The organism is Actinomadura luzonensis (assembly GCF_022664455.2).
In the GTDB taxonomy this organism is placed as follows: domain Bacteria; phylum Actinomycetota; class Actinomycetes; order Streptosporangiales; family Streptosporangiaceae; genus Nonomuraea; species Nonomuraea luzonensis.
The window spans coordinates 738,327-793,478 of the sequence record NZ_JAKRKC020000003.1 but is presented as its reverse complement, the minus strand read 5'-3'; the positions used below and the strand labels follow the sequence as shown (position 1 = coordinate 793,478).

Genomic DNA, 55,152 nt, shown 5'->3' with positions numbered 1-55,152 from the left:
AGCCCGAGCACCCCGCTCACCGACAGGTTCGCCATCGCGGACGACGCCACGAACATCCGCAGCAGCCGGTCGTGCCACAGGTACGACAGCCCCTCGCCGATGCCGCGCAGCAGCGGCCGGCGCTCGCCGTCCTTGCGCGGCTCGTCCGAGGTCCTGATGGCGGCGAGGAAGAGCACCGAGGCCAGCGAGCCGAGCGCGGTCGCGCTGATCGTGCGCGCCGCCCCGACCAGCTCCACCAGCGCGCCCGCGACGGCGGGCCCGGACAGGAACGACGCCGAGCGCACCGTCTCCAGCTTGGCGTTGCCGTCGGCGAGCTGCGGGCTGCGCACCAGCCGCGGCAGGTACGTCTGGTCCGCCACGTCGTTGAACACCTGCGCGGTGCCCGCGAGCAGCGCCACCACGCACAACATCGGCATGCTCAGCACGCCCAGCTCGGCCGCCACGGGAATGCTGCCGATCAGCACGAAGCGCGCAAAATCGGCCGCCATCATCACCCGCCGCCGCCGCATCCGGTCGACCCACACCCCCGCGGGCAGGCCGATCACCAGGTAAGCGGCGGTCTGCAGCGACGCGAGCAGGCCGACCTCGGCCGGCCCGGCTTGCAACACCAGCACGGCCACCAGCGGAAGCGCCACCCGGGAGATGTTCGCCCCTAGTTCGCTGGCGAGATGGGAGCTGAGGAACCGGAGGAAGTCAGGGTTGCGCAACACCCCCGTTGTCATTGCGTAAGGATCCATGTGGTGGACACATTTGGTCAAGAGTGTCGGGCCGCGGAGATAGGGTGATCTGCATGTCCCGACAGGATGGCCGCAACCCTGACCAGCTCCGTCCCATCACGATCACCCGCGACTGGCTGGCCCACGCCGAGGGGTCCGTGCTGGTCGAGTTCGGTGGCACCCGGGTGCTCTGCGCGGCCTCGGTCCAGGACAGCGTGCCGCGCTGGCGCAGGGGCAGCGGGCAGGGCTGGGTCACGGCGGAGTACGCCATGCTGCCGCGGGCGACCAACACCCGCAACGACCGCGAGTCGGTGCGCGGCAAGATCGGCGGGCGCACCCACGAGATCTCCCGCCTGATCGGCCGCTCGCTGCGCGCCTGCGTCGACTACAAGGCCCTCGGCGAGAACTCCGTGCTGCTCGACTGCGACGTGCTGCAGGCCGACGGCGGCACCCGCACCGCCGCGATCACCGGCGCCTACGTCGCGCTCGCCGACGCCGTCGCGTGGATGCGCGAGCGCCGCATGTGCCCCGGCGACCCGCTGATCGGCTCGGTCGCGGCCGTCTCGGTCGGGGTGGTCGGCTCGACGCCGATGCTCGACCTCTGCTACGCCGAGGACGTCGCCGCCGAGACCGACATGAACGTGGTCATGACCGGCGAGGGCAGCTTCGTCGAGGTGCAGGGCACCGCCGAGGGCGCCCCGTTCGACCGCGCCGTGCTCGACCGCCTCCTCGACCTCGCCGTGGCCGGCTGCGAGGAGCTCACGCTCATCCAGCAGGAGGCTCTGGGTTCATGAAGATCGTGCTGGCCACGCGCAACCCGGGGAAGATCGCCGAGCTGCGGCGCATCCTGTCCGGCTTCGACATCGTCGGGCTGGAGGAGTTCCCCGCCATCGGCGAGATCGCCGAGACGGGCGTCACGTTCGAGGAGAACGCCCTGCTCAAGGCGCACGCCGTCGCCCAGGGCTCGGGCCTGCCCGCCGTCGCCGACGACTCCGGCCTCTGCGTCGACGTGCTGAACGGCATGCCGGGGGTCTTCTCCGCGCGCTGGTCCGGCCGGCACGGCGACGACCAGGCCAACCTCGACCTGCTGCTCGCGCAGGTCTCCGACGTGCCCGCCGACCGGCTGAGCGCCCACTTCGCCTGCGTGGCCGCGCTGGCGCTGCCGTCCGGGGAGCAGCGCGTGGTCGAGGGCGACCTGCCGGGCCACCTGGTCACCACGCCGCGCGGCACGGGCGGCTTCGGCTACGACCCGATCTTCGTGCCCGAGGGCGAGCGGCGCACCACGGCCGAGCTGACGCCCGAGGAGAAGGACGCGATCAGCCACCGGGGCCGCGCCTTCCGCGCCCTCGCGCCGCTGGTCCGCGAGCTGCTGGCGTCCTGAGCCGCCCGTAACCACCGCGTAAGAACCCGGTGGTGCGGAGGGGCGTAGCGTCGGCAGTGTGCAGAGGAATGTGACGGCCCAGACGGACGTGACGGCGCAGGCGGACGGCAAGGCGCGGCGGGAGTTCGCGGTGCCCGCCTGGGCGGGCGCGCTCGCGGGGCTCGCGGCCGGGGCGGTGGCCCTCGGGCTCGCGCAGCTCGTGGCGGGCCTCGCCGGGCCCGAGACGTCGCCGGTGGTCGCCGTGGGCGACGGGGCGGTCGACCTGACGCCCGCGCCGGTCAAGGACTTCGCGATCAGGACGTTCGGCGAGAACGACAAGACGGTGCTGGTCGGCGGCGTGCTCGTGGTGCTCGCGCTCGTGGCGGCCCTCATCGGGGTCCTCGCGCGGCGGCGGGTCGCGTACGGGGTGGCGGGGCTGGCGGTGTTCGCGGCGGTCGGGGTGGCCGCGGTCGTCACCCGGCCGTCGGCGTCGGCCGTGGACGCGTTGCCGACGGTGCTGGGAGCGCTGGCCGGCGTCTGGACGCTCACCTGGCTCCTCCGCCGCGCCACCACCCGCCCGCAGCCCGCTCCGGCTGACGCGCCCTCGCCCGGCGCCGCACCCGCGGGCGCTTCCTCTGCGGCTTCCTCTGCGGCTTCCTCTGCGGCTTCCTCTTCCGGGGCCGCCGCTGGGGCTTCGCCGCAGGGCGAGGGCGTGGAGCGGCCCGCGGTGATGCGTGCGGGCGGCGAGCAGGCGACCGGCTTCGACCGGCGCAGGCTGCTGACCGGGGTCGCCGGCGGCGTCGTCGTGGCCGGCGCGGCGGCGGCGCTCGGGCGCGAGCTCGGCGGCCGGCAGGCGGTGGACACCGCCCGCGTCGGCGTGGCGCTGCCCAGGCCCGCCACCCCCGCCAAACCCGTCCCCGCCGGCGCCGACCTGCGCATCAACGGCCTGTCCTCCTTCATCACCAGGAACCAGGACTTCTACCGGGTCGACACCGCCCTCGTCGTCCCCCAGGTGAGCCCTGCCGACTGGAGGCTGCGCATCCACGGCCTGGTGGACCGCCCCGTCGAGCTCACCTACGCCGACCTGCTCAAGCTGCCCCTCACCGAGGCCGACGTCACGCTCACCTGCGTCTCCAACGAGGTCGGCGGCGAGTACGCGGGCAACGCCCGCTGGCTCGGCGTCCGCATGCCGGACCTCCTGCGCCGCGCCGGCGTCCGCTCCGGCGCCGACATGCTCCTGTCCACCTCCGCCGACGGCTTCACCTGCGGCACCCCGGTGGACGTGGTCATGGACGGCCGCGACGCGCTCTTCGCGATCGCCATGAACGGCGAGCCCCTGCCCGTCGAGCACGGTTTCCCGGTGCGCCAGGTGGTGCCGGGCCTGTACGGCTACGTGTCCGCGACGAAGTGGGTGGTGGACGTCAAGGTGACGCGGTTCGACCAGGACGAGGCGTACTGGACGCCGCGCGGCTGGTCGGCCAGGGGCCCGATCAAGACCCAGTCGCGCATCGACGTCCCGAAGGCGGGCGCCTCGCTGAAGGCCGGCCGCGTGACGATCGCCGGGGTGGCGTGGGCGCAGCACAAGGGCGTGGACGCGGTGGAGGTCCGGGTGGACGGCGGCGCCTGGCGGCAGGCCCGGCTGGCCGACGTGCCGAGCCCGGACACCTGGCGTCAGTGGTCCCTGGACTGGGACGCGACGCCCGGCTCCCACACGTTGGAGGTCCGGGCCACGGACACCACCGGCTACACGCAGACCGACCGGAAGGCCCCGCCCGCCCCGGACGGCGCGACGGGCTGGCACGCCATCACCGTCGAGGTGTCCTGAGCGGTCACCGGCGGACGTGGAGGCGGGCCACCGCCGGGGTCTCGTCGTCGCGCAGCTCCCGGCGGATCTTTCCGATCACGTCCTGGTCCAGCTTGCTCACCACGGACCCCACATCGGCCGCGCTCGGGCAGGTCACGCCGATCCGCAGCCCGTCGGAGCCCAGCTTGACGGTGGCGCGGCCGAGCCCGTCCACGCCCTTGAGCCCGACGTACAACATGGCGGTGCCGGTCCCGTTGCGGACGCCGCGCCGCCCCCACCCCAGGCAGAGCAGCAGCCAGCGGAGCGCGACGAGAGCCAGCAGGAGCAGCCCCAGCGCAAGGGCCCACAGGGGCCAGGCCGCGTCCGTCAGGGCGCGGTAGGCGTGCGCCGGCAGGATCCTGGCGTCCGGCGGCAGGCCGAGGAAGCGGTCCTGGCCGCGCAGCCAGGCGTACCCGCCGAGCGCGGTCAGCGTGCCGCCCACGACGGCCAGCCCGACGCGGTTGCCGCTGTACTGACGCATTCACGTCCTCCTCAGGGGAAACGGGGACTCCTCACGGCGGAACAGGGGCTTCAGCCGCCTTTCCTGCGCAGCCGCACGACGACCTCGCCGGTGCCGAGCGTCCCCACCCCGGCCAGCCGGTCCCCGACGGCCGTGCCGACCTGCCGCAGCATCGCGCCGGAGCTCTCGGCCGCCGTCACCACCGTGACCTCGATCGTGCGCGGCCGCAGCCGCACCCGGGCCTTGTCCACGCCGGCCACCTGCTGCGCGGCGGCCCGCAGCGTGCGCCGCAGCCCCGACCGGGTGATGCCGATGACGATGAGCTGGTCGGCGGTCTGCACCGGCACCAGCCGGCACCGCCCGGGCACGACGGCCAGCAGCACCATGGCCGCCCCCGCCGCGGCGGTCACCACAGCCGCCTGGGACGCCTCCTGCCACGTGGTCCTGCCCGCCAGCTCGGCCAGCTCGTCGACGGGCACCCACCCGAGGGGGTGCCCGAGCAGCCCCGCCACCACCTCGGCCGCGCTCGCCCCGAGCCCGCCGGCCAGCACGAGCGACACGACCGCCCCGGGCAGGGCGCGCGCCGGCCTGAGCACCCGCCTCGCCCTGCGCAGCGCGCTCTGCTGCGGGACGGCGGGCGCGCTGGGACGTTGCCGCTGGAGCGTGGTCATCACATGCACAGACGTACACGGGACCCGTGTGGCCGCCGCGCTGCCCTCGCCGCCGCTTTGCCCGATCCTTACCCGGCCTTCCTGTTCCCACCGCCGCCGGCGACGCAAGTTTTGAGGCGGTTCTGCGCTGAACTTCCGTTATGAACTGGCTTAGGCTGCTGGCATGGACGACCGCCGGCGTTACGACCGTGCCACCGCGGAGCTGGAAGCCCCGTTCGCGATGCTCGACCTGGCGGCGCTGCGGGCGAACGCGGCCGACCTGGTGCGGCGGGCCGGGGGCAAGCCGATCCGGGTGGCCAGCAAGTCGGTGCGCAGCCGGGCGGTGCTGGAGCGGGTGCTGGCCATGGACGGCTTCCGCGGCGTCATGGCGTTCACCCTGCCGGAGGCGCTGTGGCTGGCCGGGCACGGGTTCGGCGACCTCCTGGTCGCCTATCCGACGGCCGACCGGCACGCGCTCGCGGCGCTGGCGGGCGACGCGGAGGCGGCGCGGGCGATCGCGGTGACCGTCGACTCGGTCGCGCACCTGGACTTCATCGAGGCGGCGGTGTCCGGAGTGCGCTCGCGGGCGGAGATCCGGATCTGCCTGGACGTCGACGCCGGGTTCGTCGCCCTCGGCGGGCGGTTCCGGGCGGGGGCGCTGCGCTCGCCGGTGCGGGAGCCGGGGGACGCCGCCGACCTGGCCGCCGAGATCGCCAAACGGCCGGGGCTGCGGCTGGTGGGGCTGCTGGCCTACGAGGCGCAGATCGCGGGGGTGGGCGACGCGCCGCCGGGGAGCGGCGGCTACGCCCGCGCGGTGCGGTTCATGCAGGCCAGGTCGGCGCGGGAGCTGATCGTGCGGCGCGGCCGCATCGTGAACGCGGTACGCCAGTACGCCGACCTGGAGTTCGTCAACGGCGGCGGCACCGGCAGCGTCGAGCTGACCGTGCGGGAGAAGGCCGTCACGGAGGTGGGCGCCGGGTCAGGGCTGTTCCACCCCCGGCTGTTCGACTTCTACCGGCGCTTCACCGGGCATCCGGCCGCGTTGTTCGCGCTGCCGGTGGTGCGGCGGCCGGGGCCGGACACGGTGACGGTGCTCGGCGGCGGCTACCCGGCCTCCGGGGCCGCCGGGGTGAGCCGCCTGCCGCAGCCGTACCTGCCCGCGGGCCTGCGGTTCGCGCCCGACGAGGGCGCGGGCGAGGTGCAGACGCCGTTGCTCGGGCAGGCGGCGCAGGACCTGCGGATCGGGGACCGGGTGTACTTCCGGCACGCCAAGGCGGGTGAGCTGTGCGAACGGTTCGACGTCCTGCATCTGGTCGAGGGGGACAGGCTCGTGGAGTCGGTGCCGACGTACCGTGGTGAGGGCCGCACCTTCCTGTGAGCCTGCCCGGGATCAGCGGCGGCGGCGCCTGCGCCACAACATGACGGCCGCGCCCACCACCAGCACCGCGCCCACCGCGATGAGCACCGGAGCGACGTTGGGCTGCTCCTCCTGCCACACCTGGTCGGGGTCGTCGGTGTAGGCGACCGGCCGCGGCGTGACCCCGAGCGCGTCGCCCACGGACGTCACGAACTGCCCGGCCCTGGTCTTGACGTCGGCCACCGTGCGCTCGGCGACCCGCTTGGGGCTCATCCGGTCGGCGATGGCGTCGACCGTCTGCGCCAACTCCGCGCGCGTGCGCGCGATCCGCCGCTCCAGCTCGTCGGGATCGGTGTCAGCCATGGCTCTCCTCTCGACCGTGTGCGCCCGGTCGTGATCAGTCTGTCAGGTCCGCGTGCGGTACGGCACGCCGGCCGGGCGGTAGGTTGGCGAAGAGAACTCGAGGAGGGCCCCCATGACCGAAACCAAGCTCGCGCCCGGCGACGCCGCGCCCGAGTTCACGCTACCCACCGCCGCCGGCGGCACCGTCTCGCTGGAGGACTACCGCGGCAAGCGGGTGATCCTCTATTTCTACCCTGCCGCGATGACCCCCGGCTGCACCAAGCAGGCCTGTGATTTCCGCGACAGTCTCGGGCAGCTCACCGCCGAGGGTTTCGTCGTGCTCGGGGTGTCGAAGGACAAGCCGGAGAAGCTGGCCAAGTTCGCCGAGCGCGACGGGCTGACCTTCCCGCTGCTGTCGGACCCGGAGCTGGCCGTGCACAAGGCGTACGCGGTGTACGGGCTGAAGAAGCTGTACGGCAAGGAGGTGGAGGGCGTCATCCGCTCGACGTTCGTCATCGACGGCGACGGCAAGGTGGAGCAGGCCCTCTACAACGTGAAGGCCACCGGGCACGTGGCGTCGCTGAAGAAGAAGCTGGGCCTGGCGTGAAACGCTTTCCCCGGCGGGCCTGCGTGTAAGATTGGCGGCACGTGGCAGGGGAGGTCGTCGAGCTTTCCGCGTCCTCTGCCCGATCGCCGTTCCCGCCGCGAGGCCGCAGGCGCGGGCGGGCGATCAAAGGGGTCGTAGCCCAATGGCAGAGGCGCAGTCTTTAGGTGGCTGTCAGTGTGGGTTCGAATCCCACCGGCCCTACGCACCACCGGCTCCACGCACGAACCGGATCAGCCGGTGCTGGTCGGGCCGGTGTCCGGCAGCGGCTCCATGCGGGGCTGCTCCATGCGGGGCGGCATCGGCACGACGCAGAGCCGGCCGCCGTCATCGTCGGGGCGGCAGAAACCGGGCAGGCGTTGCGGGCCGCGCCGCTCCCAGTACACCGAGCCGTGGTCGACGCGGTCGTGGCCGTCGTTGAGCATCGCCACCGCCGTGCCGCCGAGCAGCGTGCCGAGGACGACGCCGGCCAGGCCGGCTCCGGCGAGCTGCGCGCGCCTGCCGCGCAGCCGGTCACGGAAAGACGCGGGGCGGGGCGGTTCGCCGGGAGAGTCCCAGTTCGGCGACGGGTACCCAGCCGTGGGGTAGTCGCGGGGGCCCGGCGGGATCTGGCCGTACCTCAGGCGGGGCGCGCCGTAGGCGTCGGTAGGGGCCGAATCGGCTTTCGCGGCGCCCTGAGGGCCTCCGGGGGTCGGGTCGCGCGGTGCTTCCTCTTCACCGCGCGACCCGGCGTCGCGATCATGATCCGCCATCACGATCTCCCTTTACTCGCCCGCTGAAGGGGCGCTCCCAGGTACAAGAGTGCCGGAACGGGCGTAAGACCGGCGTAAGACCCTCGCCATGTGCGACCTGGGTCGTAGGCGCACTTCCCCCTCCAGGTGGACCAATGCTGTTCCCCGCCTACATATCGTGATGATGTGTTCGGCAGGGTACGGACGTGGTCACGTAGCCACGAGAAGCTCGCGAGCGCCCTGCGGGTCGCTCCTCTGGCGGCGTTGTGCGGCCTGCTGGCCGTGCCGTACGCGACCTCGGCCGTGCCCATCGGCGGCACCTACCTCGACCTGGGCGGCTACCTCGCGCTGTCGGCGGCGCTGCTGGCCCCGCTGCTGCGGCTGGCCAGGCCGGTCCCGTCGTTCGCGGTGATCGCGCTGATCAGCTTCGGGCAGTGGCTGGCGGGCGTGGACCCGCTGCCGGCCAACCTCGCGGTGCTGGTGGCGCTGTGGGCGGTGGCCTACCGGTGCGCCTTCCGCTGGGCGCTGGCCGCCGGGCTGGTGGCCGAGCTGGGCATGTGGATGGCGCTGGTCAACTGGGAGAGCCCGTCGTTCGGCACGTTCTTCAGCGGCTCGATCTTCGTGGTCACGATCTGGCTGTTCGGCCTGTACGCCGGCACCCGCCGCCGCTACCTGGAGGGCCTGGAGGAACGCGCCGAGCGGGCCGAGCGCGAGCGCGACCAGCAGGCCAGGATGGCGGCGGCGGCCGAGCGCGCCCGCATCGCCCGCGAGCTGCACGACGTCGTGGCCCACAACGTGAGCGTCATGGTGGTCCAGGCCGACGGCGCGGGCTACGCCCTCGACAGCGACCCCGAGCAGGCCCGCCAGGCGGTCCGGGCGATCTCGAAGACCGGCCGGGCCGCGCTGGCCGAGATGCGCCGCCTGCTCGGCGTGCTCCGCGACGGCGGCCCCGCCGACACCGACTACACCCCGCAGCCCGGTCTGGACCAGCTCGACGAGCTGGTGCGGGGCGCGGGCGTGCCGGCCCGGCTGGTGGTGGCGGGCGCGCCCGGCGAGCTGCCCGAGGGCCAGCAGCTCGCCGTCTACCGCATCGTCCAGGAGGCGCTGACGAACGCGCTCAAGCACGGCGGCCCGGACGTCCGGGCGCTGGTCGAGATCCGGTACGACGGCCCCGAGCTGGTGGTGCGGGTCACCGACGACGGCAGGGGCGCGACGGCGCCGCACGCGCAGGGCGGGCACGGGCTCATCGGCATGCGCGAGCGCGTCGGCATGTACGGCGGCGCCGTCTCGGCCGGGCCGCGCCCCGGCGGCGGCTTCGAGGTGCTGGCCCGGCTGCCGACGGCCAGGGCGGCGTAGGGAGGCGGGGCCGTGATTCGGGTGATGCTGGTCGACGACCAGGAGCTGCTGCGGGCGGGCTTCCGCATGGTGCTGGGCGCGCAGCCGGACATCGAGGTGGTGGCGGAGGCCGGCGACGGCGCGGCCGCCCTGGAGCTGCTGGCCACGACCGAGGTGGACGTCGTCCTCATGGACGTGCGCATGCCCGGCATGGACGGCGTCGAGGCCACCCGCCGCATCGACGGGCCGAAGGTGCTCATCCTGACCACGTTCGACCTCGACGAGTACGCCTTCGCCGCGGTCAAGGCGGGCGCGGCCGGGTTCCTGCTGAAGGACGTGCCGCCGGACGACCTGCTCAGCGCCATCCGGCACGTGCACGCCGGCGACGCCGTGGTGGCGCCCACCACGCTGCGGCGGATGCTGGACCGCTTCGCCGCCCAGCTCCCGTCGCCGGAGCCGGTCGCGGCGGCCGAGCTGACGCCGCGCGAGCGCGAGGTGCTGCTGTCGGTGGCGCGCGGCCTGTCGAACGCCGAGATCGCGGCCCGGCTGGAGGTCGCCGAGGCGACGGTGAAGACGCACCTCGGGCGGGTGCTGGCCAAGCTCGGGCTGCGGGACCGGGCGCAGGTGGTGGTGTACGCGTACGAGGCCGGGCTGATCGTGCCCGCCCCTCGGCCGAAAGTCTGACCGGGGTCGTCTGGGGTGTGACCCGAAGTCCCTCCTTGAGGCCCAGGGAACGGGACGTTTCCGCTCCTAGCGTGAGTCGCGTCCGAAAAACGCGACAAGGAGCGACGAGTGACCCTCACCCAGGCCCCGCCCGCCGTGGTGGCCACGAACTTGACCAAGGTCTACGGCCGGGGCGACGCCGCCGTGCACGCCCTCCGCGGCGTCACCGTGGCCTTCCACACCGGGGCCTTCACCGCGATCATGGGGCCGTCCGGGTCCGGCAAGTCCACGTTGATGCACTGCCTGGCCGGGCTCGACGCCGCCACCTCCGGCACGGTCCGGGTCGGCGACACCGAGCTGACCGGGCTGAGCGACCGGCAGCTCACGCAGCTCCGCCGGGACCGGATCGGCTTCGTCTTCCAGGCGTTCAACCTGCTGCCCACGCTCACCGCCGAGCAGAACATCCGGCTGCCGCTCGACATCTCCGCCCGCCAGGCCGACCAGGCGCTGTTCGACCGGGTGATCGACACCGTGGGGCTGCGGGAGCGGCTGGGGCACCGGCCGGGCGAGCTGTCCGGCGGCCAGCAGCAGCGGGTGGCCGTCGCCCGGGCGCTGATCAGCAAGCCGCAGGTCATCTTCGCCGACGAGCCGACCGGCAACCTGGACTCGCGCAGCGGCGCCGAGGTGCTGTCGTTCCTCCGCACGTCGGTGCGCGAGCTGCACCAGACGATCGTCATGGTGACGCACGACCCGGTCGCCGCCTCCTACGCCGACCGCGTGGTGTTCCTGCGCGACGGCGAGCTGGTCACCGAGGTCGCCGCGCCGACGCCGCAGTCCGTGCTGGACACGCTCGTGAAGCTGGAGGCGTGAGGTGCTGAGAACGGCACTGGCCGGGCTGCGCGCGCACCGGCTGCGGCTGCTGCTCACGTCCGTGGCGATCGTGCTCGGGGTGGGGTTCATCGCGGGCACGTTCGTGCTGAACGACACCATCGAGGCCGGCTTCGCCCAGCGCGTCACCGCCGACGCCGGCAAGGTGGACGTCGCCGTGCTGCCCGAGGACCGCGGCGGCGGCGTGCTGCCGGAGGAGGTCCTGGCGCGGGTGCGGGCGGTCCCCGGCGTCACCGACGCCCAGGGCCTGGTCCGCGGGCCCGCGCCGCTGCTCGGCAAGGACGGCAAGGCCGTCGGCGGCACCCCGACCACGGCGGTCTCCGTCGTCCGGGGCCCGCTCGACCGCACCGCCATCGTCGCCGGCACCGGCCCCGGCACCGACGACCGGGCGGCCGTCCTCGACGAGAGCACCGCCCGCGTCAACGGCTTCGCGCTCGGCGACGAGATCACCGTGCTGGACGCCCGCCAGGCCCGGCACACCTTCAAGCTGGTCGGGCTGCTCGACCCGGGCGTGGACCAGGAGCTCGCCTACACCGGCGCGGTCGGCCTCACCACCGCCGCCGCGCTGCGGATGACCGGCGCGAAGGGCTACCACGAGATCGACGTCGCGGGCGCCGCGCCCGGGCTGGAGCGGGCCGTGGCCGCCGCCGCCGGAGCCGGGGCCGTGGTGCGGAGCGGCGAGGAGCTGGCCGGCGACCTGGCCCGCGAGGCCGGGCTGGAGCTGCGGACCCTGACCGTCGGGCTGCTGCTGTTCGGGATCGTCGCGATGATGGTGGCCGCGCTGGTCATCTACAACACCTTCGGCATCCTGGTCGCGCAGCGCACCCGCGAGATGGCGCTGCTGCGCTGCATCGGCGCCACGCGGGGGCAGGTGTTCGGCTCGATCCTGCTGGAGTCGGCCGCGGTCGGGCTGGTCGCCTCCGTGCTCGGCCTGGCGATCGGGTACGGGCTGGCGGTGCTCGCGCTCGCCGTGCTGGCCGCGTTCGACGCGCCGCTGCCGACCGACGCCGCGGTCACGCTCACGCCGGTCACGGTCGCCGCCGGGCTGGCCGTGGGCGTCGTCGTCACCGTCGCCGCGGCGCTGCTGCCCGCCCGCTCGGCCACGCGGGTGCCGCCGGTCGCGGCGCTGCGCGCGCAGGCCGAGGAGCAGGCGTTCCGCACGGGCGCGGCGCGGTGGGCGATCGCGGCGGTGTTCCTGCTGGCCGGGACGGGGGCGACCGCGTTCGGGGTGTGGGGGATGCCGGCCGGGCAGCCGGCCACGCTGCTCGTGGTCATGGCGGGCGGCGCGCTGACCTTCCTGGTCGTGCTGATCCTCGGGCCGGTGCTGGTCCGGCCGCTGAGCGCGGTGGTGGGCTGGCTGCCGGGGCGGCTGGCCGGGGTGCCGGGGCGGCTGGCGCTGGACAACGCGGCGCGCAACCCGGGACGGGCCGCGACCACGACGGTCGCGCTCACCATCGGGGTGACGCTGATGACGCTGATCTCGGTGCTGAGCGCGTCCACGCGGGTGACCGTGTGGGCGAAGCTGGACCAGCAGTTCCCGGTGGACTACCTGCTGAGCGCGCAGGGCGGCGAGGCCGGGGTGCCCCGCTCGGTCGCCGAGGAGCTGCGGCGGGCGCCGGAGCTGGCGTCGGTGCTCCAGATCCGCGAGACGCCGGCCAAGGTCACCGGACGGGCCGGGGGGACGCGCTCGTACGACCTCGGGACCTATCGCGGGCCGGTCACCCCCGGGGTCGTGTCCGGCTCGATGGCGGGGCTGTCCGCGTCGGGACGGGTGGCGCTGCTCGACTACGTGGCCACCGAGCTGGGCGTCAAGGTCGGCGACACCGTGCGGGCCAGGATCGGGCGGGACGGGAGCGCCGTGCCGCTGCGGGTGGCCGCCGTACTCGACGGGGCCAACTCGGCCCTGCCGGCGCTCACCGTGGCCGAGGGGGCGTTCGACGCCTGGGCCCCGCGGCTGCCCGACTCGCGGGTGATGATCAACATCAGGGACGGCGTCTCCGCCGACCGGGCGAGGGCCGTGGTGCGGGCGGCGGTCGCCGCGTACCCGACAGTGCAGTTCGCCAGCGCCACCGAGGTGCGCGCCGAGTTCACCGAGACCCTGGACATGCTCCTCATGATCGTCACCGGGCTGCTGGGGCTGGCGATCCTGATCTCGCTGCTGGGCATCGCGAACACGCTGTCGTTGTCGGTGCACGAGCGCACCCGGGAGTCGGCGCTGCTGCGGGCGCTCGGGCTGACCCGGCCGCAGCTGCGGCGCATGCTGTCGGTCGAGGCGCTGGTGCTCGGGCTGATCGGGGCGCTGGTCGGGGTGGTGCTCGGCGGGGTGTTCGGCTGGGCGGCGGTGATGGCGATGCTGGACGGGGCGGTGCTGTCGGTGCCGGTGGGGCAGATCGGGCTGTTCGTGGTGCTGTCGGGCGTGGCGGGGGTGGTGGCCGCGATCGTGCCGGCGCGGCGGGCGGCGCGGGCCTCGATCGCCGGGGCGCTCGCGGCCGGGTGACGGGAGCGGGACGCCCGCCCGGCCCAGACCGCGGACGACGGGCCGGGGCCCGGCAAAACGCCCGCCCGGGGTTCAGCGGGGGGTGGGGCCGGGCCAGAGCTCGGCGACCGTCTCCGGGTCGAGGAGCGGCCGGGCCACCACCTCGCCGGTGTTGTCGTCGATGACGACGCACCCGCCCCCGATGGTCTCCGGCAGCCGGGCGGGGTCGTCGGGATCGAGCTCCCGCACCCAGGCGACATATCCGTCGTGGAACCCGTACACGCCCACCGGGACGGCCTCCTCCGCCGGCCGGGCCCCGTTGAAGTACTCCTCGGCCAGCGCCCGCGCCTGCTCCAGGTTCACCGCGGCCTCCCCTGCCGGTCGAGGATCACGCAGAAGACCCCCGTCACCGTCAGGTACGGCGGCTCCACCGACATGTGCCCCCGCTGGGCGTCGATCCAGATGACCTCGTCGTCGGCGTTGACCGCGTTCCAGGCGTGGGTGCCGCCCCCGGGCCAGCGCACGACGATCACCGCGCTCGCGCCGTGCCCGGCCTCCAGCAGCCGCCGCGCGATCATCGGGTACGCGTGCCGCCCCTGCCCCGCGTACTCCAGCCGCTGCCCCACCCACCGCTCGATCCTGGCGGTGCTGCCGCGCTCGCCGGTGAGCACCGGCCGGCCGATGCGGTCGTGCTCGGGCAGCCGGGGCGCGGCCGTGGCCGGCTCGCCGTGCCAGGTGGAGAGCACCGCGAGGGCGCAGTCGGCCGCGTTGGAGGACCGGAACGGGTCGTCGGCGGGGCCGCCGCCGTTGATGAGCCTGATCCAGGTGCCGCGCGGGTCGGGGAAGCGCGCCCCCGGGGGCAGCGCCTCCATGAGGTCGCGCTCCGCCCGCGGGTCGGGCTGGGCCAGGCCGCCGGGCACGTCGTACGGGCGGCACTCGGTGAGCGGCGGCGGCCGGTGCGGCCGGTCGAACCAGTCGTCCGCGCCGCCGGCCGGCGGCCTCTCCTCGGCGGGCCCGGCGTCGGGCCCGGCCTCGGGCCCGGTGGTGTCGTCCTCCTGGACCGGTGCGCGCTCGTCCAACTCGGCGGCCCGCTCGTAGTCGAGCCACCGCACCCCGTCCCCGACGACGGGGTTGTACCGCCCCTCGGGAAGGACCCACTGGACACTCGGCTTGCGCTCGCGGAACACGGCCTGCCTCCTGTCATCCCTTGGTCACCGATCGTAGATGCGCCGTCACGCGGCGGAGGCGAGAAGCGGAAGATTCGTGCCCCCAGGCACGGCCGGCCTGGGGGCTTCGGTCATCCGCCGCGCCGTCAGAAGGGTCCGACGAACTGGCCGGAGTATTGGCCTCCCCTGCAGAGGTTGACGCCTCCGGCGATCGGGGTGACGGTGCCGCCGCCCTTGACGCACTGCTCGGCCGAGACCACCGTGGCCTGCGCGGGAGCGGCCGCCGCCGCGAGGGTGAGACCTGCGAGGACTGCGCTCGCGACGAGCGCCAGAGGACGGGAGAAGGTGTGCATTTCGAGGAGTCGCCTTTCTTGTCGTCGGGACTCCTCATGCATGCCCGCCCACTGACTACTCAAAGTAACTTTACGGTTACAGTGAGTTAGCTGGAGCGGGGTGGTCAGCACTCGATGACGTTCACCGCGAGGCCGCCCCGGGAGGTCTCCTTGTACTTGTCGAGCATGTCGCGGCCGGTGTCGCGCATCGTCTTGATGGCCTTGTCCAGGGCCACGTAGTGGCGGCCGTCGCCGCGCAGCGCGATCCTGGCCGCGGTGATGGCCTTGTTGGAGGCGACCGCGTTGCGCTCGATGCACGGGATCTGCACCAGGCCGCCGATCGGGTCGCAGGTCAGCCCCAGGTTGTGCTCGATGCCGATCTCGGCGGCGTTCTCCACCTGCTCCGGAGTCCCGCCCATGACCTCGGTCAGGCCGGCGGAGGCCATGGAGCAGGCCGAGCCGACCTCGCCCTGGCAGCCGACCTCGGCCCCCGAGATGGAGGCGTTCTCCTTGAACAGCACGCCGATCGCGGCGGCCGTCAGCAGGAAACGGATCACGCCCTCGTCGTCGGCGTGCGGGACGAAGCGGGAGTAGTAGGTCAGGACGGCCGGGATGATGCCGGCCGCGCCGTTGGTGGGCGCGGTGACGATGCGGCCCCCGGCGGCGTTCTCCTCGTTGACCGCCAGCGCGAACAGCGTCACCCAGTCCATCGCCTGCAGCGGGTCCTTCTCGGCCGGCTCCGACTGCAGACGGCGGTAGAGCTGGTTCGCGCGGCGCTTGACCTTGAGGCCGCCCGGCAGCACGCCCTCGCGGGAGATGCCCCGGCGCACGCACTCCTGCATGACCCGCCACAGGTTGAGCACGCCCGCGCGGATCTCCTCCTCGGTGCGGCCGAACGCCTTCTCGTTCTCCATCATCAGCGCCGAGATCGACAGGCCGGTGCTCGAACAGTGCTTCAGCAGCTCCTCGCCCGTCGTGAACGGGTAGGGGAGCACGGTGTCGTCGGGCTTGATGCGGCCGGCGCCGGTGGCCTGCTCGTCCACCACGAAGCCGCCGCCGACCGAGAAGTAGACCTTCTGGCGCAGCTCGCCGCCGTCGGCGTCGTAGGCGGTGAAGCGCATGCCGTTCGGGTGCTCGGGGAGGGTGATCTTGCGTTCGAAGACGAGGTCGCGGCCCACGACGAAGGGGATCTCGTGGCGGCCGTACAGGCGCACGGCGCCCGCCTCGCGCATGGCGGCCAGGCGCTCGTCGACGGTGTCGACGTCCACCAGCTCCGGCTTCTCGCCCGACAGGCCCAGCAGGACGGCCTTGTCGCTGCCGTGGCCCTTCCCGGTCAGGCCGAGCGAGCCGTACAGGATCGCCTCGACGCGGGCCACGCGCTCCAGCAGGCCGTCCTCGTGCAGGCCCCGGGCGAACTTGTGCGCGGCCGCCATCGGGCCGCCGGTGTGCGAGCTGGAGGGGCCTATGCCGATCTTGAAAAGGTCGAAGACGCTGATCGCCATTGATGCGCGCCCTTCATGAGTGACGGGGCCGGGGCCCGGACGTGGGCCCCGGCGGGGAAGATCAGGACTCGCCCGAGGTGAGCGCCTTGTACTCCTCGGCCGACAGCAGGTCCTCCGGGTCGCCCTCCATGCGGATCCGGAACATCCAGCCCTCGCCGTAGGGGTCGCTGTTCGCAAGGGACGGGTCGTCGGCCACGTTCTGGTTGACCTCGACGATCTCGCCGCCGACCGGCGAGTAGATCTCGCTCACGGACTTGGTGGACTCCACCTCGCCGACCGAGTCGCCGGCCTCGACGTTCGAACCGACCTCGGGGAGCTGCACGAAGACCACGTCACCGAGCGCCTCGGCGGCGTACTCGGTGATGCCGACGGTCACGGTGAGACCGTCGTCGAGCCCCGCCACCCACTCGTGTTCCTTGGTGTAGCTCAGCTCGTCAGGGATGTTGCTCACTTCTTCCTCCTGTAAAAGGGCAGCTCTACCAGGTCCACAGGTTCTTGGCTGCCCCGGATGTCCACAGCCAGGCCTTCACCGGCTCCGGTGTCGACGTAGGCCATCGCGATGGGCCTGCCCAGGGTCTGGGAGGGCGCACCGCTGGTGACCTCGCCGACGACGGCGCCGTCGTGCGTGACCGGGTAGCCGTGCCGCGGCACCCGGCGGCCCCGCGCGACCAGGCCGACCAGGCGCCGCCGGGGCGCGTCGTCCTTGACCGCCTCCAGCGCCGACCGGCCGACGAAGTCGCCGGGCTTGTCGAATTTCACCACTCTGCCCAGGCCCGCGTCGAACGGGGTCAGCTCGGCGCTCAGCTCGTTGCCGTACAGCGGCATGCCCGCCTCCAGCCGGAGCGTGTCGCGGGCGGACAGGCCCGCGGGGCGCAGGCCGTGCGGCTCGCCGGCGGCGGTCAGGGCGTGCCAGAGCGGCACGGCGTCCTGGCCGGCGACGAAGAGCTCGAAGCCGTCCTCGCCGGTGTAGCCGGTGCGGGCGATCAGCGCCTCGCGGCCGTCCACGAGGCCGGGCAGGCCGGCGTAGTACTTCAGGCCGGCGAGGTCGGCGTCGGTGAGCGTGGCCAGGATCTCCTGGGCGCGCGGGCCCTGGACGGCGATGAGCGCGTACCGGTCGGAGCGGTCCTCGACCACGGCGTCGTACGCCTTGGCCCGCTCCTGCAGCTCGCGGGCGACCAGCTCGTAGTTGGAGGCGTTGGCGACCACCATGAACTCCTCGTCGCCGAGCCGGTAGACGATGAGGTCGTCGAGCACCCCGCCCCGCTCGTTGACGATCATGGTGTAGCGGGCCCGGCCGACGGCCAGCGCCGACAGGTGGCCGACCAGGGCATGGTCCAGGGCTTCCGCGGCCTGCGGGCCGGTCAGGAAGATCTCGCCCATGTGCGAGAGGTCGAACAGCCCGGCCGCCTCGCGCACGGCCTTGTGCTCGGCGGACTCGCTGCCGTACCGGAGCGGCATGAGCCAGCCGGCGAAGTCGGTGAGGGTGGCGCCGAGGCTCTCGTGAACGTCGCGTAGCGGTGTCGGTCGGGACATTTGTCGCACCTCAGGACAGGAGTGGATGCCAGCATCCTCCCCCTCTGTCATCGATGCCTGAGAGCTTCGCCCGAGTTTTGCCGGACTTTCACCTTCGGCGAGGCCCGCGGGCCTGCTTTCCAGAGGCACCTCGTCCGTGCGGTCCTTTGCCTTGAGAGGTTCGCGGGGAGGGCTTGCTCCTTCAGGGGCCCTGACCGGCTGTCAGGACGCTCTCCCGCACGGTTTCGACGGTGATGTCCGTCAGCCTAGTGCCGTGACGGGGGTGTTGTCGCGTGCGGGGCGGGGACCGGGTCAGCAGGCCGCGATCAGCGCCTCGAACAACGCGCAGTCCTCGGCCGCCTCCGGATGCCACTGCACGGCCATCGCGAACGCCGTCCCGTCCAGCTCCACCGCCTCGACCGTGCCGTCCGCGGCCGTCGCGGTGACGCTCAGGCCGGGCGCGAGCCGGTCCACGGCCTGGTGGTGGTAGTGCGGCACGGTCACCGGGTCCGCGCCGACCGCCTTGGCCAGCCGGCTGCCGGGGACGGGCGTGACCGGCAGGTGGCCGAACACGCCGGGCTCCGGCGAGTGCTCCGCGTGGCCCACCACGTCCGGGAGGTGCTGGTGGAGGCTGCCGCCGAGGGCGACGTTGAGCACCTGCAGCCCCCGGCACACCCCCAGGTACGGCAGCCCGGCCTCCAGCGCCCGCGCCAGCAGCGTGAACTCGGCGTCGTCGCGGAAGCCGCGCACGTAGCCGGTGCGCTCGTGCGGGTCGGCGCCGTACCTGGCCGGGTCGATGTCGCCGCCGCCGGCCAGGACCAGCCCGTCCAGGCCGCGCAGCGCCTGCGCGGGGTCGCCGGCGGGCGGCAGCACGACGGGCTGCCCGCCGGCCCGCACGACCTGCTCGACGTACATGTACGGCAGCAGCGCGACCGTCATGTCCGCCCACACCGTGAACGTGGCCGGCTCGACGTAGGACGTGATCCCGATGACGGGACGCCGCATGAGCACCTTCCCCCTCGAAGCTTCTAGAGCGGCGTCACGTAGGCGCCGCTGATGCCGCCGTCCACGAGGAACTGGCTGGCGGTGATGAACGAGGCGTCGTCGCTGGCCAGGAACGCCACCGCCGCCGCGATCTCCGACGCCTCGGCGAAGCGCCCGAGCGGCACGTGCACCAGCCGCCGCTGCGCCCGCTCCGGGTCCTTGGCGAACAGCTCGCGCAGCAGCGGCGTGTTGACCGGCCCCGGGCACAGCGCGTTGACCCTGACGCCCTCGCGGGCGAACTGCACGCCGAGCTCGCGCGACATCGCCAGCACCCCGCCCTTGGAGGCGGTGTAGGAGATCTGCGAGGTCGCCGACCCCATGACGGCCACGAAGGACGCGGTGTTGATGATCGAGCCCTTGCCCTGCCGCCGCATGTACGGGATGGCGTGCTTGCAGCACAGGTAGACGCTGGTCAGGTTGACCTCCTGGACCCGGCGCCAGGCGTCGAGGCCGGTCTCCAGGATGGAGTCGTCGTCGGGCGGCGAGATGCCCGCGTTGTTGAAGGCGATGTCCACGCTACCGTAGGTGTCGTGCGCCGTGGCGAACATGCGCTCGACGTCGGCCTCGCTGGTCACGTCCGCCCGGACGAACAGGCCGCCGACCTCGCCGGCCGCCTTGGCGCCTGCCTCCTCGTCGATGTCCACGCAGACGACCCGCGCGCCCTCCTCGGCGAACCTGCGGGCCGTGGCGAGCCCGATGCCGCTGCCCGCCCCGGTGATGACGGCCACCCGATCCTGCAACCGCTGCACTTGCTTCCTCACTCCCAGGAGATGAAGACGTTCTTGGTCTCGGTGAACGCCGCCAGGGCGTCCGGGCCCAGCTCCCGGCCGAGGCCGGACTGCTTGAAGCCGCCGAACGGGGTCCAGTAGCGGACCGACGAGTTGGAGTTGACCGACAGCGCGCCCGACTCGACCGCCCGCGCCACGCGCAGCGCCCGGCCGACGTCGCGGGTCCAGATGGAGCCGCTGAGCCCGTACGGGGTGTCGTTGGCGATCCGCACGGCGTCGGCCTCGTCGGTGAAGCGCGCCACGGACACCACCGGCCCGAAGATCTCCTCGGTGAAGGCCGGGTCGGCGACGTCCGGGGTCAGCACGGTGGCCGGGAACCAGAAGCCCTTGCCGGCCGGGCACTCGCCCTGCAGCCAGGGGTCGGCGACGAACCCGCGGACCCGTTCCAGGTGCTCGGCGCTGATCAGCGGGCCCATCTCGGTGGCCTCGTCGAGCGGGTCGCCGACCTTGACGCCGCGTACGGCGGGGGCCAGCAGCGCCATGAAGTCGTCGTACACCTCGGCCTGCACCAGCAGGCGGGAGCGGGCGCAGCAGTCCTGGCCGGCGTTGTCGAAGACCGCGTACGGCGCCGCCGCGGCCGCCTTCTCCAGGTCGGCGTCGGCGAAGACGATGTTGGCCGACTTGCCGCCCAGCTCCAGCGTCACCCGCTTGACCTGGGCCGCCGCCTTGGCCGCGATCTCCTTGCCGACCTCGGTCGAGCCGGTGAAGACGATCTTGGCCACCTGCGGGTGCTCGACCAGCCGGGCCCCGGCGACCTCCCCTGCCCCAGGCACGACCTGGAGCACCCCCTCGGGGAGGCCCGCCGCGAGGGCCAGCTCGGCCAGCCGCAGCGCGGTCAGCGGGGTCCATTCGGCCGGTTTGACGACGACCGTGTTGCCGGCCGCGAGCGCGGGGGCCACGCCCCACGACATGATCAGCATGGGGAAGTTCCACGGCACGATCACGCCCACCACGCCCAGGGGCTCCTGGAAGGTGACGTCCACGCCGCCCGGCACCGGGATCTGCTTGCCGTGGTTGCGCTCGGGGGCGGCGGCGTAGAAGTGCAGCACGTCGCGCACCGCGCCGGCCTCCCAGCGGGCGTTGCCGACGGTGTGCCCGGCGTTGTCCACCTCCAGCCGGGCCAGCTCCCCGGCGTGCTCGCCCACCAGGTCGGCGAAGCGGCGCAGCAGCCGCGCCCGGTCGCCCGGGGCCACCGCCCGCCAGGCCGGGTACGCCTTCCTGGCACGCTCCACGGCCCGGTCCACCTCGGCCGCGTCGGCGAGCTCGACGTCGGCGATGACGTCCTCGGTCGCCGGGTTGACGATCTTCATGCTCACATCCGTTCGAAGCCGCGGAACAGCTCCCAGTCGGTCACCGCCGCGTCGAACGCGGCCAGCTCCACCCGGGCGTTGTTGGCGTAGTGCTCGACCACGTCCTCGCCGAACGCCTCGCGCGCCAGCTTCGACCCCTCGAACAGGGCCAGCGCGTCGCGCAGCGTGTGCGGCACGGTGTCGGCGCCGGAGTCGTAGGCGTTGCCCTCGTACGCCTCCTCCAGCGGCAGCCCGGCGTCGATGCCGTGCAGCCCGGCCGCGACCAGCGCCGCCACCGCCAGGTACGGGTTGACGTCGCCGCCCGGCACCCGGTTCTCGACGCGCAGCGAGTGCCGGTGGCCGACCAGGCGCAGCGCGCACGTGCGGTTGTCGCGGCCCCACTTGACTGCGGTCGGGGCGAAGCTGCCGGGGACGTAGCGCTTGTAGGAGTTGATGTTGGGGGCGAGCAGCAGGGTCAGCTCACGCAGGGCGGCGAGCTGGCCCGCGATGAACCGGCCGCCCAGCTCCGACAGGCCGTGCGGGCCGTCACCGGCCATCACCGGCTCGCCCTCGTGCGAGCGCAGGCTGATGTGGATGTGGCAGGAGTTGCCCTCGCGCTGGTTCGGCTTGGCCATGAAGGTGATCGAGCGGCCCTCCTGGGCGGCGATCTCCTTGGCGCCGTTCTTGTAGATCGCGTGGTTGTCGCAGCTCTTCAGCGCCTCGTCGTAGCGGAAGGCGATCTCGTGCTGGCCCAGGTTGCACTCGCCCTTGGCGGACTCGACGTACATGCCGGCGCCCTCCATGCCGCGCCTGATGCGGCGCAGCAGCGGCTCGACGCGGGCGGTGCCGAGGAGGGAGTAGTCGACGTTGTAGAGGTTGGCCGGGGTCAGGTCGCGGTAGCCGCGCCGCCAGGCGTCCTCGTAGGCGTCCTCGTAGACGACGAACTCCAGCTCGGTGCCGACGTAGGCGGCCAGACCGCGCTCGGCCAGGCGGGCGAGCTGGCGGCGCAGGATCTGGCGGGGCGAGGCGGTGACGTCGCCGCCGTCCTCCCAGGCCAGGTCGGCCATCAGCATCGCGGTGCCGTCCTGCCAGGGCACCCGGCGCAGCGTGGACAGGTCCGGCTTCATGACGAAGTCGCCGTAGCCGCGGTCCCAGGACGACATCGCGTACCCGGAGACCGTGTTCATGTCGACGTCCACGGCCAGCAGGTAGTTGCAGCCCTCGGAGCCGTGGTGCAGCACCTCGTCCAGGAAGTAGCGCGCCGAGAGGCGTTTGCCCTGGAGCCGGCCCTGCATGTCGGCGATCGCGAGGAGCACCGTGTCGATGCGGCCGGCCGTCACCTCGTCGCGCAGCTCGCCGACGCTCAGGAAGCCATCACTCACGTCCGGGTCGCTCCGATCTGGCCTGAGGCGCTTTCCCGTTGATTGGGCTAGTCTCAGACCATTGATGTGCATGATGGGATCGCCTGTCAAGACCCGGGGACATGTTGGACGAGTCGGCGCGACTGATGACGGTGCTGCGCCCGGTGCGGGCCGGCAACGCCTTCGAGGAGACCGTGGAACGGCTGCTCCAGGCCATCAAGCTCGGCGTGGTGCCGCCGGGCGGCAAGCTGCCCCCTGAGCGCGAGCTCGCGGTGCGGCTCGGCATCAGCCGGGTCACGCTGCGCGAGGCGATCCGCGCCCTGTCCGACGCCGGCTACCTCGACGTGCGGCGCGGCCGGTACGGCGGCGCGTTCGTCACCTACGAGCCGCCCGCCCCCGACGCCCGCGACCTGCGCCAGGCCGTCGCCGAGATGGGCCACGACGACCTCGCCGACGCCCTGACCTTCCGCCTGGCCGTCGAGTGCGGCGCCGCCCAGGTGCTCGCGGGCGCCGCGCAGGCCGGCGAGCTGGCCGAGGAGCAGCGGGCGCTGCTGCTGCGTCGCCTGGCCGCGCTCGACGAGGCGTCCCTGGACGACTACCGCCGCCTCGACACCGCCTTCCACCTGTCGATCGCCGAGCTGACCGGCTCCGGCCTGCTCGCCACGGCCGTCGCCGACGCCCGCGCCCGGGTCGGCGACCTGCTCAACGCGATCCCGATGCTCCAGGCCAACCTCGACCACGCCGCGGTCCAGCACCGCGCCATCGTGGACGCCATCCTGGCCGGCGACCCGGACGCGGCCCGCCGCGCGATGACCGAACATCTGGAGGGAACCGCCGCGCTGCTGCGGGCGTTCCTACGCTGAAAGGGCGATCACCTCGTACCATCGCTTTAGGGTCATGGGGGATTGGTTTCAGCACACCATCATCGCCACGGGACGGCTGCCGCTGTTCTGCTTCTTCGTCACGCTCATCGTGGCGTTCATCGCCACCCGCATCAACGTGCGGCTGATCAGGGCGAAGGTCGGCTGGTTCCGCAACGTCAGCGTGGGCGAGATGCACATCCACCACGTCGTGTTCGGCGTGGTGCTGATGCTCGTCGGCGGCGTCACCGGGCTCATCGTGCCGCCCGGCGGGCAGGCCGGGCACGCGGTCGCCGCCTGCGTGTTCGGGGTGGGCAGCGCGTTAGTCCTGGACGAGTTCGCGCTGATCCTGCACCTGCACGACGTGTACTGGGAGGAGGAGGGGCGCACGTCGGTGGACGCGGTCTTCATCGCGGTCGCCGTCACCGGCCTGCTGCTCATCGGCCTGCGGCCGCTCACCTGGGAGTACGCGACGCCGTTCGTCAACCCGGCCGCGCTCATCACGGCCAACCTGGTGCTCGCCGTGATCACCCTGCTCAAGGGCAAGATCTGGACCGGCATGGCCGGGCTGTTCATGCCGCCGATGCTGCTGGTGGGCGCGCTGCGGCTGGCCCGGCCCGGGTCGCCGTGGGCGCACTGGTTCTTCGCCCGGCGCTCGCCGCGCAAGATGGCGCGGGCGCTGCGGCGCGAGGAGCGGTGGCGGCGGCCGGTGATCCGGGCCAAGATCGCCTTCCAGGAGTTCCTGTCGGGGCGGCACGATCTGCCTTCCACCCGGCGCGGGCGTCGGCATACTTGAGACATGGCACTGCCTCCGCTCCACGAGGGGCTCGCGGACAAGGTCCCCGACTCCCTGGCCGACCTGCGCGGCCCGGCCGAGGGCGTCGTCGCCCTGCCGCCCTGGCTGGCCTGGTCCGGGCTCACCGAGTTCGACCTGTCGCAGTTCAAGATCCGGATGGAGATGTACCGCATCGTCATCACCACCGGGCGGCGGGTGGACTACGAGACCTATCTGAACGCCGACCTTCTCATGGCCGACTGGCCGCTGCTGAGAAGAGGGCTCGGGCCCGCCTACCGGCACGCCTGGGAGAACAAGCTTCCGCTCCGGCGCGAGCGGGTCGCCTGATGCGCTTCCCGCCCTTCCAGGAGCGGCTGCTCCAGGCCGTGTTACCCGTGTGCGGGCGCTACGGCCTGGTGCTCGCCGGCGGCTACGCCATCAAGGCGCACGGCTTCACCGACCGGCCCAGCAGGGACCTCGACTTCGCCACCGCCATGGAGGTGCCGCTGCCCGACGTGGCCGACGGCTTGGCTGGAGCGTTCCAGGAGGCCGGGCTGAAGGCGGAGATCATCGAGGTCACGCCGCGCATGGGCCGCATGCTCGTCGAGGATCCCGTGACCGGCGAGACCTGCGAGTTCGACCTGCTGCGCGAGGCGCTGCAGCAGCGCCCGATCACCTGCGGCACGATCGACGTGCTCGGGCTCGACGACGCGGTCGGGCTCAAGATGCGGGCCGTGCACGAGCGCAGCCTGGCCCGCGACCTCATCGACATCGCCGCCGTGGCGCACCTCTACCCCTACCGCGCGCTCGAACAGCTCGCCGCGGTGCACCACGACTCCTTCTCGGTCCACGAGCTGCTCATGCGGCTCGAATACGTCGAGCTCATGGACGACGAGGCGTTCGAGGCCTACGGGCTCGCGGAGGAGCGCGTCAGGGAGATCCGGCGCTTCGTCCAGGGCTGGGTGGAGGACATCAAGCTGCGCCGGGCCGACGACGGCGACGTGGACTACGACGCCGACGACGTGCCCGAGCCCGACTGAGCGACCGGCGTGAGCGTGGGCCGCTTGGCGGTGCGGCCGTCGCCCGAGGAGCGGCCGCGGAGGCGGCGCAGCAGCCACGGCCCCGCGAACGTCCCCAGCCACCTGGCCTCCGCCGCCGCGGCCCGCCACCTCGGCACGCCCGCCAGGGGCGGGAACGGGTCCATCCAGGCGGTGCCGGTGCCCGGCAGGTCCAGGGCGTGCGCGACGGCGTCGGCGATGCGGGCGTGGCCCTCCGGGGTGGCGTGCAGGCGGTCGGGGCCCCACATGCGGGCGTCGGCCGCGAACTCCAGTGGGAACGCGTCCACCAGCGTGACCCTGTGGCGGGCGGCGGCGTCCCTGATGAGGGCGTTCAGGGCGAGCACGCGCGGCAGGAGCGGGCGGGCCAGCGGCATGATCCGCCCGATGTCAGGAAATGTCACGCCGACGACCCGCGCTCCGGCGGCGGTCAGCGCGGCGTACATGTCCTCCAGCGCCCCCGCCACCCGGCCGGCGTCGAAGCCGGGGCGGATCACGTCGTTCATGCCGGCCATGACCGTCGCCAGGTCGGGACGCAGCTCCAGGGCGGCCGGCAGCTGCTCGTCGCGGATCCGCTCGGCGGTCCGGCCCCGGACGGCGAGGTTGGCGTACAGCAGGCCGGGGGAGGCGGCGGCCAGGCGCTCGGCGAGGCGGTCGGCCCAGCCGCGGTGGCCGCGCACGTCGTCGCCGTCGCCGAGGCCCTCGGTCTGGCTGTCGCCGAGCGCCACGTAGCGGGTGTACATCAGGAGCTCTCCCTCCGGCTGCGGGCGGCGCGCTCGGCCAGCGTGCGGGCGGTGCTCAGGCACCAGTCGCGGATCTCCCGCTCCAGCCGGCAGCCGGCCAGGCACGACAGGTACGGCCCGACGCGCTCGCCCTCGCGCAGGTACGTCTGCTCGTCCCGGTCGCCGCGGAAGTGCGCCAGCGTCCGCTCGAACAGCTCCAGCTTGGCGGCGGCCGCCGCGGCCCGCTCGTGGAGCTGGGCGATGACGGGGGCCGGGTCGAGGGCGTCCACGGCGTGCACCCGGACCACCAGGTCGTCGCGGAGCAGCAGCGGCTTGGGCGGGGCGGCGGCGAAGGCGGCCAGCTCGGCGAGGCCCGCGTCGGTGACGGTGAACAGGCGCTTGGTCGGGCGACCGCGCTGGACCACCTCACGGCCGGCCACCAGGCCGTCGGCCTCCAGCCGGGCCAGCTCGGCGTAGAGCTGCTGCGGGGAGGCGTACCAGAAGTTGGCGACGCCGACGTCGAAGATCTTGGTGAGCTGGTAGCCGCTGTGCTCGCCGTCGAGGAGGGCGGCGAGGACGGCGTGGCGCAGGGCCATCGTCAGTCATGCCCATGAGTAGTCACGGGCATGACTATAAGGGGCGGCCGGGGCGGGCGCTAGAGCGCGGCGGCCGAGCGGAGGGCGAGGCCCGCGCCCAGCAGCACCACCATCGCCGCCGTGCCCAGCGGGGCCAGGCCGGACAGCCGGGCGGCCAGCCGGCGACCGGCGGCGGCCCGGCGCTCCAGCCGGTCCACCAGCTTGACCAGCAGGAGGCCGGTGACGGTGAGGGTGGCGGCCATGCCCACCCCGTACGCCGTCACCAGCGCCACCCCGAACCAGGTGCGGCCGAGCGCGATCGCGCCGAGCAGCACGATCAGCGCCGACGGGCTGGGCACCAGACCGCCCGCGACCCCGAGCCCCACCAGCCCCGCCCGCCGATCACTCCCGCCATGCCCATGACCGTGCCCGTGCCCATGCCCGTGCCCGTGCCCATGCCCATGCCCATGCCCGTGCCCGTGCCCGTGCCCGTGCCCATGAGCATGGGCGGTGGGGTGGCGGCGGGCGGTCAGGAGGAGGCGGAGGCCGATCACGGCGATCAGCACCCCGCTCGCCACCCCCAGCCAGCTCAGCACCGCCTCCCCGGCCAGCGCCGTGAACGCGCTCAGCGCCAGCCCCACCACCAGCACCCCCACGGTGTGCGTGGCCGTCACCGTGGCCCCCACCACGACCGCGTCGCGCGGCCGGCCGCGCCGCCCCGCCAGGTACGCCGCCATGATCGTCTTGCCGTGCCCGGGGATCAGCGCGTGCCCGGCCCCCAGCACCACCGCCAGCCCGACGGCCAGCAGCCCGAGCGGCACCGTCAGCGCCTCGGAGCCGACGAGGCCGGTGAACGTCCGGTCCAGGGCCGCCAGCGCGTCCCCGACGGGCCCGCCGACGCCGACGCCGCCGGGCACGGCTCCGCCTCCGGCCCCACCCCGCGCGCCGGCGGCCGGCCCGGCGAGGCCCGCGCCGGACGCCGTGAACCGGGCCGTGCGCTGGTCGAGCGGGTCGGACAGCAGGTCACGCGGGTAGGCGCGCAGCTCGCCGCTCACGCTCGCGGCCGGCACCGTGGAGCCGGTCAGCCGCACCCCGTCGCCCGCCGCGCTGATCTCCCGCCAGCCGATGCGGTCCCGCTCGAAGGCGTCGGCGAACTCCACCGTGCCCGCGGCGCGGACGGCGGCCACGAGGCGGCAGGTCAGCCGGCTGGTCCGCAGCCCGCCCGCGCCCGGCTCGTACGCGAACGCGGACGACGCCACCCGCCACGGCACCGCCGTCCCCGCCACGACGAGGCGCTGCGCGGCGGCGAGCGCGGCGCAGCGGCGGCCCGCGTAGCCCGCGTCCACGTCCGGCTCGGCCTGCAACGTCGGCAGCTCGGCCAGGTCCACGACGGCGAGGTTGCGGATCTCGGCGGGCGTGACCACGAGGCCGTCGTAGTGGTTGACGGTGAAGTTGCCCAGCGGGTGCGCAGCGGCCGGCCGGGCCGGCAGCGCGGCCATCAGCAGGCCCGCCACCAGCGGCAACAGGCCGAACCGGAGCGCTCTCATGAGAACCTCGCCAGGGCCGGCAGGGACGGGTCGAAGGCGGGGTCCACCCGCGCGGGCCGGCCGAGGGCCTGCTCGATCCGGGCCCGGTGGTAGCGGAGCAGCGGGTTGCGCCAGCCGGTGGCGGTCGCCCGCTCCGCGTACGGCAGCGCCTCGGTCGGCTCACCCGCCTTGAACAGCGCCCACGCGAGGGCGTCGGCGGCCACCAGGCTCGGGTTGCGGGCGTACTCGGCCTTGGCGTGCCGCACGGCCCGCGCCGGGTCGCCGTGGTCGGCCTCGAACTCCGCCCACGTCAGGTCGTCGCGCACGCCCGCCGCCGCGAACAGCCGCCGCTGCGCCTCCAGCAGCGTCCAGTCCGGCCGCCGCCCGGCCTTGAGCTGGGTCTCGCCCTGCTCCACGAGGTACTGCGGGAGCGGCAGGCGGGCCACGACCTGCTGGTAGAGGCCGAGCGCCTGGTCGAGGTCGCCGCCGAGCGCGGTGGCCCGGGCCTGGCCGGCGAGGGCCGGGGTGAAGGCGGGGTCGGCGCTCAGGGCGCGGGCGTACCAGCTCCGCGCCGTCGCCAGGTCGCCGGAGTGCAGGGCCAGCTCGCCCAGGTAGTAGCGGGTGTAGGCGAGGTCGGCGGGCAGCCAGGCGTCCCGGTGCGCGTACTCCAGGTAGCGGCGGGCCGCGGTCTGGTCGCCGCGCAGCTCGGCCGCGTACGAGGCCCGCGCGAACGCCGCCACCCCCGGCTTCAGATCCAGCATCCTCTCCACGGCGTGCTCGGCCCCGCGCAGGTCGCCGAGCTGCGTCCGGGCGTCGGCGAGCACGCCGTACGCGGCCGCGCTGGACGGGTTGGCCCTGAGCGCCTGCCCGGCCAGCTTCGCCGCCGCCGCGAACTCGTGGCGGCCCGCGGCCAGCGAGGCGCGGGCGGTGAGCACGGCGTCGTCGTCCGGCCGCAGCCTCGCGGCGGTGTCGGCGGCGCCCTGCGCCTTGACGTAGTACGCAGGATCGCCGGTGACGCGGGCCTGGTCGACGTACTGGGAGGCCAGCTCCGCCCAGCTCCGGTAGTCGCCGGGCAGGCGCTTGAGCCGCTGCTGGAGCGTTTCGAGCGGCTGCGCGCCCGGCGCGGGCGGCGTGGCGGCGGGGGCCGCGGAGAAGGAGGCGATCGTGAAGATCATCGCGCCGACGAGGGCGAGACCGGCGAAGAACACGAGAGTCCGCATGACGGTGAGGCTCCGGAGGGTGAGCTGGAGGGGCCGGAGAACAGAGAGGCGAGCCGGCCGGCCGGGACGGGGAGGCACGGCCGGCCGGCTCGCGCGGCGGCAGACGACGGGAGAAGGGGCCTGCCGCCCTGGGGGACCGGCCGGGTCGGAGAGGGCGCCGGCCGGTCCAGGACTAGCGCTGGTTGACGGCGACGTTGCTGGGCAGCGGGATGTACGGGAACGACTGCAGCGACGGCTTGTCGTTCCTGTCCACCTTGTCCGTCAGGCCGGGCACGAGCTTGCCGGTCTGCGCGGCGCCGGCCACAGCCTGCAGCTCGATGTCCACCACGTCGTCGATGAGGCGGCGGCCGTTCGGGAAGCCCTGGAGGTCGCCGGCGAGCACGCCGAGCCGGTTCGGGTCCTTCGCCGGCGGGACCGACATGTTGAGCCGCAGCATCTCCGACGGCCGCAGCTTGCCGGCGTCCTGGTTGAGCACCTGCGAGTTCAGATCGGCCTTGATGGGGCCGTTCTGCTTGGCGATGCCGGTCAGGAAGATCTCGACCAGGTCGGCCCGCGGGGTGGCGGGCGCCTTGATGCCGTAGATGCTCTGCAGGAGCCGGGCCAGCTCGGGATCGGTGACCCGCTTGACCAGGGCGGCGACGTCGGCGTCCCCGGACGGGTCGAGGGCGTTGTAGGCGTCCTTGAGCCCGGCGGGCGCGACGACCTCGTTCACCAGCGGGTTGCACAGGCGGGAGACCTGCACGTACTTGCTGCCGTTGAACTTGTCGGTGGTCGAGCAGACGCCGATGACCGGGTTGCGCTTCGGGTCGCCCTTGAGCGCCACGTCCTCCTGCGGCACCTGGATGCCGATGGTGTTGACGTTGTAGCCCCGGGTGGTGTCCTGGCCGACCTCCGACAGGTCGCCGCCGTAGAGCAGGTCGAACACGCGCAGGTCGAGGAAGAACGCCTCGTCCGACTGGCCGGCGAACGTCTTGCCGCCGCCGGGCAGGCTGGTGATCGACTGGGCGCGCAGGGTGCCGTAGTCGGGCATCGAGGCGCGGCCGACGTTGCTGGGGGCGGCGATGCCGTCCGCGACCAGGGTCTTGCTGCCGTCCGGGGTGATGCGCTTGAGGGTGTAGCGCTGCCGGTAGAGCAGGTCGGGGTCGTTCAGCGAGGTGACGGGCCCCTTGTTGTAGAGGAAGGTGTCGTTGCCGCGCTGGTCCTCGTCGCGGAACGTCCACTGGTAGGTGACGTCGGTCTTGGCGTCGCCGTCGTTGTCGATCTTGATGTTGTAGCGGGCGCCGGTGTCCCAGGGGTAGAAGTTGGGGCCGCCGTTGGGCTCCTCGAACGGGATCCAGTTCGCCAGCAGCGTCACCGTCCCGGGCTTGTCCGGGCTGACGAAGGCGTAGACGTCGGTGTTGTCGACCTGGGGCATGCCCGAGATCTTGGGAGCCTCCCGGTGCGAGGAGGCGGTGCCGGTATCGGTTCGGAGCGCGGCCAGCGACGACGCGGCGACCGCTGCGGCGAGGCCGAGTCCGACCAGAGCGCGCCGGTTGATCCGGAGCTCCATGTTCGGTCCTTTCGCAGGTGCTGTTCGGTGCTTCTCGGTTGCTGCGAGGTTCCGGCCGGGTTCCTCGACGGCCTATTCGTCCGCCGCGCGCCCGTGGATGTCGGCTCCTCCTCAAGGAGGAGAGGTCAACCAAAGTTGACATACTCAGGTCGTCAATCTAGGTTGACCCTGTCCGGCGGTGCGGATCACGCCGCTCCGTTCGTTGCGCGAAGTGAGAACAGTCGTGAAAGGGGATGCGGTGGTCAAGGAGCTGCTGGCGTACGTCCGCCCGCACCGGAGGATCCTGGTCCTCGGCGGGCTCCTCGGGTTGATCGGCTCGGCGGCGGGGCTGGCCATGCCGCTGCTGGCCAAGTACGTCGTGGACGCCTTCGGCGGGGGCGGGTCCATGGCCGGGCCGCTGCTCGGGCTGACCGTCGCCGTGCTGGTCGGGGCGGTGGTCTCGGCGAGCGGCAGCTACCTGATGGAGCGCACCGGCGAGGGCATCGTGCTCGGCGCCCGCCGCCGGCTCGTGGACCGGATGCTCCGCCTCAAGGTCGCCGACGTGGACCGGCTCAAGCCCGGCGACCTGCTGTCGCGGGTGACCGGCGACACGACGCTGCTGCGCGCCGTGCTCACCAACGGCATCGTCGAGTCGGTCGGCGCGGTGTTCATGCTGGTCGGGGCCATCGTCATGATGGCCACCATGGACGCCGTGCTGCTGCTGGTCACGCTCGGCGTGATCGTGGTCGTCGGCGGGATGGTGGCGCTGATCATGCCGCGCATCCAGCGGGCCCAGGCGCAGGCCCAGGAGGCCGTGGGCGAGATGGGGTCCGTGCTGGACCGGGCGCTGCAGGCGTACCGGACGGTCAAGGCGAGCGGCGCGGAGGAGCGGGAGATCGCCGTGGTCGGCGAGGCCGCGGCGCGGGCCCGCGACCGGGGGCTGCAGGTCGCCGGCTGGACCTCGCTGGCCGGGGTGGCGACGTTCATGGCGGTGCAGATCGCCTTCCTCGCCGTGCTCGGCGTCGGCGGGGCGGGTCCATGGCCGGGCCGCTGCTCGGGCTGACCGTCGCCGTGCTGGTCGGGGCGGTGGTCTCGGCGAGCGGCAGCTACCTGATGGAGCGCACCGGCGAGGGCATCGTGCTCGGCGCCCGCCGCCGGCTCGTGGACCGGATGCTCCGCCTCAAGGTCGCCGACGTGGACCGGCTCAAGCCCGGCGACCTGCTGTCGCGGGTGACCGGCGACACGACGCTGCTGCGCGCCGTGCTCACCAACGGCATCGTCGAGTCGGTCGGCGCGGTGTTCATGCTGGTCGGGGCCATCGTCATGATGGCCACCATGGACGCCGTGCTGCTGCTGGTCACGCTCGGCGTGATCGTGGTCGTCGGCGGGATGGTGGCGCTGATCATGCCGCGCATCCAGCGGGCCCAGGCGCAGGCCCAGGAGGCCGTGGGCGAGATGGGGTCCGTGCTGGACCGGGCGCTGCAGGCGTACCGGACGGTCAAGGCGAGCGGCGCGGAGGAGCGGGAGATCGCCGTGGTCGGCGAGGCCGCGGCGCGGGCCCGCGACCGGGGGCTGCAGGTCGCCGGCTGGACCTCGCTGGCCGGGGTGGCGACGTTCATGGCGGTGCAGATCGCCTTCCTCGCCGTGCTCGGCGTCGGCGGGGCCCGGGTCTCCTCAGGGGCGCTGGAGGTCTCGTCGCTGATCGCGTTCCTGCTGTACCTGTTCTACCTGGTCTCGCCGATCGGGCAGCTCGTGCAGGGCGGTGTGCAGCTCCAGCAGGGCCTGGCCGCGCTCGGGCGGATCAAGGAGATCGAGGAGCTGCCGGCCGAGCCCGCGACCGCCTCCACCGCCGTGGTGGGGGAGCCGGTCGGGGTCACCTTCCGGGACGTCGTCTTCCGCTACGGGGAGGACCGGCCGCTCGTCCACGACGGGGTCAGCTTCGAGGTGCCGCCGGGCGGGCTGACCGCGCTGGTCGGGCCGTCCGGAGCCGGCAAGTCCACGGTGTTCGGCCTGGTCGAGCGGTTCTACGAGCACCAGGACGGCGTGATCACCGTGGGCGGGCGGGACATCCGCGACTGGCCGCTCGGCGAGCTGCGGGCCGCGCTCGGCTACGTCGAGCAGGACGCCCCCGTGCTCGCCGGCACCCTGCGCGAGAACCTGCTGTTCGCCGCCCGCGACGTCACCGACGAGGAGCTGGAGCGCGCGATCGTCCGCACCCGCCTGGACGACCTGGTCTCCCGGCTGCCCGACGGGCTGGAGACGGCGGTCGGGCACCGCGGCGTGCTGCTGTCCGGCGGCGAGCGCCAGCGCGTCGCCATCGCCCGCGCGCTGCTGCGCAGGCCCCGGCTGCTGCTGCTCGACGAGGCCACCTCCCAGCTCGACGCGGTCAACGAGCTGCGGCTGCGCGAGGTCATCGCCGAGGTCGCGCGCGAGACCACCGTGCTGGTCATCGCGCACCGGCTCTCCACGGTCACCGGCGCGGACCGGATCGTGGTGATGGAGGCGGGCCGCGTACGGGCCGTCGGCACGCACGCCGAGCTGGTGGGGGAGGACGAGCTCTACCGGGAGCTGGCGGCCACCCAGTTCCTCGTCGGCTGAGCCCGTCCGGCGCGTTGTAGTCTGCGGGTGACGAAGATGAATGTCCTCATTCAGGAGGGGCACGATGAGCCGCAGCGTCCGCGCGCCGCGAGGCACGACGATCACCGCCAAGGGATGGCCGCAGGAGGCCGCGCTCCGCATGCTCCAGAACAACCTCGACCCCGAGGTCGCCGAGCACCCCGAGCAGCTCGTCGTCTACGGCGGCTCGGGGCGGGCCGCCCGCGACTGGGCCTCCTACGACGCCCTGGTCCGGACCCTCACCACCCTGGAGGGCGACGAGACCCTGCTGGTGCAGTCCGGCCGGCCCGTCGGGGTCTTCCGCACCCACGAATGGGCGCCCCGGGTGCTCATCGCCAACTCCAACCTCGTCCCCGACTGGGCCAACTGGGAGGAGTTCCGGCGGCTGGAGGCGGCCGGGCTCACCATGTACGGGCAGATGACCGCCGGGTCGTGGATCTACATCGGCACCCAGGGCATCCTCCAGGGCACCTACGAGACGTTCGCCGCGGTCGCCGCCAAGCGCTTCGGCGGCTCCCTGGCCGGCACGATCACGCTCACCGCCGGCCTCGGCGGCATGGGCGGCGCGCAGCCGCTCGCCGTCACCATGAACGGCGGCGTGGCCGTCTGCGTCGACTGCGACCCGCGCTCGGTCGCCCGCCGCATCGAGCACCGCTACCTCGACGTCGAGGCCGCCACGCTCGAGGAGGCGCTGCGGCTGGCGTACGAGGCGCGTGACGCGCGCCGGCCGCTGTCGATCGGCCTGGTCGGCAACGCCGCCGTCGTCGTGCCCGAGCTGCTGAGCCGCGGCGCCGAGATCGACGTCGTCACCGACCAGACCTCCGCGCACGACCCCCTCATGTACCTGCCGGTCGGCGTCGCCTTCGAGGACATGGCCGCCGAACGCGACAAGGACCCGGCCGCCTTCACCGAGCGGGCGCGGGCGTCCATGGCCCGGCACGTGGCCGCGATGGTGGGCTTCAAGGACGCGGGCGCCGAGGTCTTCGACTACGGCAACTCGATCAGGGGCGAGGCGCGGCTGGCCGGCTACGAGCGGGCCTTCGACTTCCCCGGGTTCGTGCCCGCCTACATCAGGCCGCTGTTCTGCGAGGGCAAGGGCCCGTTCCGGTGGGCGGCGCTGAGCGGCGACGCGGCCGACATCGCCGCCACCGACCGGGCCGTCCTGGAGCTGTTCCCCGACAACGAGCCGCTCGCCAGGTGGATCAGGAAGGCCGGGGAGAAGGTGCACTTCCAAGGGCTGCCCGCGCGCATCTGCTGGCTCGGCTACGGCGAGCGCAACGTCGCCGGCGAGCGCTTCAACGACATGGTGGCCTCGGGCGAGCTGCGGGCGCCGGTCGTCATCGGGCGCGACCACCTGGACAGCGGGTCGGTGGCCTCGCCGTACCGGGAGACCGAGGCGATGGCCGACGGCTCGGACGCCATCGCCGACTGGCCGCTGTTGAACGCCCTCCTCAACACCGCCTCCGGGGCCGCCTGGGTGTCCATCCACCACGGCGGCGGCGTCGGCATCGGCCGCTCCATCCACTCCGGGCAGGTCACCGTGGCCGACGGGACGGCGCTGGGGCGGGAGAAGCTCAGCCGCGTCCTCACCAACGACCCGGGTACGGGCGTGATGCGGCACGTGGACGCGGGCTACGAACGCGCGGCCGAGGTCGCCGACACCCGTGGCGTCCGCATCCCGATGCGCGAGTCCTGACCCCACCCGCCCCCCGCCCCCAGGGCCCCTCCGAGGGACGCCGGCCGGAGCACGGGGACGAGGAAGCGCTGCGGCGGGCCTCCCCCCGAGGACGGCCAGGCCCCCTCCCTCGCCTGAGTGGGGCCGCGGCTGGAGGACAGCCAGGCCCCTCCGCCCTCCGAGGGACGCCGGCCGGAGTACGGAGGGGTTGAAGGGGCGGTGAGTGAGGGGCATCGGACGCCCCTCCCCTCTTTGAGGGACATCGGCCGGAGTACGGCGAGGTCAAGGGGGACGGTGGGACGTATGGTGCGGGATGAGAACAAGGGGCGGAATGCGTTGGAGTGAGTCGTGGCGGACGGATATCACGGCGGGCTGAGCACGCTCCTGGACGGCCGGAGGCTGTCGCCCGTGCAGCGGCGCATCGCCCACTACCTCAGCGAGCACCTCGACGAGGCCATCTTCCTGTCCAGCGTCGAGCTGGCCGAGCGGGCGGGCGTCAGCCAGCCGTCGGTCACCAGGTTCGCCATGGTCCTGGGCTTCGCCGGCTACCCGGAGCTGCGTCAGGCGTTGCGCCCGCTGGTGCTGGGCGGCGGCGAGCCGGCCGCGCCGCAGGAGAGCCTGCTGCGCGGCGCGATCGACGCCGAGATCCGCAACCTCGCCGTCGTACGCGACCGCCTGGGCGCCTTCCCCCTGAAGGAGCTGGGCGAGCACCTGGCCGCCACCGAGCCCCTGCCGGTCGTGGGCCTGCGCGTGTCGTGCGGCCTGGCCACCACGTTCGCCTATTACGCCCGCCGCGTGCATCCCGACGTGCGGCTGCTCACCCACGGCGGCTCGGAGCTGGCCGACGGCCTGCACGCGGCGCGCCGGGCGGGCGCGGAGTGGCTGGTGGCGGTGGTGCTGCCGCGCTACCCGCGCGAGGCCGTGCAGGCCCTGGAGTACGCCGACAAGCTGGGCTACCGCCTGGCGGTGATCACCGACAAGCCGGGCTTCCCCGCCGAGGTGGTGCTGGACGCGCCCGTCGGCGACCGGCTCGTGTTCGACTCGCACGCGGCCCCTCTCCTGCTGGCCATGGCCCTGGTGGAGGCCATGGCGGACGCGGTGCCGCTCCGCACCCAGGCCCGCCTGGAGGAGTACGAGCGCATGACCGACGAGACCGGCACGTTCCTCTCCGGCGATCCGAACCCGTTCAGCGGATGACCTTGTGCCACCCGCCTCGGGCAGCCCGGACGGGACCGTTCGGCTGCCCGAACACCCGCGCTCCATGGAGCGGTAGCGCGCCGTTGAGCAGCCGGTATCCGCGGATGTCGTCCAGCAGGTCCCACGGACGGCGCGGGGCCGGCTCGTCCTACGGGGTCTCCTGCCGGCATGAGAGCGACCGCCGGACGGCCTACCCGGCGATCCGGCGTAGCGAGCGCACCGACCACAGGGTGGCCAGCGTGGCCAGTGCCGCGAACACCGCGAACGCGATCGGGATCGAGCCGCTGGACAGCTGCCCGGCGAACAGCGCCCGTCCCGCCTCGACGGCGTGGTAGAAGGGGTTGAACGGGGCGACGGCCCGCATCCACGGCGGCGCGTACGAGATGGGGATCATCAGCCCCGCCAGCAGGATGACCGGCAGCATGAAGAGGTTGACCGTCTGCGACATGCCGTTCTCGTCTCGCACAGTGAGCGCGAGCCCCTGCGACACGCCCGAGGCGAACAGCCCGGTGGCGGCCATGAGCGCGAGCATGAGCAGCAGCTCGACGGGCCCGATCCGCACCCCCATGGCGAGCGCCACCCCCAGCACGAGCACGGCCTGGGCGACGAGGGTGATCATGTCCCTGGCCATCCGGCCGAGCACGAGGGCGGGCCGCCAGGCGGGGCTGACGGCGTGGCGTTCGAGCGAGCCGCTCCGCAGGTCGGCGATCAGCCCGAAGCCGGAGTAGAACGAGCCGAACAGCGCGATCATCATCATGGCGGCGGGCGTGAACATGCGCAGCGCGTCCGCGGTGCCGCCGCCCGGTGTGAGCGAGCTGAGCAGCGGCGCGAACATCACCAGGTACAGCACCGGCTGCAGGATGCCGAACAGCGGCCAGATCGGGTTGGCGAGGAGCTTGCGCAGCTCGTAGCCGGTGAACAGGAGGGTGTGGCGGATCACGCGGCGGCTCCCGAGTCGCGCAGGGACCGGCCGGTCCTGGCCAGGAACACGTCGTCGAGCGTGGCGCGGTCGAGCGCGATCGAGGTGAGCCCGACCTGCCGCTCCTCCAGCGCGTGCAGCAGGCCGGGCAGCGCGTGCTCGCCGTCGTCCACGTAGAGGCGCAGCGTCCCGCCGTCGAGGCGGGTCTCGCGGGCCAGCGGGCGGAGCGCCGCCGCGGCCCGTTCCGGCTGGTCCAGCCGCAGCGTGACGACGTCGCCGGAGACCTCGCGCTTCAGCTCGGCCGGGGTGCCCTCGGCCACGACCCGCCCGTGATCGACGATCACCAGCCGGTCGCAGAGGGCGTCGGCCTCGTCCAGGTAGTGGGTGCTGAGCAGCACGCTGGTGCCGGCGGCGCGCAGCTCGGCGAGGCGTTCCCACAGGTTGGCCCGGTTCTGCGGGTCCAGGCCGGTGGTGGGCTCGTCGAGGAACAGCAGCGGCGGGCTGTGCACGAGGCCGATCGCGATGGCGACGCGCCGCCGCTGCCCGCCGGACAGGGTGCGCCCGGGGCGGTCGGCGATCTCGCCGAGGTCGAAGCGCTCCAGCACCTCGGCGGTGGCCCGGCGCGGGTCGGGCACGCCGTGGACGCGGGCGGCGAGGGTGATCTGGGCGCGGGCGGTGGTGGTGTCCTCGACCCCGCCGGCCTGGCTGACGTAGCCGACGCTGCGGCGGACGGCGGCGGGCTCCTGGCGCAGGTCGTGCCCGGCGATCACGGCGGTGCCCGCGTCGGGCGTGATCAGCGTGGCGAGCATCCGGATCGTGGTGGTCTTGCCGGCGCCGTTGGGGCCGAGCACGCCGAAGACCTCGCCCTCGGCGACGCGCAGGCTGACGCCGCGCACGGCCTCGACGGCGCGCGGCCCCTTGCGGCTCCTGGTGGTGAACGTCTTGCGTAAGTCGTGCGCCTCGATGATCATGAGACTCCTTCGGGGGAGTGGTCAGGGAAGTTCGTCGGACTCGACCCGGGCGACGGCCTCCTCGACCCATTCGAGCTGGGCCTTGAGCATGGCCCGGGTGAGCCGCAGGTTCTCGCGGACGTGCTCGGGGGCGCCGTGCTGCCGCTTGAGCCCGATGACGTGGCCGAGCGCGTCCACGTTCATCTGGAGCTGGGTCACCCGGCCGTACAGGGCGTCGATCAGGTCCTGCCGGTCGAGCTTGTCGATGAAGGTCAGGGCGACCTGGAACGGGTCGACGATCGGCCTGACCTCGTGCCAGGCGGCCAGCAGCAGGCGGTGGAACTCCTCGCGGCCGGCGTCGGTGATCGTGTAGACGCCCTTGCCGCCCTTGCCGCCTTCGGCCACCTCCAGCAGGCCCTCGTCGGCCATCTTGCCGAGGCCGTGGTAGATCGAGCCGTAGGCGACGCTGGCCCAGAGGTCGGCCCGCATCGCCTCCAGCCGTCGCCGGACGCCGTAGCCGTTCATGGGGCCGTCGAGGAGACAGCCGAGGATGAGGATGCGCATGGAGGACACGACCTCAAGTTTGTACTCAAATTTGAGTGCCCGTCAACGGCAATAAGCTGATCGCCATGACTGAACGACCGACGGCGCTGGTCACCGGCGCTTCACGAGGTGTCGGCGCGGCCGTCGCGCGGGCGCTGGGGCCCACCCACCATGTCATCCTCGGCGGCCGCGACGAGCGCGCCCTGGCGGCCGTGGCGGCGGAGCTGCCCGACGCGCGGCCCTGGCCGGTGGAGCTGACGAGGGTCGCCGCGGCCGACGTGGCCGGCGTGGAACGGCTCGACCTGCTCGTGCACAGCGCCGGCATCGCCCGGATGGGCCTGATCGCCGACCAGCCCGCCGCCGCCTGGCGGGAGACCCTGGACGTCAACGTGGTCGCGGTCGCCGAGCTGACCCGGCTGCTGCTGCCCGCCCTGCGCCGCGCCCGGGGCCACGTGGTGTGCGTCAACTCCGGCGCCGGCCAGCGCGCCAACCCCCACTGGGGTGCGTACGCGGCCAGCAAGTTCGCCCTGAAGGCGTTCGCCGACGCGCTGCGGCTGGAGGAGACCGGGCTGCGCGTCACGACGGTCTACCCGGGCCGGGTCGCCACCGACATGCAGCACGAGGTCCGCCGCTACGAGGGCGGCGCGTTCGAGCCCGACAAGTACCTGACCGCCGAGAGCGTGGCCCGCGCGGTGCTGGCCGCCGTCAACGCCGGGCCGGACGCGCACCTGACCGAGCTGACGGTCCGCCCTGCGGCGGGCCCCGTCAACTGAATGGATCCATTCACTACAGTGGGTCCATGCTCGAACCGCTCACGCACATAGGACGGGACCCGGCGACCGGCGGCTACGTCAGGGACGCCTGGTCCCCGGCAGACCTGGAGCTCCGGGAGTGGTTCGCCGGGGAGGCGGCGCGGCGCGGGCTCGACCTGCGCGAGGACCGCAACGGCAACCTGTGGGCCTGGTGGGGCGACCCGTCGCGCCGTCCCGGCGTGGTGACCGGCAGCCATCTCGACTCCGTCCGCCAGGGCGGCGCGTACGACGGCCCGCTCGGGGTCGTCTCCGCCTTCGCCGCCCTCGACCTGCTCAGGCAGCGCGGCGCCGAGCCCGCGCGGCCGCTCGGCGTGGCCTGCTTCACCGACGAGGAGGGCGCCAGGTTCGGCGTGCCGTGCGTGGGCTCGCGGCTGCTCACCGGCGCGCTCGCGCCCGAGCGGGCGCTGGCGCTCACCGACGACGAGGGCGACACCCTGGCCGACGTCCTGACCAGGGCCGGGCGTGAGCCCGGGGCGCTCGGGCCCGACCCAGGGACGCTGGCGGGCGTCGGCGCGTTCGTGGAGCTGCACGTGGAGCAGGGCCGTGGGCTGGCCGGCAGCGGCCGGCCGGTGGGCGTGGCCGCCGCCATCTGGCCGCACGGCCGCTGGCGCTTCGACTTCCGCGGCCGGGCCGACCACGCGGGCACCACCCGGCTGGCCGACCGCGACGACCCGATGCTGCCCTTCGCCCGCATGGTGCTGGCCGCCCGCGCGGCCGCCGAGCGGCGCGGCGTGGTGGCCACGGTCGGCAAGGTACGCGTCGCGCCGGGCAACGCCAACGCCGTCCCCGGCCACGTCGCCGCCTGGCTGGACGCCCGCGGCCCGGCCGAGGACGACGTCCGCGCCCTGGTCGCGGAGCTGGCCGAGGGCCACGAGGTGAGCGAGGAGTCCTGGACGCCGGTCGTCGGCTTCGACGCGGCGCTCCGCGACCGCCTGGCCCGCGTGGCGGGCGGCGACACGCCCGCGCCCGTCCTGCCGACCGGGGCCGGGCACGACGCCGGGATCCTCGCCGCGGCGGGCGTGCCGGCCGGGATGTTGTTCGTGCGCAACCCCACCGGCGTGTCCCACGCCCCTGAGGAGCACGCCGAGCAGGCAGACTGCGAGGCGGGAGTGGTGGCGCTGGCGGACGTGCTGGAGGATCTGTGTCGCTGACGTACTGGTGCGAGCAGGCATGGCTGCCCGGCGGCGTCGCCGGCGACGTGCTCGTCGAGGTCGAGGGCGGCCGCATCGCCAGGATCGGGCAGGGGCCGCCGCCGCCCGGCGCGGAACGGCTGGCCGGCCTGACGATCCCCGGCCTGGCCAACGCCCACTCCCACGCCTTCCACCGGGCCCTGCGCGGCGCCGCCCAGCAGGGCAAGGGCGACTTCTGGGCCTGGCGCGAGCGCATGTACGAGGTGGCCGGCCGCCTCGACCCCGACTCCTACCTGCGCCTGGCCACCGCCGTCTACGCCGAGATGGCGCTGGCCGGCGTCACCTGCGTGGGCGAGTTCCACTACCTGCACCACGGGCCGGACGGCACGCCGTACGACGACGCCAACGCCATGGGCCACGCGCTGGTCGAGGCCGCCCGCGCGGCCGGGCTGCGCGTCACGCTGCTCGACACCTGCTACCTGTCGGGCGGCATGGGTGCCCCGCTGTCGGGCGCGCAGGTCCGCTTCGGCGACGGCGACGCCGGCCGCTGGGCCGAGCGCGCCGACGCCCTCGCCGCCGCCTACGAGGGGCAGCCCGACGTGGAGATCGGCGCGGCCGTGCACTCGGTGCGCGCGGTGCCGCCCGAGCAGATGCCGGTGGTCGCCGAGTTCTCCCACCGGCACGCCGCGCCGCTGCACGCGCACGTCTCCGAGCAGCGGGCGGAGAACGCCGCCTGCGCCGAGATGTACGCCGCGACGCCGGTCGGCGTGCTGCACGAGCACGGCGTGCTGGGCCCGCGCTCGACCGCCGTGCACGCCACCCACCTCACCGACGTGGACATCGAGCTGCTGGCCCACTCGGGCACGGCCGTGTGCATGTGCCCCACCACCGAACGCGACCTGGCCGACGGCATCGGCCCGGCCCGCGAGCTGGCCGACCGGGGCGCGGCGCTCACGCTCGGCTCCGACAGCCACGCCGTCGTCGACCTGTTCGAGGAGGCGCGCGGGATGGAGCTGGACCAGCGCCTGGCGACCGGGCGGCGCGGCCACTGGCCGGCCGTCGAGCTGCTGTCCGCCGCCACCTGCGCGGGCCACCTGTCGCTCGGCTTCCCCGACGCGGGCCTGCTGGTGCCGGGCGCGTGGGCCGACCTGGTGTCGGTGCGCCTGGACAGCGTGCGCACGGCGGGCGCGGACGGGCTGGAGGCGGTGGTGTTCGCGGCCACGGCCGCCGACGTGCACTCCGTGGTGTCCGGCGGGCGGCGCGTGGTGGCGGGCGGCGAGCACGTGCTCGGCGACGTCGGATCCCTGCTGGCCGAGGCGATAGGAGCCCTGCGATGACCACCACCCTGATCGACGGCATCGGGCTGCTCTACACCGGCGACCCGGAGCGCGAGGAGATCCCCGGCGCGGCGCTGCTCGTCGAGGACGGCGTGGTGGCCTGGCTCGGCCCGGCCGCGCGGGCCCCGTCGGGCGCCGAGCGGCGCGTGGACGTGGCGGGCCGGGCCGTCATCCCCGGCTTCGTCGACTCCCACGCCCACCTGATCTTCGCCGGCGACCGCACCGCCGAGTTCCAGGCCCGCATGTCCGGCGAGCCCTACACCGGCGGCGGCATCAGGACCACCGTGGCCGCCACCCGCCGGGCCGGCGACGCCGAGCTGGCCACGCACGCGCTCGCGCTGGTCGGCGAGATGGCGCGGCAGGGCACCACCACCGTAGAGATCAAGAGCGGCTACGGGCTGACCGTCGAGGACGAGCGGCGGTCCCTGGAGGTCGCCACCGCCTTCACCGACGAGACCACGTTCCTCGGCGCGCACGTGGTGCCCGAGGGCGTGCCGGCCGACGACTACGTGCGGCTGGTCGCGGGGGAGATGCTGGCGGCGTGCGCGCCGTACGCGCGGTGGGTGGACGTCTTCTGCGAGCGCGGCGCCTTCGACGGCGACCAGACGCGGGAGATCCTGGGCGCGGGGCTGAAGGCCGGGCTCGGCCTGCGGGTGCACGCCAACCAGCTCGGCGAGGGGCCGGGGGTGCGGATCGCGTGCGAGCTGGGCGCGGCCTCGGCCGACCACTGCACCCACCTCACCGGCGCCGACGTCGACGCCCTGGCCTCCTCCGGCACCGTCGCGACGCTGCTGCCTGGGGCCGAGTTCTCCACCCGCTCGCCGTACCCCGACGCGCGGCGGCTGCTCGACGCCGGGGTCACGGTGGCGCTGGCCACCGACTGCAACCCGGGCTCGTCCTACACCTCGTCGATGGCGTTCTGCGTGGCGCTGGCGGTGCGCGAGATGCGGATGACGCCCCTGGAGGCGATCAGGGCGGCCACGTACGGCGGGGCGCGCGCGCTGCGCCGCACGGACGTAGGCTGGTTGCGGAGAGGAGCCCGCGCGGACCTGGTCGTGCTCGACGCCCCGTCCTACGTCCACCTGGCCTACCGGCCCGGCGTACCCCTCGTCCACCAGGTGTTTCAGGGTGGTCTCCTCCTTGAGGAGGACATCCAGAACCCTCCCTCGGTCGTAGCGCTTTAGGGAATCTTTGCCTCGGCCCGGACGTTGGCCGGGTATAGGACGCAGCTGCGGAACGAGGTGCCAGGGGATGGCAAGGCCTACGGGGAGTCGCACGCAGGAGCAGCACGTCGCGGACCGCGATCTGCTGGGGACGTACCTGGCCGAGATCGGCCGCGTCCCGCTGCTCACGGCGGAGGAAGAGGTTGAGCTCGCCAAGCGGATCGAGGCGGGACTGTTCGCCGAGCAGCTGCTCGACAGCGGGGGCTCGGAGCCGCGCATCGGGGACGCGGCCGACGAGGAGCTGGAGCGGCTGGCCATCTCGGGCCAGCGGGCCAAGGACGAGTTCATCCAGGCCAACCTGCGCCTGGTCGTGGCGGTGGCCAGGAAGTACTCCGGCCGGGGGATGCCGCTGATCGACCTGGTCCAGGAGGGCAACCTGGGGCTGGTGCGGGCAGTGGAGAAGTTCGACTACCGGCGGGGCTACAAGTTCTCCACGTACGCGACGTGGTGGATCCGGCAATCGGTGGGGCGGGCCATCCACGAGCAGGCGCGGCCGGTGCGGCTGCCCACGCACGCGGGGGAGCAGATGACCCGGCTCATGCGGGTGCGGCGCGACATGCTCGCCGAGTTCGACACCGAGCCGACCGACGACGACCTCGCCGACATCCTCGACCTGCCGATCGAGCGGGTGCGCGAGCTGCGCCGCTGGGCCTCCGACCCGGTGTCGCTGCAGCTCGGCGTGGGCGACGAGGACGAGACCGAGCTGGGCGACATGATCGCCGACGAGACCTGGGCCGACCCCGAGCAGCAGGCCATCGACATTCTGGAGCGCGAGCGGCTCGACCAGTGGCTGACCGGCCTGGAGGGCGCCACCAGCGAGATGTTGCGCTGGCGCTACGGGCTGGTGGACGGGCGCGAGCACACGCTGACCGAGGTGGGCGAGCGCTACGGCATCGGCCGCGACCGGGCCCGCCGCATCGAGCGCGACGCGCTGGCCCGCCTGCGCAAGATGGCGACCGCCGCCGCCTGACCCGCTGACCCCGCGCCCGGCCCCTCCGCCGCACTCGGCAGGAGGGGCCGGGCGCTGTCATGTGCTCTGCCGCAGCAGGCGGCGCAGGAACTCCTCGACGGCGGCCTCGGCGGCCGGCCGGTCGCCGCCGCGCGCGACGAGCAGCACGCTCTCGTTGATGGCGGCCAGCAACATGTGGGCGTACAGGTCGAGGTAGCCGGGCGGCACCGAGCGGGTCGCCTGCAGCGCCGCCTTGAGCATGCCGAACGAGTAACGCTCCTCCAGCGCCCGCCACCGCTCCCATCCCAGCACCGCGGGCGCGTCGATGAGGATGATCTGCCGGACGACCGGGTCGGCGGCCAGCCTGATCCAGGCCAGCACCCCGGTGAGCAGCGACTCGGCGGGGTCGCCGACCCCGCCCACCGCCTCCGTGATCTGGACGCCGACCGCCGCCTCCTGCGCCTCCAGCACGGCCTCGAACAGCGCCTCCTTGCCCGCGTAGTGGTAGTAGAGCGCCCCCCGGCTGAGCCCCGTCTCCTGCAGGACCGCCTCGATCGGGGTGTCGTCGTAGCCCCGCTCGGCGAACAGGCGCGTGGCGATGGTGAGCACCCGGTCGCGCGTCGCCGCGGCGCGGTCCGCCTTGAGGTTCATGGATCCACGATAGACAAACCGACCGGCAGTCGGTAATTTCGTAGACCGACAGTCGGTTTGTTAGGAGGACCATGAACGGGATCAGCTACACGGACGCCGGCGAAGGACCCGTCGCGCTGTTCGTGCACGGCGTCGGCACCAGCTCCCACCTCTGGCGGCACGTCATCGCCGAGCTGCGCGACGAACGCCGCTGCGTCGCGATCGACCTGCCGCTGCACGGCGGCAGCGCCGCCCGCGCGGACCTGTCCCTGCCCGCGCTGGCCGAGGCCGTCGAGGAGCTGTGCGACGGGCTCGGGCTGGACGAGATCGACCTCGTGGCCAACGACACCGGCGGCGCGGTGGCCCAGCTCTTCGCCGTCCGCCACCGCGAGCGGCTGCGCACGCTCACGCTCACCAACTGCGACGTGCACACCAACACGCCGCCCGAGGCGTTCGCGCCGACCGTCGAGCTGGCCGCCACCGGGCAGCTCGCCCCGCTCCTCGCCGTCCTGCTCGACCAGCCCGAGGCGCTCGCCGCGACCGCCTTCGGCGCCGGCTACGAACACCTCGGCGACCCGGCCGCGGTCGTGGACGCCTACCTGCGGCCCATCCTCGCCAAGCCCGGCGGGGCCGAGGCCTTCGAACGGCTGCTGGCCGGCATCGAGGCCAAGGAGCTGGTCGCCATCGAGCCGCAGCTCACCGTCCTGACCGTGCCGGCGCTCGTGGTGTGGGGCACCGGCGACCCGTTCTTCGACGTGAGCTGGGCGTACTGGCTGCGCGACACGATCCCCGGCGTGCGGGAGGTCGTGGAGGTCCCGGGCGCCCGGCTGTTCTTCCCCGAGGAGCGGCCCGGCGACCTGGTGCCGCACCTGCGGCGCTTCTGGGCGCAGCCGTAGGCTGGGGCTCGTGCACGTCGAGACGCTGCGGCGCTACCCGGTCAAGTCCCTGCTGGGCGAGGAGGTCGCGGAGAGCGAGGTGAGCGAGCGCGGGCTGGCGGGCGACCGGGCGCGGGCGGTGCTCGACGTCGCCACCGGCAAGATCGCCAGCGCCAAGAACCCGCGGCTCTGGCGGGCCCTGCTCACCGTCGAGGGGGCGGCCTGCCCTTCGGAGGCGGAGCTGTCCCGGCTGACCGGGCGCGAGGTGCGGCTGATCGACGTGCCGCCGGAGGGCGCCGAGCTGGAGCGGTCGGTGCCGGAGCGGGTGCTGGCCGAGGGCATCGAGGCGGAGGTGCCGTACACGGTCGGCACGCTCGGGGCGGGCGCGCCGCCCGGCACGTTCTTCGACTTCGCGCCGATCCACCTGATCACCACCGCGGCCCTGGAGCGGATCGGGGCGCTCGGCCCCAGGGGACGGGTCGAGGCCGTCCGCTACCGGCCCAACCTGGTGATCGCGACCGGCGAGGAGGGCTTCCCCGAGAACGACTGGCCGGGGCGGCGGCTGCACGTGGGCGACGAGGTCGTGCTGGAGGTCATCGTGGCCAGCCCGCGCTGCGCGATCCCGACCCTGGCCCACGGCGCGCTCGGCCGCGACGTCGACGCCCTCCGCACCGTGGCCCGGCACAACCGGGTGCCGGTGTTCGACTCCGGGCCGCAGCCGTGCGCGGGCGTGTACGCCCGGGTGGCGCGGCCCGGCCGCGTCAGGAAGGGCGACCCGGTCCGCCTCGGCTGAGCGTGCGGGCTCAGGCGAGCGGGGTCAGGTACTTCGCCAGGTCGTCGAGGATACGGCCGGCGGCCGTGACGCCGATGCCGGTCATCCACACCTCGTCGTCCACGTTGTGGGCGTGGCCGGACTGCACCGCGCCGAGGTTCTTCCACAGCGGCCCGCCGGTCACCTCGGCCTGCGCCTTGGCGGCGGCCTCGCCGTAGGCGCTGTAGAAGAGCGCGTCCCCGTCGGCCTGCGCGATGTTCTCCTGGCTCAGCTTGCCGAAGCGCTTGTCGGCCTGGGCGGCGAGCCGCTGGACCTCGGGCCGGGGGATGCCGGCGTCGCCGACGACGATGCCGCTGAACGACTCCGGCCCGTACATGCGGATCTCGGTCGGCATGAAGCGCACGATGCTCACCTTGATGCCGGTGAACTTCGCGCCGACCTCCTTGGCCCGCCCCTCGTACGCGGCCAGCAGCTTCGCGGCCTGGTCCTTCTTGCCCAGCGCCTCGGCGTCGAGCAGGAAGTTCTCCTTCCAGGTGATGCCGACCTTCTCCGTGAACACGGTCGGCGCGATCTTGCTCAGCTTGTCGTAGAACGCCTCCTGGCGGAACTTGGAGCCCAGGATGAGGTCCGGCTTGAGTGCCATGATCGCTTCGAGGTTGGGGGCCTGGGTGGTGCCGACCGCCTTGGTGGCCGACAGGGCCGAGCCCAGGTACGCGGGCCACTTCTGGTTCTGCTGGGCCTGGGCCGCGCCCACGGGGGCCGTCCCGAGCGAGACCATGGAGTCGAGCTTGTCGGTGTCGAGCACCACGACGCGCCGCGGGGCGGCCGGCACCTTCGTCTCGCCCATGGCGTGCTTGACGGTGCGCGTGGGCCCGGCGTCCGGCGCGGCGGAGGAGCCGGAGGTGCCGCACGCGGCGAGGGCGAGAAGGGGGAGCATGGCGGCGGCGGCCAGGCGGAGACGCATCGGCATTCCTTGATCGTAGGTAAGGCAACCCTAAGTATGGCATGACCGATATGACCGGGCTCTTATGGGATGCGTGAGGCGTCCGAAACGCAGCCGAAACACCGGTGTGGCGAGATTCACACATGTGAAACACACCTGGTCGCGCCACGAAACCCCAGGCGAACACGCTGTGGCCACACGTCACACGTAAGGGAGGGTCGCTTCGTGAAGATCGACGGCGGCACCACTGCCTGGATGATCGTCGCCACCGCCATGGTGTTGCTGATGACTCCGGGCCTCGCGTTCTTCTACGGCGGCATGACCAGGGCCAAGAGTGTCCTGAACATGATGATGATGTCGTTCGGCGCCATCATCACGGTCTCCATCGCCTGGATGCTCTTCGGACACTCGCTGGCCTTCACCGACAACGCCAGCTCGGCCATCAACAACTTCATCGGCGGCTTCGACGCGCTGGGGTTGCAGAGCCTGGTGGACACCGCCACCAAGGACGACGGCACGGGCATGCCGAGCCTCATCTTCTCCGCCTTCCAGATGACGTTCGCCATCATCACGGTCGCCCTCATCAGCGGCGCGATCGCGGACCGGGCGAAGTTCGGGGCCTGGATCGTCTTCACCGTCGTGTGGGCGACCGTCGTGTACTTCCCGGTGGCGCACTGGGTCTGGGGCACCGGCTGGCTGAACACCATGGGCATCGAGGACTTCGCCGGCGGCACGGTGGTCCACATCAACGCGGGCGCCGCGGCCCTGGCCCTCGCCCTGGTGATCGGCAAGCGCCAGGGCTGGCGCAAGGAGCCGATGCGGCCGCACAACCTGACCCTCGTCCTGCTCGGCGCCGGTCTGCTGTGGTTCGGCTGGTTCGGTTTCAACGCCGGCTCCGAGCTGGCCGTGGACGGCACCGCCGCGCTCGCCTTCATGAACACCCAGATCGCCACCGCCGTCGCGGCCGGCGCCTGGCTCGTGGTCGAGAAGCTGCGCGACGGGCACGCCACCAGCCTCGGCGTCGCCTCCGGCGCGGTCGCCGGCCTGGTCGCCATCACCCCGGCCTGTGGTTTCGTGGACCCGTGGGCGGCGATGGTCATCGGCCTGCTGGCCGGCGCGATCTGCGCCTACGCCGTGGGCCTGAAGTACAAGCTGGGCTACGACGACTCCCTCGACGTGGTCGGCGTGCACCTGGTCGGCGGCGTCATCGGCGCGGTCTCGCTCGGCTTCCTGGCCGCCTACCCCTTCCTCGACCAGCAGAGCAAGGGCCTGTTCTACGGCGGCGGCGTCGGCCAGCTCGGCCTGCAGGTGCTCGGCCCGATCGCCGTCGGCGGCTACTCCTTCGTCGTCACCTGGATCATCGGGAAGATCATCGACAAGACGATGGGCTTCCGGATCACCACCGAGGACGAGGTCACCGGCATCGACGTCACCACCCACGCCGAGACGGGGTACGACCTCGGCACGGTCTACGCCTCCGGCGTGACCTCCCCCAACGGTCCCACGGCCCCCGCTCCTAAGAAGGTGGACGCATGAGGCTCATCACCGCCATCATCAAGCCGTTCAAGCTCGACGACGTCAAGGCCGCGCTCGAACAGTTCGGCATCAAGGGAATGACGGTCAGCGAGGCGAGCGGCTACGGCCGCCAGCGCGGCCACACCGAGGTGTACCGCGGCGCCGAGTACCAGGTCGACCTGGTGCCCAAGGTGCGCCTCGAAGTCCTCGCCGAGGAGGACGACACCGAGGACGTGATCGACGTCATCGTCAAGGCCGCGCACACCGGCAAGATCGGTGACGGCAAGGTCTGGTCCGTGCCCGTGGACACCGTCATCCGCGTACGCACGGGAGAGAGGGGTCCTGAGGCCCTGTGACGGATCCGCAGAGCTCCGGCAACGGCGCCGGGGTGGAGGACAGGGTCAAGGATCCGCGGCGATGCCCGGACAAGGGGGTCCGGGCAAAGCTCGGCAAGGGGGCACAGCAGTGAGGGGAGAGGCCCGTTCGTACGCCGCGGCCCGCAAGGAGCGGACCGCGGACACCGACCGCTGGCTCAAGGATCTCTTCCGCACGGCGAGCGACGGCGACCACGTCTCGCTGGTCGCCGTCGGCAGCCTGGGAAGGGGCGAGCTGGCCCCGGGCAGCGACCTCGACCTGGTCCTGCTGCACAACGGCCGCCCGGACGTGGCCCGGATCGCCGACCGGATCTGGTACCCGATCTGGGACTCGGCGATGGGCCTCGACCACTCGGTGCGCACGGTCGAGGAGGCGGTGGCGGTCGCCCGCCAGGACCTCAAGGCCGTGCTCGGCCTCATCCAGGCCCGCCACGTGGCCGGCGACCCCGAGCTGACCAGGAAGGCCAGGGAGGCGGTGCTCGCCGAGTGGCGGGCCGACTCCCGGCGCAGGCTCGGCGAGCTGCGGGAGGCCGCCGACAAGCGGGCCCAGGTCAGCGGCGAGCTGGCCTTCCTCCTCGAACCCGACCTGAAGGACGGCCGCGGCGGGCTCCGCGACGTCCAGGCCATGCAGGCCGTGGCGGCGGCCTGGGTCGCCTCCGCGCCGGGCCCCCGGGCTCGGGAGGCCTACGAGTTCATCCTCGACGTGCGGCACGCGCTGCACGTCGTCACCGCCCGCGGCACCGACCGGCTGGTCCTCCAGGAGCAGGACGCCGTGGCCGGGCTGCTCGGCCTGCTCGACGCCGAGGCGCTGATGCGCCGCCTCGCCGAGGCCGGCCGCACCGTCTCGCACGCCTTCGACGCCACCTGGCGCACCGTTGACAAGCTGGTGTCAGGCCCGGCCCCGCGCGGCCGCCGGCCGCTGGCCGACGGCGTGGTCGAGCACGGCGGCGAGGTCGTTCTCGCCCGGGGCGTCAGCCCCCGCACGGACCCCGTCCTGGTGCTGCGCGCCGCCGCCGCGGCGGCCGACTCCGGGCTGCCGCTGGCGCCCGCCACGATGTCCGTCCTCGCAGCTCAGTCGCCTCCCATGCCGGTGCCGTGGCCGGAGGAGGCGCGCGACGCGCTGGTGTCGATCCTCGGCGCGGGGCGCGCCGCCGTGCCCGTGTGGGAAGAACTGGATCAAGCGGGCATCCTTGTCAAGCTGCTTCCTGACTGGGAGCGGGTGCGCCACCGCCCGCAGCGCAACCCGATCCACCGCTTCACCGTCGACCGGCACCTCATCGAGGCCGCCGCGAACGCCGCCAGCCACACCCGCGAGGTCTCCCGCCCCGACCTCCTGCTGATCGCGGCGCTGCTGCACGACGTCGGCAAGGGCTGGCCCGGCGACCACTCGGCGACCGGCGAGGTCGTGGTCCGCGACATCGCCACCCGCATCGGCCTGCCGCCGCAGGACGTCGAGACGCTGGCCACCGTCGTCCGCCACCACCTGCTGCTGCCCGAGACCGCCACCCGCCGCGACCTCGACGACCCGGTGACGATCGAGAAGGTCGCCGCCACGGTCGGCTCCCGCGAGGTGCTGGACCTGCTGGCCGCGCTGGCGGTCGCCGACGGCCACGCGACCGGCCCGGCCGCCTGGAACTCCTGGAAGGCGGGGCTGGTCGCCGACCTGGTCCGTCGGGTGCGCTCGGTGCTGGCCGGCTCGCCGCCGCCCAGGCCGCCCGTCCTGTCGGCGGAGCAGGCCGGGCTGGCCCGGCACGGCGGCGGCGCGGTGCGCGTCAACGGCGGCAACGTCACGGTCGTCGCCCCCGACCGGGTGGGGCTGCTGTGGAGCGCGGCCGGCGTGCTGTCGGCGCACCGGCTCATCGTCCGCTCCGCCTCCTCCGCCTCCGCCGGGTCCACGGCGGTGATCGAGTTCTCCGTGATCCCCGAGTACGGCTCCCCTCCCGACCCGGCGACCCTGGAGTCCGATCTCCGTCTCGTCCTTGCCGGCCGTCTTGACATCGAGCAGCGGCTGGCCCGGCGCGCGAGGGCCATGCGGCCACCGCGCGTACCCGTGGCCCCACCTCGGGTGACGCTGGTCGACGACGCCTCCGCGACGGCCACCGTGGTGGAAGTCAGGGCCCATGACAGGCCGGGGCTGCTGTGGCGCATCGGGCGGGCGTTCGGGGAGTGCGGTCTTGACGTGCGGGCCGCCCGAGTGGAGACTCTCGGCGCGGAGGCGGTGGACGTCTTCTACGTGGTTGATCGCGCCGGTCGCCCCCTCAGCGACGATGCGCAGCGGGCACAAGTCCGCGATCACGTGCTTGCCGCACTGCGATAACCGGCAGCAACGGCTGTCGGTCACATTTGTAACGATTGTGTCCGATTTGCCGGTTGTGACACATGCTCGGATACCTTGTGGACGGCTTCGAGGTTTGGGCGATCTCGGAGCCCGTCACAACGGGATGATTGAGGGGTAGCGGGAGCAGTGACTACGGGGAACTCCGACAGCGGCTCAGCCGCGCAGCGGGACCGCGGCAGGCGGTCGCTGTCACGCTTCGGACTGCGCAACTGGCGCGTGCGCTGGCGCCTCACGGCGCTCATCCTGGTCCCGACCATCGCGGCCGTCGTCCTCGGCGGCTCGCGGGTGGTCGAGTCGGTGCAGAGCATCTCCGACTACGACCGCACCGCCACCGCCGCCGAGCAGGCCGGCCACATCCGCGACCTGCTGCAGGCCATCGGCCTGGAGCGTGACACGGCCGGCTGGATCGGCGCCAGCAGCGCCATGAAGAAGACGCTCGCCCAGCCGCTCGCCCAGCGCAAGGCCGCCGTCGACAAGCTCGTCGCCCAGGTGCGCGCCGACCTCGCCGCCATCGACGACTCCTACGGCCCCCGCGTCGTCAAGGCCGCCGACCGCACCCGGTCCGACCTCGCCCGCCTGGCCCGCATCCGCGCCGAGGGCCAGCGCAACACCGGCCAGTACGACTTCCTCACCGACAGCCTGCTCACCCTGCACGACGAGCTGGGCCTGATGTCGGACGACTCCCTGATCGTCGGCCAGTTCCGCGCGCTGAGCGCCCTCGCCGCCGCCAAGGAGGAGGTCTCCCGCCAGCGCGTCCAGCTCCTCCAGGCCAGCTACGACACCGCCCGCGTCGACGCCAAGACGGTCGAGCAGTTCATCGCCTCCAACGCCCGCCAGCTCAGCGACATCAGCACGGTCGGCGCGGAGGCCGGCGCCGACATCGGCCTGGACCTGTCCAAGTCGCTGACCTCCAGGCCCGAGTACGTCAACGTCCAGCTCACCAAGTCCCGGGCGGTCACCCTGGCCAGCGGCCGGGCCCCCGGCGTGCGCATCAACGACAACCTGATCTCGGCCAGGGCCAGCCGCCAGGAGTGGTTCGACGAGAACGGCGTCGTCATCGACGTCCTGCACGGCATCGAGAAGGACCTCGCCGACAAGGTCAGCCTGCGCAGCCAGGAGCTGCGCGGCTCCGAGATCCGCACCGCGATCATCGCCGGCGTGATGATCGTCGCGCTGCTGCTGCTCGTGCTGCTCCTCACCGTCGCCATCGCCCGCTCCATGGTCGCCCCGCTGCGCCGGCTGCGCACCGAGGCCCTGGAGATCGCCGGCTTCCGCCTGCCCGACGTGGTGCGCCAGCTCCGCGTCAACGGCGACGCCCAGGTCGGCGAGGTCCGCCCGATCGCGATCGAGGGCAACGACGAGATCGGCGACGTGGCCCGCGCCTTCGACCAGGTGCACCGCCAGGCCGTGCGCCTGGCGGGCGAGGAGGCCGAGCTGCGCGGCAACATCAGCTCGATGTTCGTCAACCTCTCGCGCCGCACCCAGACGCTGGTCGAGCGGCAGATCTCGCTCATCGACGGCCTGGAGAAGGGCGAGCAGGACGGCGCCCGCCTGGCCGACCTGTTCAAGCTCGACCACCTGGCCACCCGCATGCGCCGCAACTCCGAGAACCTGCTGGTCCTCGCCGGCCACGAGGCCACCAGGCGGCGCAGCCAGCCGGCCAAGCTGGTCGACGTCGTGCGCGCCGCGCTGTCGGAGGTCGAGGGCTACGAGCGGGTGCAGGTGCGGGTGCACCGGAGCACGTCCGTGCTCGGGAGCTGCGCCAACGACCTCGTGCACCTGGTCGCCGAGCTGGTCGAGAACGCCATCCAGTTCTCCCCGAGCAACTCCCACGTCGTCGTCACCAGCAGCCCCATCGAGGGCGGCGGCGCGCTGCTGTCGGTGAGCGACACCGGCATCAGCATGACCGAGGACGAGCTGGCCGAGGCCAACCGGCGCCTCGCCGAGCCGCCCGTCGTGGACGTGTCGGTCTCGCGGCGCATGGGCCTGTTCGTGGTCGGCCGCCTGGCCCTGCGGCACGGCATCCGGGTGCAGCTCAGGAAGGGCGACGGCGCCGGCCTCATCGCCATGGTGCTGCTGCCGCCCGCGCTCATCGCCGACGGCCAGCAGCAGCCGCTGCCCCAGCGGCCCGCCTTCGGTGGCGGCACCGCCCCCGGCCCGGCCCCGGCGTTCGGCGGGCGGCCCGCGCCCGGAGGGGCGCCGGGACCGGTCGCCAACGGGACGTTCCGGTCGTTCGGCTCCTTCGAGTCGCTCGACGCGCCGCGCGGCCCGTCGCGGCAGGGCCCCGGCACCTACGACAGCGCGCCCGGCGGCCCCGCCCGCCCCGGCGGCCACGACAGCGCGCCCGTCACGCCCAGGCACGCGTTCGGCACGTTCGGCTCCGACCCCGCTCAGGCGGGGATCGGCGGCTTCACCGCCGACACCGACGGCGGCTCCTACCGGGGCCGGCCGCCCGCGTCGTTCGACTCCGGCGCCTACCCGTCGTACCCGGGCGCCGGGGCCTACCCCGGCGTGAACGGCAACGGCGCGCCCGCCAACGGCGTCCCCGGCGGAACGGGAAATGGTGCGTTCCAGACGCCGCCGCCGATGACCGCGTACCCGACGAACGACGTGCGGAGGCCGGACCCGATCCCCTCGGTCGAGGTGTCCCCGGTGGAGCCTGACCAGGAGGAATACCTGCCGATCTTCGCGTCGGTGGAGTCGGCCTGGTTCCGGCGCCCGCCGGGGGAGCGAGCCCCGGCGCAGCCGAAGGCGCCGGGCGGCGGTGAGGCCACGCCCGCGCAAGCCGTACCCTCTGGGGAGGAATCGTGGCGGACGGCCGCCGACGCCGGATGGCAGGCGGCGGCCAAGGCCAGCGACCCCAGCCTCGGCGGCATCACCGCCGCCGGGCTGCCCAAGCGGACCCCCAAGGCCAACCTGGTGCCCGGCACGGCCGGTCAGCCGCAGGCGCAGCAGCAGCCGCAGCGGCAGGCCCCCGCGCCGTCCCCGGTCTCCGCGGACCGGGTGCGCAGCCGGATGGCCAGCTACCAGCAGGGTGTGCGGCGGGCCCGCCAGGAAGTACGTCAACAGGAGGAACAGAGTGAGTAAGCGTCCCGCCGGGGAGGATGCGTGACAACGCTGAGCCACGAGGCGCACCGGTTCGACTGGCTGATCACCGACTTCGTGCGGAACACGCCCGGCGTCGCGCACGCCGTGGTCGTCTCCGCCGACGGCCTGTGCCTGGCCGCGTCGGAGGGCTTCCCGCCGGACCGCGCCGACCAGCTCGCCGCCGTCTCCGCCGGTCTGCTGAGCCTGACCGTCGGCGCGTCCAGGGTGTTCGAGGGCGGCGCGGTGACGCAGACCGTCGTCGAGATGCAGCGGGGTCTGCTGCTCGTCATGGCCATCAGCGACGGCTCGGTGCTGACGGTGCTGGCGGGTCCGGATTGTGACATGGGTTTGGTGGCGTATCAGATGACGCTGCTGGTAGACAGGGCGGGACAGGCGCTCACGCCCGCCCTGCGCGCCGAACTCCAGGCCGCCAGGGCGCGGTGATGTGATGGAACTGATGGGAGAGGGCCGTGTACGGCAGTGACGGGATCGGGGAAGAAGAGCCCCTGTTCCGTCCTTACGCGGTGACCGGCGGCCGTTCCGAGCCGCGGTACCACCTCGCGATGGAGACGTTGATCTCCTCGATG

At 73.5% G+C, this 55,152-nt stretch carries 55 protein-coding genes, 1 tRNA gene and 1 riboswitch (2 of these 57 running past the window's edge); of the genes, 31 read left to right on the top strand and 25 right to left on the bottom strand.

From position 1 onward, the window contains the following. Window positions 1-722 carry the 5' portion of an MFS transporter gene (locus MF672_RS48720; protein WP_242373202.1) on the bottom strand. 526 nt of this gene lie to the left of the window's left edge, so only the first 722 of its 1,248 coding nucleotides appear in the window; the start codon lies at window positions 720-722; its stop codon lies beyond the left edge, outside the window. A gap of 68 nt (window positions 723-790) precedes the next feature. Between MF672_RS48720 and rph the strand changes: the two genes are divergently transcribed. The 3 genes from rph (at window position 791) to MF672_RS48705 (ending at window position 3,901) form a co-directional block, all read left to right on the top strand. After that, window positions 791-1,510: a ribonuclease PH gene (gene rph / locus MF672_RS48715; RefSeq protein ID WP_242373204.1), complete on the top strand. Its 720-nt coding sequence runs from the start codon at window positions 791-793 to the stop codon at window positions 1,508-1,510. Then, window positions 1,507-2,097: an RdgB/HAM1 family non-canonical purine NTP pyrophosphatase gene (gene rdgB / locus MF672_RS48710; protein WP_242373206.1), complete on the top strand. Its 591-nt coding sequence runs from the start codon at window positions 1,507-1,509 to the stop codon at window positions 2,095-2,097. Before rph ends, rdgB begins: the two co-directional genes overlap by 4 nt. Before the next feature lie 130 nt (window positions 2,098-2,227). Then, window positions 2,228-3,901: a molybdopterin-dependent oxidoreductase gene (locus MF672_RS48705; protein ID WP_242373310.1), complete on the top strand. Its 1,674-nt coding sequence runs from the start codon at window positions 2,228-2,230 to the stop codon at window positions 3,899-3,901. A gap of 4 nt (window positions 3,902-3,905) precedes the next feature. Here the strand turns inward: MF672_RS48705 and MF672_RS48700 are convergent, their stop codons facing one another. Together MF672_RS48700 and MF672_RS48695 are read right to left on the bottom strand one after the other, a co-directional pair. Next, on the bottom strand, window positions 3,906-4,400 hold the full coding sequence (locus tag MF672_RS48700; RefSeq protein WP_242373208.1) for a hypothetical protein: 495 nt from the start codon (window positions 4,398-4,400) through the stop codon (window positions 3,906-3,908). A gap of 50 nt (window positions 4,401-4,450) precedes the next feature. Then, a complete protein-coding gene (locus MF672_RS48695; RefSeq protein WP_242373209.1) occupies window positions 4,451-5,050 on the bottom strand; it encodes a DUF6286 domain-containing protein in 600 nt (199 codons plus the stop codon). A 163-nt stretch (window positions 5,051-5,213) separates the two neighbouring features. On the opposite strand from MF672_RS48695, the gene MF672_RS48690 reads away from it, so the two are divergent. Beyond that, the gene (locus MF672_RS48690; protein WP_242373210.1) at window positions 5,214-6,407 is read left to right on the top strand and encodes an amino acid deaminase/aldolase; all 1,194 of its coding nucleotides are present in this window, start codon (window positions 5,214-5,216) and stop codon (window positions 6,405-6,407) included. A gap of 12 nt (window positions 6,408-6,419) precedes the next feature. Here MF672_RS48690 and MF672_RS48685 read toward each other — a convergent pair whose 3' ends face one another. After that, entirely contained in the window at window positions 6,420-6,749 is a 330-nt protein-coding gene (locus tag MF672_RS48685; protein ID WP_242373211.1) for a DUF3618 domain-containing protein, read from the bottom strand. 112 nt (window positions 6,750-6,861) lie between these two features. Between MF672_RS48685 and bcp the strand changes: the two genes are divergently transcribed. Then, window positions 6,862-7,335: a thioredoxin-dependent thiol peroxidase gene (gene bcp, locus MF672_RS48680; RefSeq protein WP_242373212.1), complete on the top strand. Its 474-nt coding sequence runs from the start codon at window positions 6,862-6,864 to the stop codon at window positions 7,333-7,335. 128 nt (window positions 7,336-7,463) lie between these two features. Next, a tRNA-Leu gene (locus MF672_RS48675) sits at window positions 7,464-7,536 on the top strand. Window positions 7,537-7,565: 29 nt separating this feature from the next. Here the strand turns inward: MF672_RS48675 and MF672_RS48670 are convergent. Continuing rightward, the gene (locus tag MF672_RS48670) at window positions 7,566-8,084 is read right to left on the bottom strand and encodes a hypothetical protein (RefSeq protein ID WP_242373213.1); all 519 of its coding nucleotides are present in this window, start codon (window positions 8,082-8,084) and stop codon (window positions 7,566-7,568) included. A gap of 165 nt (window positions 8,085-8,249) precedes the next feature. On the opposite strand from MF672_RS48670, the gene MF672_RS48665 reads away from it, so the two are divergent. From MF672_RS48665 to MF672_RS48650, 4 genes are all read left to right on the top strand, one after another. Beyond that, on the top strand, window positions 8,250-9,419 hold the full coding sequence (locus tag MF672_RS48665) for a sensor histidine kinase (protein WP_242373214.1): 1,170 nt from the start codon (window positions 8,250-8,252) through the stop codon (window positions 9,417-9,419). Window positions 9,420-9,431: 12 nt separating this feature from the next. Continuing rightward, the gene (locus tag MF672_RS48660; RefSeq protein ID WP_242373216.1) at window positions 9,432-10,082 is read left to right on the top strand and encodes a response regulator transcription factor; all 651 of its coding nucleotides are present in this window, start codon (window positions 9,432-9,434) and stop codon (window positions 10,080-10,082) included. A gap of 108 nt (window positions 10,083-10,190) precedes the next feature. Further along, on the top strand, window positions 10,191-10,931 hold the full coding sequence (locus tag MF672_RS48655) for an ABC transporter ATP-binding protein (protein WP_242373218.1): 741 nt from the start codon (window positions 10,191-10,193) through the stop codon (window positions 10,929-10,931). Window position 10,932: 1 nt separating this feature from the next. Beyond that, the gene (locus MF672_RS48650) at window positions 10,933-13,446 is read left to right on the top strand and encodes an ABC transporter permease (protein ID WP_242373220.1); all 2,514 of its coding nucleotides are present in this window, start codon (window positions 10,933-10,935) and stop codon (window positions 13,444-13,446) included. A gap of 72 nt (window positions 13,447-13,518) precedes the next feature. Here the strand turns inward: MF672_RS48650 and MF672_RS48645 are convergent, their stop codons facing one another. The 10 genes from MF672_RS48645 to MF672_RS48600 all read right to left on the bottom strand — a co-directional run bounded on the left by MF672_RS48645 (window position 13,519) and on the right by MF672_RS48600 (window position 22,440). After that, the gene (locus MF672_RS48645; protein ID WP_242373222.1) at window positions 13,519-13,788 is read right to left on the bottom strand and encodes an SUKH-4 family immunity protein; all 270 of its coding nucleotides are present in this window, start codon (window positions 13,786-13,788) and stop codon (window positions 13,519-13,521) included. Beyond that, window positions 13,785-14,612, bottom strand: coding sequence for a toxin glutamine deamidase domain-containing protein (locus MF672_RS48640; RefSeq protein WP_242373223.1), 828 nt, complete (start codon window positions 14,610-14,612; stop codon window positions 13,785-13,787). Before MF672_RS48640 ends, MF672_RS48645 begins: the two co-directional genes overlap by 4 nt. 125 nt (window positions 14,613-14,737) lie before the next feature. After that, window positions 14,738-14,944 (bottom strand): hypothetical protein, encoded by a 207-nt coding sequence (locus tag MF672_RS48635; protein WP_242373225.1) that lies wholly within the window; start codon window positions 14,942-14,944, stop codon window positions 14,738-14,740. A gap of 104 nt (window positions 14,945-15,048) precedes the next feature. Further along, complete coding sequence (locus tag MF672_RS48630; RefSeq protein WP_242373227.1) at window positions 15,049-16,425, bottom strand: L-serine ammonia-lyase; 1,377 nt, start codon at window positions 16,423-16,425, stop codon at window positions 15,049-15,051. Between the two features lie 61 nt (window positions 16,426-16,486). Next, window positions 16,487-16,876 (bottom strand): glycine cleavage system protein GcvH, encoded by a 390-nt coding sequence (gene gcvH, locus MF672_RS48625; protein ID WP_242373229.1) that lies wholly within the window; start codon window positions 16,874-16,876, stop codon window positions 16,487-16,489. Beyond that, entirely contained in the window at window positions 16,873-17,958 is a 1,086-nt protein-coding gene (gene gcvT, locus MF672_RS48620) for a glycine cleavage system aminomethyltransferase GcvT (protein ID WP_242373231.1), read from the bottom strand. The genes gcvH and gcvT overlap by 4 nt, the downstream gene beginning before the upstream one ends. A gap of 129 nt (window positions 17,959-18,087) precedes the next feature. Next, a riboswitch (glycine riboswitch) is annotated at window positions 18,088-18,185 on the bottom strand. A 64-nt stretch (window positions 18,186-18,249) separates the two neighbouring features. Continuing rightward, window positions 18,250-18,942: a gamma-glutamyl-gamma-aminobutyrate hydrolase family protein gene (locus MF672_RS48615; RefSeq protein ID WP_242373232.1), complete on the bottom strand. Its 693-nt coding sequence runs from the start codon at window positions 18,940-18,942 to the stop codon at window positions 18,250-18,252. 23 nt (window positions 18,943-18,965) lie between these two features. Beyond that, window positions 18,966-19,730 (bottom strand): 3-oxoacyl-ACP reductase, encoded by a 765-nt coding sequence (locus MF672_RS48610; protein WP_242373311.1) that lies wholly within the window; start codon window positions 19,728-19,730, stop codon window positions 18,966-18,968. Window positions 19,731-19,738: 8 nt separating this feature from the next. Next, the gene (locus MF672_RS48605; protein WP_242373233.1) at window positions 19,739-21,079 is read right to left on the bottom strand and encodes an aldehyde dehydrogenase family protein; all 1,341 of its coding nucleotides are present in this window, start codon (window positions 21,077-21,079) and stop codon (window positions 19,739-19,741) included. A 2-nt stretch (window positions 21,080-21,081) separates the two neighbouring features. Beyond that, window positions 21,082-22,440, bottom strand: a complete 1,359-nt coding sequence (locus MF672_RS48600; RefSeq protein WP_242373234.1) for a glutamine synthetase family protein — start codon at window positions 22,438-22,440, stop codon at window positions 21,082-21,084. A gap of 101 nt (window positions 22,441-22,541) precedes the next feature. Here MF672_RS48600 and MF672_RS48595 point away from each other — a divergent pair, with 101 nt between their 5' ends. Genes MF672_RS48595 through MF672_RS48580 form a run of 4 tightly spaced genes read left to right on the top strand, consistent with a single transcriptional unit; the run spans window position 22,542 to window position 25,094 of the window. Next, window positions 22,542-23,282 carry a FadR/GntR family transcriptional regulator gene (locus MF672_RS48595; RefSeq protein ID WP_242373235.1) on the top strand — a complete coding sequence of 247 codons (741 nt, stop codon included), beginning with the start codon at window positions 22,542-22,544 and terminating at the stop codon, window positions 23,280-23,282. Window positions 23,283-23,316: 34 nt separating this feature from the next. Next, window positions 23,317-24,075: a hypothetical protein gene (locus MF672_RS48590; protein ID WP_242373236.1), complete on the top strand. Its 759-nt coding sequence runs from the start codon at window positions 23,317-23,319 to the stop codon at window positions 24,073-24,075. Window positions 24,076-24,078: 3 nt separating this feature from the next. After that, complete coding sequence (locus MF672_RS48585; protein WP_242373237.1) at window positions 24,079-24,402, top strand: hypothetical protein; 324 nt, start codon at window positions 24,079-24,081, stop codon at window positions 24,400-24,402. Continuing rightward, window positions 24,402-25,094: a nucleotidyl transferase AbiEii/AbiGii toxin family protein gene (locus MF672_RS48580; protein WP_242373238.1), complete on the top strand. Its 693-nt coding sequence runs from the start codon at window positions 24,402-24,404 to the stop codon at window positions 25,092-25,094. The genes MF672_RS48585 and MF672_RS48580 overlap by 1 nt, the downstream gene beginning before the upstream one ends. Here MF672_RS48580 and MF672_RS48575 read toward each other — a convergent pair. From MF672_RS48575 to MF672_RS48550, 5 genes are all read right to left on the bottom strand, one after another. Next, window positions 25,061-25,852, bottom strand: a complete 792-nt coding sequence (locus MF672_RS48575; RefSeq protein WP_242373239.1) for an SGNH/GDSL hydrolase family protein — start codon at window positions 25,850-25,852, stop codon at window positions 25,061-25,063. The two genes, MF672_RS48580 and MF672_RS48575, sit on opposite strands and share 34 nt — an antisense overlap. Then, window positions 25,852-26,427, bottom strand: coding sequence for a PadR family transcriptional regulator (locus MF672_RS48570; RefSeq protein WP_242373240.1), 576 nt, complete (start codon window positions 26,425-26,427; stop codon window positions 25,852-25,854). Before MF672_RS48570 ends, MF672_RS48575 begins: the two co-directional genes overlap by 1 nt. Window positions 26,428-26,486: 59 nt before the next feature. After that, complete coding sequence (locus MF672_RS48565) at window positions 26,487-27,953, bottom strand: nickel/cobalt transporter (protein WP_242373241.1); 1,467 nt, start codon at window positions 27,951-27,953, stop codon at window positions 26,487-26,489. After that, window positions 27,950-29,152 carry a tetratricopeptide repeat protein gene (locus tag MF672_RS51725; protein WP_302893428.1) on the bottom strand — a complete coding sequence of 401 codons (1,203 nt, stop codon included), beginning with the start codon at window positions 29,150-29,152 and terminating at the stop codon, window positions 27,950-27,952. Before MF672_RS51725 ends, MF672_RS48565 begins: the two co-directional genes overlap by 4 nt. A 172-nt stretch (window positions 29,153-29,324) precedes the next feature. Then, window positions 29,325-30,701: a DUF4331 domain-containing protein gene (locus MF672_RS48550; protein WP_242373242.1), complete on the bottom strand. Its 1,377-nt coding sequence runs from the start codon at window positions 30,699-30,701 to the stop codon at window positions 29,325-29,327. 223 nt (window positions 30,702-30,924) lie between these two features. Here MF672_RS48550 and MF672_RS48545 point away from each other — a divergent pair, with 223 nt between their 5' ends. The 4 genes from MF672_RS48545 to MF672_RS48530 all read left to right on the top strand — a co-directional run bounded on the left by MF672_RS48545 (window position 30,925) and on the right by MF672_RS48530 (window position 36,168). Continuing rightward, window positions 30,925-31,743 (top strand): ABC transporter ATP-binding protein, encoded by an 819-nt coding sequence (locus tag MF672_RS48545; protein WP_247815805.1) that lies wholly within the window; start codon window positions 30,925-30,927, stop codon window positions 31,741-31,743. Next, complete coding sequence (locus MF672_RS48540) at window positions 31,719-33,278, top strand: ABC transporter ATP-binding protein (protein WP_247815804.1); 1,560 nt, start codon at window positions 31,719-31,721, stop codon at window positions 33,276-33,278. The genes MF672_RS48545 and MF672_RS48540 overlap by 25 nt, the downstream gene beginning before the upstream one ends. 64 nt (window positions 33,279-33,342) lie before the next feature. Further along, window positions 33,343-34,992 carry a urocanate hydratase gene (hutU, locus tag MF672_RS48535; protein ID WP_242373243.1) on the top strand — a complete coding sequence of 550 codons (1,650 nt, stop codon included), beginning with the start codon at window positions 33,343-33,345 and terminating at the stop codon, window positions 34,990-34,992. 327 nt (window positions 34,993-35,319) lie between these two features. Continuing rightward, window positions 35,320-36,168: a MurR/RpiR family transcriptional regulator gene (locus MF672_RS48530; RefSeq protein ID WP_242373244.1), complete on the top strand. Its 849-nt coding sequence runs from the start codon at window positions 35,320-35,322 to the stop codon at window positions 36,166-36,168. Window positions 36,169-36,358: 190 nt separating this feature from the next. Here the strand turns inward: MF672_RS48530 and MF672_RS48525 are convergent, their stop codons facing one another. The 3 genes from MF672_RS48525 to MF672_RS48515 are packed head-to-tail and all read right to left on the bottom strand — an operon-like array spanning window position 36,359 to window position 38,601. After that, window positions 36,359-37,108, bottom strand: coding sequence for an ABC transporter permease (locus MF672_RS48525; protein ID WP_242373245.1), 750 nt, complete (start codon window positions 37,106-37,108; stop codon window positions 36,359-36,361). Further along, the gene (locus MF672_RS48520) at window positions 37,105-38,058 is read right to left on the bottom strand and encodes an ATP-binding cassette domain-containing protein (protein WP_242373246.1); all 954 of its coding nucleotides are present in this window, start codon (window positions 38,056-38,058) and stop codon (window positions 37,105-37,107) included. The genes MF672_RS48525 and MF672_RS48520 overlap by 4 nt, the downstream gene beginning before the upstream one ends. A 21-nt stretch (window positions 38,059-38,079) precedes the next feature. Then, a complete protein-coding gene (locus tag MF672_RS48515; protein WP_242373314.1) occupies window positions 38,080-38,601 on the bottom strand; it encodes a PadR family transcriptional regulator in 522 nt (173 codons plus the stop codon). A gap of 65 nt (window positions 38,602-38,666) precedes the next feature. On the opposite strand from MF672_RS48515, the gene MF672_RS48510 reads away from it, so the two are divergent. The 5 genes from MF672_RS48510 to MF672_RS48490 all read left to right on the top strand — a co-directional run bounded on the left by MF672_RS48510 (window position 38,667) and on the right by MF672_RS48490 (window position 44,052). Then, window positions 38,667-39,353, top strand: coding sequence for an SDR family oxidoreductase (locus tag MF672_RS48510; RefSeq protein WP_242373247.1), 687 nt, complete (start codon window positions 38,667-38,669; stop codon window positions 39,351-39,353). A gap of 26 nt (window positions 39,354-39,379) precedes the next feature. Beyond that, a complete protein-coding gene (locus MF672_RS48505; protein ID WP_242373248.1) occupies window positions 39,380-40,543 on the top strand; it encodes an allantoate amidohydrolase in 1,164 nt (387 codons plus the stop codon). Then, window positions 40,534-41,859, top strand: a complete 1,326-nt coding sequence (locus tag MF672_RS48500) for a formimidoylglutamate deiminase (protein WP_242373249.1) — start codon at window positions 40,534-40,536, stop codon at window positions 41,857-41,859. Before MF672_RS48505 ends, MF672_RS48500 begins: the two co-directional genes overlap by 10 nt. Beyond that, window positions 41,856-43,043: an imidazolonepropionase gene (gene hutI, locus MF672_RS48495; RefSeq protein WP_242373250.1), complete on the top strand. Its 1,188-nt coding sequence runs from the start codon at window positions 41,856-41,858 to the stop codon at window positions 43,041-43,043. The genes MF672_RS48500 and hutI overlap by 4 nt, the downstream gene beginning before the upstream one ends. Window positions 43,044-43,110: 67 nt before the next feature. Further along, window positions 43,111-44,052: a sigma-70 family RNA polymerase sigma factor gene (locus MF672_RS48490; RefSeq protein ID WP_242373251.1), complete on the top strand. Its 942-nt coding sequence runs from the start codon at window positions 43,111-43,113 to the stop codon at window positions 44,050-44,052. Between the two features lie 57 nt (window positions 44,053-44,109). Here MF672_RS48490 and MF672_RS48485 read toward each other — a convergent pair whose 3' ends face one another. Continuing rightward, window positions 44,110-44,682, bottom strand: coding sequence for a TetR family C-terminal domain-containing protein (locus MF672_RS48485; protein WP_242373252.1), 573 nt, complete (start codon window positions 44,680-44,682; stop codon window positions 44,110-44,112). 71 nt (window positions 44,683-44,753) lie between these two features. Here MF672_RS48485 and MF672_RS48480 point away from each other — a divergent pair, with 71 nt between their 5' ends. Beyond that, window positions 44,754-45,557: an alpha/beta fold hydrolase gene (locus MF672_RS48480; RefSeq protein WP_242373253.1), complete on the top strand. Its 804-nt coding sequence runs from the start codon at window positions 44,754-44,756 to the stop codon at window positions 45,555-45,557. A 10-nt stretch (window positions 45,558-45,567) separates the two neighbouring features. Beyond that, the gene (locus MF672_RS48475; RefSeq protein WP_242373255.1) at window positions 45,568-46,329 is read left to right on the top strand and encodes an MOSC domain-containing protein; all 762 of its coding nucleotides are present in this window, start codon (window positions 45,568-45,570) and stop codon (window positions 46,327-46,329) included. Between the two features lie 10 nt (window positions 46,330-46,339). Here the strand turns inward: MF672_RS48475 and MF672_RS48470 are convergent, their stop codons facing one another. Continuing rightward, window positions 46,340-47,278 (bottom strand): ABC transporter substrate-binding protein, encoded by a 939-nt coding sequence (locus MF672_RS48470; protein WP_242373257.1) that lies wholly within the window; start codon window positions 47,276-47,278, stop codon window positions 46,340-46,342. A 198-nt stretch (window positions 47,279-47,476) separates the two neighbouring features. Between MF672_RS48470 and MF672_RS48465 the strand changes: the two genes are divergently transcribed. From MF672_RS48465 to MF672_RS48440, 6 genes are all read left to right on the top strand, one after another. Next, entirely contained in the window at window positions 47,477-48,787 is a 1,311-nt protein-coding gene (locus tag MF672_RS48465) for an ammonium transporter (protein WP_242373259.1), read from the top strand. After that, the gene (locus tag MF672_RS48460; protein WP_020546578.1) at window positions 48,784-49,122 is read left to right on the top strand and encodes a P-II family nitrogen regulator; all 339 of its coding nucleotides are present in this window, start codon (window positions 48,784-48,786) and stop codon (window positions 49,120-49,122) included. The genes MF672_RS48465 and MF672_RS48460 overlap by 4 nt, the downstream gene beginning before the upstream one ends. A 109-nt stretch (window positions 49,123-49,231) precedes the next feature. Beyond that, a complete protein-coding gene (locus tag MF672_RS48455; RefSeq protein WP_242373261.1) occupies window positions 49,232-51,457 on the top strand; it encodes a [protein-PII] uridylyltransferase in 2,226 nt (741 codons plus the stop codon). Window positions 51,458-51,694: 237 nt separating this feature from the next. Further along, window positions 51,695-54,565: a nitrate- and nitrite sensing domain-containing protein gene (locus MF672_RS48450; RefSeq protein WP_242373263.1), complete on the top strand. Its 2,871-nt coding sequence runs from the start codon at window positions 51,695-51,697 to the stop codon at window positions 54,563-54,565. A gap of 21 nt (window positions 54,566-54,586) precedes the next feature. Then, the gene (locus MF672_RS48445) at window positions 54,587-55,009 is read left to right on the top strand and encodes a roadblock/LC7 domain-containing protein (RefSeq protein WP_188190739.1); all 423 of its coding nucleotides are present in this window, start codon (window positions 54,587-54,589) and stop codon (window positions 55,007-55,009) included. Between the two features lie 26 nt (window positions 55,010-55,035). Next, window positions 55,036-55,152: the 5' portion of a DUF742 domain-containing protein gene (locus MF672_RS48440; RefSeq protein ID WP_242373265.1), read on the top strand. It continues 246 nt past the right edge of the window; only the first 117 of its 363 coding nucleotides appear in the window; it begins with the start codon at window positions 55,036-55,038; its stop codon lies off the right edge, out of view.

What these genes read in the sequence shown, in the direction of transcription:
- rph (WP_242373204.1), top strand. Translation starts at nt 791, where the DNA reads ATGTCCCGACAGGATGGCCGCAACCCTGACCAGCTCCGTCCCATCACG.
- rdgB (WP_242373206.1), top strand. Translation starts at nt 1,507, where the DNA reads ATGAAGATCGTGCTGGCCACGCGCAACCCGGGGAAGATCGCCGAGCTG.
- MF672_RS48700 (WP_242373208.1), bottom strand. Translation starts at nt 4,400, where the DNA reads ATGCGTCAGTACAGCGGCAACCGCGTCGGGCTGGCCGTCGTGGGCGGC.
- MF672_RS48695 (WP_242373209.1), bottom strand. Translation starts at nt 5,050, where the DNA reads ATGACCACGCTCCAGCGGCAACGTCCCAGCGCGCCCGCCGTCCCGCAG.
- MF672_RS48690 (WP_242373210.1), top strand. Translation starts at nt 5,214, where the DNA reads ATGGACGACCGCCGGCGTTACGACCGTGCCACCGCGGAGCTGGAAGCC.
- MF672_RS48685 (WP_242373211.1), bottom strand. Translation starts at nt 6,749, where the DNA reads ATGGCTGACACCGATCCCGACGAGCTGGAGCGGCGGATCGCGCGCACG.
- bcp (WP_242373212.1), top strand. Translation starts at nt 6,862, where the DNA reads ATGACCGAAACCAAGCTCGCGCCCGGCGACGCCGCGCCCGAGTTCACG.
- MF672_RS48670 (WP_242373213.1), bottom strand. Translation starts at nt 8,084, where the DNA reads ATGGCGGATCATGATCGCGACGCCGGGTCGCGCGGTGAAGAGGAAGCA.
- MF672_RS48635 (WP_242373225.1), bottom strand. Translation starts at nt 14,944, where the DNA reads ATGCACACCTTCTCCCGTCCTCTGGCGCTCGTCGCGAGCGCAGTCCTC.
- MF672_RS48630 (WP_242373227.1), bottom strand. Translation starts at nt 16,425, where the DNA reads ATGGCGATCAGCGTCTTCGACCTTTTCAAGATCGGCATAGGCCCCTCC.
- gcvT (WP_242373231.1), bottom strand. Translation starts at nt 17,958, where the DNA reads ATGTCCCGACCGACACCGCTACGCGACGTTCACGAGAGCCTCGGCGCC.
- MF672_RS48615 (WP_242373232.1), bottom strand. Translation starts at nt 18,942, where the DNA reads ATGCGGCGTCCCGTCATCGGGATCACGTCCTACGTCGAGCCGGCCACG.
- MF672_RS48605 (WP_242373233.1), bottom strand. Translation starts at nt 21,079, where the DNA reads ATGAAGATCGTCAACCCGGCGACCGAGGACGTCATCGCCGACGTCGAG.
- MF672_RS48595 (WP_242373235.1), top strand. Translation starts at nt 22,542, where the DNA reads ATGTTGGACGAGTCGGCGCGACTGATGACGGTGCTGCGCCCGGTGCGG.
- MF672_RS48590 (WP_242373236.1), top strand. Translation starts at nt 23,317, where the DNA reads ATGGGGGATTGGTTTCAGCACACCATCATCGCCACGGGACGGCTGCCG.
- MF672_RS48585 (WP_242373237.1), top strand. Translation starts at nt 24,079, where the DNA reads ATGGCACTGCCTCCGCTCCACGAGGGGCTCGCGGACAAGGTCCCCGAC.
- MF672_RS48580 (WP_242373238.1), top strand. Translation starts at nt 24,402, where the DNA reads ATGCGCTTCCCGCCCTTCCAGGAGCGGCTGCTCCAGGCCGTGTTACCC.
- MF672_RS48575 (WP_242373239.1), bottom strand. Translation starts at nt 25,852, where the DNA reads ATGTACACCCGCTACGTGGCGCTCGGCGACAGCCAGACCGAGGGCCTC.
- MF672_RS48570 (WP_242373240.1), bottom strand. Translation starts at nt 26,427, where the DNA reads ATGGCCCTGCGCCACGCCGTCCTCGCCGCCCTCCTCGACGGCGAGCAC.
- MF672_RS48565 (WP_242373241.1), bottom strand. Translation starts at nt 27,953, where the DNA reads ATGAGAGCGCTCCGGTTCGGCCTGTTGCCGCTGGTGGCGGGCCTGCTG.
- MF672_RS51725 (WP_302893428.1), bottom strand. Translation starts at nt 29,152, where the DNA reads ATGCGGACTCTCGTGTTCTTCGCCGGTCTCGCCCTCGTCGGCGCGATG.
- MF672_RS48550 (WP_242373242.1), bottom strand. Translation starts at nt 30,701, where the DNA reads ATGGAGCTCCGGATCAACCGGCGCGCTCTGGTCGGACTCGGCCTCGCC.
- MF672_RS48540 (WP_247815804.1), top strand. Translation starts at nt 31,719, where the DNA reads ATGGCCGGGCCGCTGCTCGGGCTGACCGTCGCCGTGCTGGTCGGGGCG.
- hutU (WP_242373243.1), top strand. Translation starts at nt 33,343, where the DNA reads ATGAGCCGCAGCGTCCGCGCGCCGCGAGGCACGACGATCACCGCCAAG.
- MF672_RS48520 (WP_242373246.1), bottom strand. Translation starts at nt 38,058, where the DNA reads ATGATCATCGAGGCGCACGACTTACGCAAGACGTTCACCACCAGGAGC.
- MF672_RS48515 (WP_242373314.1), bottom strand. Translation starts at nt 38,601, where the DNA reads ATGCGCATCCTCATCCTCGGCTGTCTCCTCGACGGCCCCATGAACGGC.
- MF672_RS48510 (WP_242373247.1), top strand. Translation starts at nt 38,667, where the DNA reads ATGACTGAACGACCGACGGCGCTGGTCACCGGCGCTTCACGAGGTGTC.
- MF672_RS48505 (WP_242373248.1), top strand. Translation starts at nt 39,380, where the DNA reads ATGCTCGAACCGCTCACGCACATAGGACGGGACCCGGCGACCGGCGGC.
- hutI (WP_242373250.1), top strand. Translation starts at nt 41,856, where the DNA reads ATGACCACCACCCTGATCGACGGCATCGGGCTGCTCTACACCGGCGAC.
- MF672_RS48490 (WP_242373251.1), top strand. Translation starts at nt 43,111, where the DNA reads ATGGCAAGGCCTACGGGGAGTCGCACGCAGGAGCAGCACGTCGCGGAC.
- MF672_RS48485 (WP_242373252.1), bottom strand. Translation starts at nt 44,682, where the DNA reads ATGAACCTCAAGGCGGACCGCGCCGCGGCGACGCGCGACCGGGTGCTC.
- MF672_RS48480 (WP_242373253.1), top strand. Translation starts at nt 44,754, where the DNA reads ATGAACGGGATCAGCTACACGGACGCCGGCGAAGGACCCGTCGCGCTG.
- MF672_RS48470 (WP_242373257.1), bottom strand. Translation starts at nt 47,278, where the DNA reads ATGCCGATGCGTCTCCGCCTGGCCGCCGCCGCCATGCTCCCCCTTCTC.
- MF672_RS48460 (WP_020546578.1), top strand. Translation starts at nt 48,784, where the DNA reads ATGAGGCTCATCACCGCCATCATCAAGCCGTTCAAGCTCGACGACGTC.